The sequence below is a fragment of the Streptomyces sp. NPDC126503 genome, from assembly GCF_040302405.1.
GTDB lineage: Bacteria > Actinomycetota > Actinomycetes > Streptomycetales > Streptomycetaceae > Streptomyces > Streptomyces gulbargensis.
The window spans coordinates 1-48031 of record NZ_JBEORS010000033.1; the positions used below are offsets into that span (position 1 = coordinate 1).

Here is a 48031-nt window from a genome sequence, read left to right on the forward strand (position 1 = left end):
GTGTTGGTGTTGATCGCGACGACGGACGGTTCGTTCAGAACGATGCCTCGACCCCTGACGTACACCAGCGTGTTGGCGGCCTCGCGGGCCGCGTCCCAGGCGGCGACCGTGGTCTTCTCGGCGTCGCTGGCGGCCAGCGCGGCGCGGGCCGGGTCGGCGTCGGGGGCCGAGTCGTCGAGCCAGCCGGCCCGTACCGCCTCCGCGGTCTCCTGCTCGACCTCGGCGAGGCGCTGGCGCAGGTGGCCGGCCTCGCTGCGGGCCCGCTGGGCCTCGGTCGCGGCGGTGGTGGCGTCCCGGTGGGCGGCCTCGCCCGCCTCCTGGAGGGCGGTGGACCGCTCCTCCTCCTCGGCGGCGTGCCGCTCGCCCTCCTCGGCGGCCGCGGAGAGGGCGCGTACGAGGTCGGCCGCGGCCTTGGCGCGGGCGGCGAGGGCCGGGGCGGCGTCGCGCTCGGCCTCGCGGATGGCGGCGGCCACGCGCGCCGAACGGTCGGCGGCGGCGCGGTGGCGCAGGACCGCCTCGGCGGCCTGCCAGGCGGAGTGCAGCGTGCGGGCCTCCAGGAGTTCGCGGCGCTGGGCGGCGGCTCCCTTCTCGGCCGCGGTCAGCGCCAGGGAGGCGTGCCGGAAGGCGAGTTCGGCGGCGATGAGGGCGCTGCGGCCGCGGGCCGTCTCGGCCTCGGAGACGGCGTGCGCGGCGGTGGTGACCCGCTGGGCGAGTTCGGCGGCCCGGCCCCGCTCCTCGGCGGCGCGGGCGGAGAACCGGCGGGCGAGGGTACGGGTGCGGCGCTCGGCGCCGGCGTGGACCTCGCGCGCGTGGGCCCGGGTCTCCGCGGCTTCCACGATCCGGTTCAGGAGGTCCACGGATCCGGCGGTGAACTCGCGCTCGGCGGTGAGTTCGGCGCGGCGGCCGAGCTTGTTGCCGAAGCCGCCGACGAGGTCGGCGAGTCCGTCGGTGTCGCGGGTGTCGGTGACGGCCCGCAGGAGCAGGTCCGTGAAGTCGGAGTCCTTCTTGACCGCGAAGAGGCCGGCGGCCTCGCCCTCGTCGGCGTTCATCTCGCGCTGGTAGCGGAAGAGTTCGGGGTCGAGTCCGAGTTCGCCGAGGTGTTCGTTCCAGCGGTCGTGGATCTCCTCCCAGTACACCTCCAGGTGCGGGTACGCCTTGCCGGCCTCGGTGAGCGCGTCGCGGAAGCCCTTCATGGTGCGGCGGCGGCCGGTGGCGCCGGACGCGCCCTCCGCCGGGGGGCGGACGGTGGTGGCCTCGGCGACGGGGAGGCTGTCCAGGCTGAGCCCGGGTCCTGGGCGGAAGGAGTACCAGGCCTCGGCGAACTTCCGCGGGTCGTTGGAGACCTGACGGCCGCGCCACTCGCTGGCCTTGCCGACGACGACCAGCTCGCCGGTGAGGGTGTGCTGCCACTCCAGGGCGACGTGACCGCAGTCGTCGGCGAGGAGGAACTTGCGGAGCACGCCGGAGCTGGCGCCGCCCAGGGTGTTGCGGTGGCCGGGCAGCATGACCGAGAAGATCAGCTTCAGGAGGACGGACTTGCCTCCGCCGTTCTCCAGGAACAGCACGCCCGCGGGGGCGGGGCGGCGCGGCGGGCCGACCGGCTCCTCCTCGAAGAACTCCGCCTGGGTGGGGGCGGGGTGGGGCACGGGGGCACCGACTCCGCGCAGGTCCAGGACGGTGTCGGCGTAGCGCGCACCGGCGGGGCCGATGGAGTAGAGGCGGACCCGGGACAGCTCGTACATGGCGAGGGACTCTCGTACTGGGAGGTTCGGTTACGCGGGGCGGTCAGGCGTGGAACGGCAGGCCCGCGTCGGCGGCGAGTTCCAGGTCGTCGCCCTCGGGCGGCGGGAGGAGCGTCGGGGAGCCGTCGCTGACGGGGACGACGCCGAGGTCCAGCAGCTCGGCCATGGCGGCGGAGCCGGCCATGTCACGGACCTGGAGCTGGTAGCGGGCGGTGGTGCGGTAGGAGCCGCCGCCCTCGTCGCCGGTGCGCTGGAGGAAACCGGATTCGGTGAGGAAGGCGACGGCCTTGCCGACGATGCCGGTGGTGGAGCCCGCGAGGCGGCGGGCGTCCTTGGTGGCGCCGGTGGCGCTGCGGCGGGCGTAGATCCGCCAGGCCGCCTCCAGGGCGGGGGCGTCGGAGGCCGGGTCGGTGTTCTCGCCCTGCTCCTCGGCGCGCTGCTCCAGGCGGAGGCAGGCCTGGCGGACGAAGGCGTCGACGCCGTTGACGGTGAGGCGGCCGATGTAGCCGTCGTCGGCGAGGTCCTCGGGCCGGGGGAAGGCCATGGCGGCGACGGCGAGGTGGGCGAGGCCGTGGAGGAAGCGGTCGGCGGCGTCGGTGTTGGCCCGGCGGGCGTAGTCGCCCATGCGGACGGCGAAGACGGAGTCCTCGCCCGCGGTGACGGCCATGCCCGCGCGCGGGGAGACCTCCAGGACGATCAGGCCGAGGCCGGTGGCGACCGCGTCGGCGAGCCGGGCGAAGGGCGGGTCCTCGCGGTAGCGGCGGAGCAGTTCGGCGTACTCGGCGTCGCGCGCGGGGAGCAGCTTGGGCTGGAGACCGAAGGAGACCAGGCGGGCGGCGTCGGCCGCGTCGGCGGGGGTGACGGCGGACGGCGCGGGGGCTTGCGCGGGCTCCGGCTCGCTCCACGCGTCGGCGTACTCGGCGTGGGTGTCGCTCACGGCTGGGGCTCCTCGGTGCGGCGCTCGGTGTCGGGACGGGTCAGGGGGAGGGGGACGGGGGTGACGGCGGCGGGGCGGACGGTCGCGGCGGGGCGGTCCGCGCCGGACGGCCGGTCCGGCGTGGGCGTAGGGGCCGGGCCGTCCGGGCGGGCCGGTGCCGTGGGCTGGTCCTCGGCCGGGACCCGCGGGGCCGGGGCGCCGGTGAGCCGGACGGCGCGGACCGCGGGCAGGCCGCCGCGCACGGAGGCGGCGCCGGTACGGGAGGGCGCCGCCGGGAGCACGGACCCGACCCGGGGTCTGCCTCCCGGCCCCGGCCCCGGTCCGGGGACGGCGCCGACGGGCGGTTCCACGACCACGGGCCGCACGCGGGGACCGTCGGCCGGCACCGGGGCTTCGCCCGGCACGGGGCCGCCGGTCGGCACGGGGGCGTCCGGAGCCGGTCCGGCCGGGGGCTCCCCGGGAGCGGTGGCGGGGACGGTACGGGGCGCGGGGGCGGTCACGAGGCCTCCGTACGGGCGGCGGCCATGCCCGCCGCGTCGAGCAGGGCCGTACCGACGATGAGGTCGGCGCCGCCGAACTCGGGGTCGTCCAGGGGCGTGCCGTCGTCCACGGCGAAGAGGAGCCGTTCCTCGCCCTGGCGGTAGGCCGTGCCGACCGGGGGGCTCGCCGCGTGGACGGCCAGGAGCGCGACCAGGTACGGCAGGTCGGGGTCGAGGCGGCGGGCCTCGGCGAGCAGGCCGGAGAGGCGGCGCGGGGCGTCGTGCTCCAGGTCCAGCAGGCGGAGGGCCCGGGCGAGCTGCTCCTCGCTGAAACGGGAGTCGTCGGGGGTGGCGATCAGGTCGGGCTCGGGCATCTCCGCGCCCAGGTGCTCGCGCTCGACCGGCGGGGTGAGCAGCAGGTCCACGAGGTCGCCGAGGCGTACGGAGGCGGGGGTGCGCAGGCCGGTGCCGTGGGCGAAGAAGGCGTCCGTGACCTTGGTGGCCCGGGCGACGGGCAGGGGCAGGACCGGGGCGACGAGCTGTCCGTACAGGTCGAGCCCGGTGTACCGGGTGGGGGCGGCGAAGGCCTGCCGGTCCTGTTCGGCGCGGAAGAGGGGGCCGGCCTCCAGGAGGCGGGACTGGAGCTGGGTGTGGCGCCGGATGCAGTCCTTGACGATGTCCACGAGTTCGGCGGCCCGCCGCTTGTGTTCGGCGGTCTTCGGGTCGGAGGTCGTCTCGGCCTCGTCGCGCGCCTTGCGGATGTTGGTGAGGATCGCGTTCTCGTGGCGGTAGCGGTCGGCGACGTGGTCGAGCGCCTCCGCGATCATGTCGGGGACGGCATTGAGCCAGTCCACGGCGCGGACGTTGCGCCGGGTGGCCTCCAGCGTCTTGCGGAGGGTCTCGGCGTACTGCACGGTCCGGTAGCGCGCCTGCTCGGCGGCGAGCTGGGCGTCGGCGAGCCGGCCCCGGCTGATGAGCACCTCCAGCTTCACCTCGGCGGCGATCTGGGCGCTGGTGACGTCGGTGTCGAGGGCGCCGACGAGCACGTTGACGGCTTCGTCGGTGGTACGGAGGTAGACGCCGCCCCCGTAGCCGGGGACCTCCTCGATGAGCTTGAAGTCGTAGTCCCGGCGGACGTACACGCCGTCGGTGTCGAAGGTGCCGTAGACGGCGCGGAAGCCGCGGTCGACGCTGCCGACGTTGATCAGGTTCTCCAGGACCCAGCGGGCGACGCGCTCGTGCTCGGCGGCGGGCCGGCCGGGCGCCTGCGCGGCGACGCGCGGGATCAGCCGGGCCACTATCTGCTCGTGGTCGGCGCCGGTGTCGAAGTCCATGTTCAGCGTGACGAGGTCGATGGCGGCGAGGGCCACCTCCGCCATCGCGTACACCGAGTACTCGCCGGCGAGGTTCGCCTTGCGGACGTCGAGGTCGTGCAGCGGGGCGGTGCACGCGAGCGCGCGGAGGCGCCGCGCGAGCCCTTCGTCGGCGGCCGGGCCCTGCGCGGGCCGCGGCCCCGCGCTGAGCTGGGGCGGAGCGGGATCCGTCGAGCCTTGCGAAGTCACGGTGCACAGAGTAGGTCCTGGAGCTGACACCGGTCGAAACGACGCAGGTCCGGCCGGGGAACGCGGACGCCGGCACGGGCCGGGCTCGGGGGCCCGGCGGCTGAGGGGCGGCGGTACGGGGACCGGTCCGGCGGTACGGGCCCGGCGGGGCGCGGGGCGGCTGTACGAGGCTCTGTGGGGGCCCGGGCCGGCCGAGGCCCCGCGGTGCGAGGCCCTGTGGCGGTCCATGAGCGGGGCGGCGGCACGGGCCGGCGGGCGGGCTCGGGGGCCGGTCCAGGAGGGCGCAGGGGCTTCGCCCGGGGGCTGGCAGCGGACCAGGGTCTTTCTTTCGGATCAGGCCGGGTCAGGGAGCGGCGCCTGGTGCCGTGGATCGCAAGGCGGAGGAGGGAGTCCATGCGGTGGGGGCACCTCCCGTGCCCGAAGGGCTACGGGGAGAGGCGCGGTGCTGGGGGCACCTCCCAGGCGAAGCTCTGCGGGAAGGCGCGAGCCCGGCAAGATCCGGAAGACAGGCCCTAGGGGCCGGGCCGGGTGCGGACGAGCTCCGGGGAACGGGGGCCCCGTGAGGTCAGCGTCCCGACCGGGGAGGTGGGCGTCAGGGCCGTCCGCTCACGCGGTCCCGGCCGGCGGGGCGCCCGGGGCCCGCCCCGCGAAGGGGGCGTACGCGGCGGCGACGCACGCGTGGGAGTCGTCGAGGTAGCGGGCGAGGAGGCGTTCGGCGGCGGGCCGGTCGCCCGCTCGCAGGGCGTCGAGGATCTCGCGGTTGCGGAGGAGGAAGGGCTGGTGCAGGGAGCGCGGGTCGGGCACGACGTGGAGGGCGAGGCGGAGTTCGGCGAGGACGCTCCGCATCAGTTCGTCGGTGCGGGGGCTGCCGGCGAGGGCGACCAGCGCGCGGTGGAAGTGGATGTTGGCGGTGGCGACGCCCTGCCAGTCGTCGGCGCCGGCCGCGGCCTCGCCCTCCGCGACGGCGGCGGCGAGCGCCGCCAGGGCGAAGGGGGGCCCGCCGAGACCTCGGACGACCGCGCATTCCACGAGCCGCCGGGTGCGGTAGATGTCCTCGACGTCCTCGGCGGCCAGGACGCGGACGAAGACGCCCCGGTTGAGCCGGTGGACGAGCAGCCGCTCGTGGGTGAGCAGCCGGAAGGCCTCGCGCAGGGTGTTGCGGGACACGCCGAGGGCGCCGCCGATGTTCTCCTCGGAGAGCCGGGAGCCGGGCGGGAAGTACCCCTCCGCGATCCGGGTGCGGAGGATGTCCGCGACGCGCTCGGCGGTGCTGGTACGCCCGAGCAGCGCGCGGTCCTCCGCCAGTCCCCCGGCGTCACTCGTGCCCACGGCGCCCCTTCCGTCCCGTTCCCCTCCGCCGCTCCGGCGTGCGCGGCCGAGTCAACCGCAGAACGGGGGGACGGGACAACACAGCTCTTGTCGGATCGTTCAACAATCCTCTACGTTGGCGGCACCCGCGCGCTCACGCCCGCACGCCCTCCGCCGGCGGACCGGGCCGGACAGGGGCGGGGCCAGAGAGGAAGGGCCGCCATGAGCAGGGTCTCGATCGACCTCAACGCCGATCTCGGCGAGGGCTTCGGCCGCTGGACGCTGACCGACGACGAGCGGCTCCTCACCGTCGTGACCAGCGCCAACGTGGCCTGCGGCTTCCACGCGGGGGACGCCCCCACCATGCGCCGGGTCTGCGAGCTGGCCGCGGAGCGCGGGGTGACCATCGGCGCGCAGGTGTCCTACCGCGACCTGGCGGGGTTCGGCCGGCGCGCCATGGACGTGCCGGCGGCGGAGCTGGCGGCCGAGGTGGCGTACCAGATCGGCGCTCTCGAGGTCTTCGCCCGGGCCGCGGGCTCGCGCGTCTCGTACGTGAAGCCCCACGGGGCCCTCTACAACCGGGTCGTCCGGGACGGGGAGCAGGCGGCCGCGGTCGTCGAGGGCGTGCTGCTGGCCGGCCGGGCGCTGCCGGTGCTGGGGCTGCCCGGCTCCCGGCTCCACGAGGCCGCGGCGGCGGCCGGGCTGCCGCCCGTTCCCGAGGCCTTCGGCGACCGGGCCTACCGGGCGGACGGCTCGCTGCTGCCGCGCGGGCGGGAAGGGGCCGTGGTCTCGGACCCCGGGGAGGTCGTGGAGCGGTCGGTGGCCATGGCCCGGACCGGGACGGTCACCGCGCACGACGGCACCGTGGTGCCGGTCGGCGCCCGCTCGCTCTGCCTGCACGGGGACACCCCGGGCGCGGTGGAGCTAGCCCGGCGCGTGCGGGCCGGCCTGGAGGCCGCCGGGATCAGGGTGGAGGCGTTCGCGTGAGCACCCGCCGGAGCGGGCCGCCCAGGGTGCTGCGGGTGGGCGACCGGGCGCTCCTGGTGGAACTGCCCGACGGCGACCGGGCGGAGGCCTTCCACGCCGAGGTGCTGCGCCGGCGCGCGGCCGGGGAGCTGGCGTCCGTACGGGAGGTGGTACCGGCGGCGCGCACGGTGCTGCTGGACGGCGTGGACGATCCGGAACGGCTCGCCGCCGAGTTGCCCCACTGGGAGCCCGCGCCGCTCCACGCGCGCGTGGGCGGGGCCGTCGAGGTGCCGGTGCGGTACGACGGTCCCGATCTGGCGGAGGTGGCGGCGCTGTGGGGGGTGTCGGTGGCGGAGGCGGTGAGGATCCACACGGCGGCGGAGTTCCGGGTCGCGTTCTGCGGGTTCGCGCCGGGCTTCGGCTATCTGACGGGCCTGGGCGAGCGGTACGCGGTGCCGCGCCGCGCCACTCCCCGCACCGCCGTCCCGGCGGGCTCGGTGGCGCTGGCGGGGCCGTACACGGGCGTGTACCCCCGTTCCTCCCCCGGCGGCTGGCAGCTGATCGGCACCACGGACGTCGTGCTGTGGGATCCCCGGCGCGAACCGGCGGCCCTGCTGACGCCGGGCACCCGCGTCCGGTTCACGGCGGAGGACCTGCCGTGACCGGCCGTACGGTCGCCGTCGTCCGGCCCGGGGCGCTGACGACCGTGCAGGACCTGGGGCGGGTGGGCCACGCGCATCTGGGCGTGCCCCGCTCGGGCGCCCTCGACGCCGGTGCCGTACGGCTCCTGAACCGGCTCGTCGGCAACACCGAGGGCGCCGCGGTCCTGGAGACCACCGTCGACGGGTGCGCGCTGCGGCCCGGGTGCGCGGTGACCGTGGCGGTGGGCGGCGCGCCCTGTCCGGTCCGCGTGGACGGGCGGCCGGCGGCCTGGGGCACGGCGGTACGGCTCCGGCCCGGGTCCCTTCTGGAGGTGGGCGCGGCGGTGCGCGGACTGCGTTCGTACGTGGCGTTCGGCGGCGGGATCGCGGTCGAACCGGTGCTGGGCAGCCGCTCCACCGACCTGCTCTCCGGCCTGGGGCCGGCGCCGCTGTCGGCCGGCGCCGAGCTGCCGCTGGGAGCGGTGGCCCCGTCCCTGCGGGGGCCGGTCGACGTCCCGCCGTGGCCGGGCCCGCCGGACGAGCTCGTCCTGCGGGTGCGGCTCGGCCCCCGGGACGACTGGTTCACCCGCGAGGCGCTGCGGACCCTCGCCACGCGCGCGTACCGGGTGTCGCCGGCGAGCAACCGGATCGGACTGCGGCTCGACGGCCCGCCCCTGGAGCGGGCCGTGCAAGGTGAACTGCCCAGCGAGGGCTTGGTCCTGGGCGCGGTGCAGGTGCCGCCGGACGGGCACCCGGTGGTGTTCCTGGCGGACCATCCGACGACCGGTGGGTACCCGGTGGTGGCGGTGGTCCGGGAAAGGGACCTCGACGCGGCGGCCCAGGCCGTGCCGGGCACCGCGGTCCGCTTCGTCCCGGTGACCCGGCGCGGGCCGGGTGGGGGCGGGCCCCGGTGACGGCGGCTCCGGGACCCACGAAGGGCGGCGGACGCGCGTCCCGGGGCTCCTCGCCCCCGTCCCGCCCGTGACGTCCGACGACGGCCCCGTGGCCGCGCCGCCCCTGGAGTGCCGCTCCCCAGCCGTCGGAGCGAGGGGGCGATTCCCGGTCCGTCGAGGGGGGCCGGCCGGGAATCGCGGCGACGGGGATCGGACGCTCGTGCGGGAACCGGGGCGGGCCGGTCCCCGCGGCACCAGGGGTCCGGCTCAGACCTGCAGGTCGGGGCCTATCCGGTTCCGTACCGCGGTCTGGACCTCGACCTCCTCGGCCGGGTCGGCGGCGAGGCGGCGGAGTCGCTCGGCGACGCGTACGTCTCCGGTCTCCGCGTGCTGGGCCGCGATCTCGCGGGTGGTCTCCTCGCAGTCCCAGAGACATTCGACGGCGAAGCCGGTCGCGAAGGTGGGGTCGGTCGCGGCGAGGGCCCGGGCGGCCCGGCCGCGGAGCTGGGAGGAGGAGGTCTCGCGGTAGATGTGGCGCAGCACCGGGGCCGCGCAGGCGATGCCGAGGCGTCCGGCGCCGTCGGCGAGGGGGCCGAGGGCGGCGGCGTCGGGGCCATCGGCGCGGACGGTGCCGCGCAGGGCGTCGAGGACGAGCCGGGCGTCGGCGGCGGTGCCCCGGCAGGCCAGGACCTCGGCGGCGGCGGCGCCGAGGGCGTCGGCCCGGCGGACCCAGGCGCGGGCACGGGCGACGGCGTCGTCCCCGCACATGCGCCGGTAGGCGGCGACGGCCGCCTCGGCGACGGTACGGGAGTCGGTGTCGGGGGCCCCGTGGGAGCCGAGGTCGGCGGCGGCCTCGACCAGGTCGAGGACGGCGGGGTCCCGGGCCTCGGCGAGGTGGTGCAGGGCGGCGCCCCGCGCCCCCGGCGCGCCGTTCCGGGCGGCGTCGAGGAGTTCGGGCCGGTCCTCGGGGCCGGCGACGGCGGTGAGGCAGCGCGCGGCCGGCCCGTGCAGCAGGGCACCGCGCGCGTACCCCTCCTGCGCCCAGTCGAGGACGGCGCGCACGCTCCAGCCGGGGCGGGGTCCGGCCGGGCGCAGCTGGCGCTGCCAGCGGTCGAAGGAGCCCTGTTCGCGGGCGGCGCGGACGCGGGCGCCGACGGCCTCGCGCGGGTCCTCGGCCCAGAGTCGCCAGGGGCGGGGTTCGAAGGCGTCCCGCACGGTGCGGGACAGTTCGGCGTCGCCCTCGGGTCCGGCGGGGAAGCGGGCGAGGACAGGCAGGGCGAGGCCGCGCAGGCCGGCGTCGTCGTCGCGCAGCGCGAGCTCGTCCAGGGCCCAGGCCCAGTTGGAGCCGGTGGCCGCGTAGCGGCGCAGCAGGAGCAGGGCGTCGTGCCGTCCGTAGGAGGCGAGGTGGCCAAGGACGGCGAGGGCGAGCCCCGTCCTGGTCTCCTCGGTGTCGAGGTGGTCCTCGGCGCCGAAGAGGTGCGCCTCGATGTCCTCGAGTCCTCCGTGGAGGTCGAGGTAGAGGCGGGCGTAGTACAGGGAGCGGTTCTCGACCTGCCAGTCGTGGCGGGGGTCCTGGAGCACGCAGTGGTTGAGGGCCGCGAGGGCCTCGGCACGGGGGGCGGCGAGCGCGTGCAGGGTGCCGTCGCCGCGGCCCCTCTGCAGCAGGCCGAGCAGGGTGCCGCTCGGCGCTATGACTGGATCGAACATGGGAAGACGCCTCACATCAAGCTGTCGACACGACCGGGGGAGACCGGGAGCATCCGGGGGTCCGGTATGACCCGGGTCGGGCGGTACGTCGCCCGTACGCCTAGGCCGTGCGGCAACATGCCGAGCCGCTCGTCGTCGTCCATCGCTTGCCAGTGACCATCTTCCTCTGCCTCTCGTCGATGGCCCGGTCCACCGGGCCCGACGTCATGATGACCCACCCGTTTCGGCGCCGCGACCACATTTACGGCACCGCTCTCACCTGGGGTTCAGTACCCGTTCACCGGGTTTCGAAGAGTGCGAGGAGTTCGGTCTTGCCGAACATCCGGGCCGTGTCCAGGGCGGACGGAGTCCCGGCTTCCGGATCGGCGCCGCCGGCGAGGAGGGCGCGGACGACGGCGTCCTCGCCCTTGAAGACCGCTCCGGCGAGGGGGGTCTGGCCGCGGTCGTTGGCGCGGTCGGCGTCGGCGCCGCGCTCCAGGAGGGCGGTGACCGCGGGGGCGTGCCCGTGGTAGGCGGCGAGCATGACGAGGGTGTCGCCCTTGTCGTTGGTGAGGTTCGCGGGGACGCCCGCGTCGACGTACGCGGCGAGCGCCTCGGCGTCTCCGGCGCGCGCCAGGTCGAAGACCTTGGACGCCAGCTCGACGACCTCGGGGTCAGGAGTCTCGCTCATCTCTCGGTAACCGCCCTTCCAGCTGTGACCTGCGCACGGCGAACGCCGCCGTACGAGTGAATCGACAGGGTACTGCCCGTCCGGGGACATGACGGCGCCCGGCCGAGGCAAAGATCACGGCAGTCCGGACCCTGCCCCCGACTAGCGCACCTCACGCATTTCGCCACCGGGGGGCGGGGGTGGCGTCGGCCGGTCAAGTGAAAACGTCACCGATTCACCCGATTGCACCTTTAATCACATAGATACTTCCCGTGAACTTGGAAGGACTCATGGTGACTGTCCCCTCAACCAGGAGAACACCCAATGATCCTGTCCATCTCAGGCGTGGTCCTGCTCGGCATCATCTGCTTCCTGTTCTTCAAGAAGGACGGGATGAAGGCCTCCCACGCCCTCGTCAGCGCGCTGTTCGGCTTCTACCTCGCGGGCACCGCCATCGCCCCCAGCATCACGGCGGGCGGGCAGAGCCTCGCCAGCCTCCTGGGCGGGATCAAGTTCTGACGCCCCCCAGCCCCTTCCACGACTCCAGGAGCACGACGTGGCCCGGCGACCACTCCCCCGCATTCTGAGCAGCGGCAGCGCACAGATCGCTCGCAGCCGAGAGATCGCGCGCACGGCCGCCGACAGCGCCACCGACGTGCTCCATCCGCTGATCACGGTCACCCGGGGTCTGCGGAAACTGGCGGCGGCCGCGCGCGCCAGGTGGGCCGCGACCCCCAAGGACCGGCGCGGTCCCACGCTGTTCCTGGTCGCGGCCGTCGTCCTGGCCGTCGTCCTCATGCCGTACGGGCCGCTGTTCGCGCTCGTGACGCTGATGGGCGCCGCCGCGTGGAAGGGGCGCGAGCGTCCGGTCGTGAAGACCGGGCCCGACGAGGCGGAGGTGGCACGGCTCAAGGGCCTGTACGAGGCGCTGGTGCCGTACTTCTCCGTCCCCGAGGACCCCGCCCCGCTGTTCGCCCACGGCGGCGACTGGAGCGGCGTCTTCGACGAGTACGCCTTCGACGAGGACGGCCGGCCGACCCGGCTGCGGATCGCGTACCCCCCGTACTTCACCGACGGCGAGCCCGCCGCCCGGGCCCGGGTCGAGCAGCTGCTGCACGCCAAGTCCGGGCGTGGCCGGGAGTACCTCTTCGACTGGGACGAGGAGGGCAACCGGCTCGTCATGAGCGTGCTGCCCGCGCTGCCCACCACCATCGCCGCCCAGCGGTTCGTGACCGTGCCCGGCGAGACGGTGCTCGGCTTCACGGACGCCGAGGCCGTGCAGCGGACCGTTCCCGTGGTGACCTCCGACGGAGCGGAGGACGCCCCCGCCGTGGTGTGGCGCACGGGGCCGCGCTCCACCGAGCCGCACCTGCTCGCCGTCGGCCAGCCCGGCAGCGGCACCACCTCCCTGCTGCGCTCCCTCGCCCTCCAGGCCCTCCCCCACGGCGACGTCCTGATCGTCGAGGGCACCGGCTCGGGCGAGTACGCCTGTCTCGTCGGCCGCGAGGGCGTGCTGGGCGTCGAGAGCGCCCTCTCCGGCGCGCTCGGCTGCCTGCAGTGGGCGGCGCAGGAGACCGAGCGGCGGCTGATCGCCGCGAACCAGGCCCGCCAGGCGGGCCGGCCGGCGCCCGAGGACACCCGGCGGCCGCTGTGGATCCTCGTCGACCGGCCGGGCGTCCTCGGCCACCTGGCCGCGGCCGAGGGCCGGCAGGACCCGCAGGAGCTGCTCCAGGTGCCGCTGCGGCACGGGCGCGCGGCCCACGTGACCGTGGTGGTGGCGGAGCAGTTCGACAGCGTGGACACACTGCACGAGACCGTACGGACCCACACCCGGGCCCGGGTGGTGCTCGGCCCGGCGCCGGCGGACCGGATCGCCTGGGCCCTCGGGGCGGAGCCGCACACCACACCGGTCCCCCAGGTGCCGCCGGGCCGTGGCTACGCGCGCCTCGGTACGGGCCCGGTGCTGCGCCTCCAGGTGCCGGCGACCCCCGACCCGTACGACGACGCGACGAGCGAGGCGCACCGGCAGGCGGTCCTGGAGCTGCTGCCGGAGCGCCTGCCGGCGGTCACGGCGCCGCTGGAGAAGGTCCCGGAGTCGGCCGCTCCCCCGGCGTCCGCCCCGGCCACCGTGCCGGAACCGCTCGCCGAGCCCGCGACCCCGGGACACCCGGCCCCCCGGCACACGCCGGTCCCGGCGGAGGGCTGAACGGCCCCGGGACACCGCGGAGGCCGGTACGGACCCCGGGTCCGTACCGGCCTTCGCGCGCGCCCGTCAGGCGACGAACGAGCGGGGCGGCTCGGCACCGCTCGTCATGCCGGAGGCGACGAGCCGGGCCGCGGCGGCGAGCCGGACGGCCGCCTCCTCGGCGACCGCCCCGGCGACCGTGAAGGGCAGCCGGACGTACCCCTCGAACGCCCCGTCGACGCCGAAGCGCGGCCCCGAGGGCACCCGGATCCCGACGCGCTCCCCCGCCTCGGCGATCCGCGAGCCCGACAGGCCGCCGGTCCGCACCCACAGCGTGAGACCGCCGCGCGGTACGGAGAACTCCCAGTCGGGAAGCTCCCGGCGGACGGCGGCCACCAGGGCGTCCCGGTTCTCCGCGGCCTGTTCGCGCCGCAGGCTCACGGCCTCCTCCCAGCCGCCGGTCCGCATGAGCCAGTTGACGGCGAGCTGCTCCAGGACGGGCGTGCCGAGGTCCGCGTAGGCGCGGGCGGCGACGAGCGAGCGGATGACGTCGGGCGCCGCCCGGACCCAGCCGATGCGCATGCCCGCCCAGAAGGCCTTGCTGGCCGAGCCGACGGTGAGGACGGTGGAACCGGCCGGGTCGAAGGCGCAGACCGGCCGGGGCATGCCCTGATCGTCGTCGAAGTGGAGTTCGGTCATGGTCTCGTCGACGACGAGGACGGTCCCGGCCGACCGCGCGGCCTCCACGAGCTGCCGCCGCTGGTCCTCGTCGGCGAGCGCGCCGGTGGGGTTGTGGAAGTCGGCGACGACGTACGCGAGGCGGGGCGCGGCGTCCCGCAGCACCTGGCGCCAGCGGGGCAGGTCCCAGCTGCCGAGCCCCTCGGACATGGCGACGGGCACCAACCGGGCGCCGGCCTCCCGCATGAGCTGGAGGATGTTGGCGTACGACGGGGATTCCACGGCGATGCGTTCGCCGCGTCCGGCGAAGAGGTGGCAGATGGCGTCCATGGCGCCCATGGCACCGGTGGTGACCATGATCTGCTCGGGCATGGTGGGGATGCCGCGGGCGGTGTACCGGTCGGCGAGCATCTGCCGCAGGGCGGGCAGTCCGGCCGGGTAGTCACCGTGCGTGTGGGCGTACGGGGGCAGCTCCTCCAGGGCGCCCTGGACGCCCCGGGTGAGCCAGGGCTCGGGCGCGGGCAGCGCCGCGCAGCCCAGGTCGATCATCGAGCCGAGCGCCTCGGGCGGCAGAGGTTCGAGACCGCGCGCCGGCAGGGGGTTCCCGGCCGGCACCGCGGTCCAGCTGCCCGCGCCACGGCGGGACTCCAGGAAGCCCTCGGCGCGCAGGGCCTCGTAGGCCGCGGCCACCGTCGTACGGCTGACGGTGAGGGCGAGCGCGAGTTCCCGTTCGGCGGGCAGGCGGGCGGCGACCGGGACGCGTCCCTCCAGGACGAGCAGGCGGATGCCGTCGGCCAGGGCGCGGTAGGCGGGCGGCTTGCGGGCGCCGGGCACGGCGGGGCGGGGCTGCTGCGCCTGGAGCTGCCGGGCGAGCTGGGCCGGCCCTACCGCCGAAGTCCACTGAGCCATCGAAATCAGTCCACCTTCCTCGAATTGGCCATGGTTGACATCCGATCTCCCGCCACAGAGTGACATGAGTCAGTCCACCACCACCACACAGGGGGGCACTCCTTGTCCATCGCCTCCGGTCTTCGAGGCCGGCGCCTCGCCCGCCGGCTCGTCCAGCTGTACGCGGGGCTCGCGCTGTACGGGTTCAGCTCGATCCTGCTCCTGCGCAGCGGGCTCGGCCTGGAGCCGTGGAACGTCCTCCACCAGGGCATCGCCGGGAGGACCGGCCTGAGCATCGGCCTCGTGACGACCGTCCTCGGCGCGCTCATCCTGCTGGCCTGGATTCCCATCCGGCAGCGACCGGGCCTCGGCACGGTCTCCAACGTCCTGGTGATCGGCCTGGCGATGGACCTCTCCCTGGCCGTCCTGCCCCCGGCGCAGGGCCCGGCCGCCCGGATCGCGGCGATGGCGGCCGGCATCGTCCTCAACGGCATGGCGACCGGCCTGTACATCGCGGCCCGGTTCGGCCCCGGCCCGCGCGACGGGCTGATGACCGGTCTGCACCGGCTCACCGGCCGGTCGGTCCGGCTGGTGCGGACGGGCATCGAGGTGACGGTGGTCGCGACGGGCTTCCTGCTCGGCGGCTCGGTCGGCGTCGGCACGGTCCTCTACGCGCTGGCCATCGGGCCGCTCGCACAGGTGTTCCTGCGTCTGTTCGCCGTGCCGGAGCCGGCCGGCGTCAGCACCGTGGTCGCCTCGGGGACACCGGAACAGGCCATACTGCGGCGGTGACTCCCGTACGCCACCCCTATCTCGACCATCCCGCTCCCCTGCCGTTCGCCCACCGCGGCGGCACGGCGGACGGCCTGGAGAACACCGCGGCCGCCTTCCGCCGGGCCGCGGCGGCGGGCTACCGCTACTTCGAGACCGATGTGCACACCACGGCGGACGGGCGGCTCGTCGCCTTCCACGACGCGACCCTGGACCGGGTCACCGACGCCTCCGGGCGCATCCGGGACCTGCCCTGGGCGGCCGTACGACAGGCGCGGGTGGCGGGCAAGGAGCCGTTGCCGCTGTTCGCGGACCTCCTGGACGAGTTCCCCGAGGCCCGCTGGAACGTGGACGTGAAGGCGGAGTCGGCGCTGCTCCCGCTGCTCGCCCTGATCCGGCGGACCGGCGCCTGGGACCGGGTCTGCGTGGGCTCCTTCACCGAGGCGCGGGTGGCCCGGGCCCAGCGCCTGGCCGGGCCGCGGCTCGCCACCTCGTACGGGGTGCGCGGGGTGCTCGGGCTGCGGCTGCGGTCGCTGGGCATCCCGGCGGCGCTGCGGGCGGGCGCGGTGGCGGCGCAGGTTCCCGAGCGACAGGGCGTGATCCCGGTGGTGGACCGGCGCTTCGTGCGGGAGGCGCACGCGCTCGGGCTCCAGGTCCACGTCTGGACGGTGAACGATCCGGAGCGGATGAACGCGCTCCTTGACCTCGGGGTGGATGGCATCATGACCGATCATCTGGAGACGCTGCGCGGGGTGCTCACCGACCGAGGGCTGTGGGTCTGAGCCGCGTCCCGCGACGGGGACGAACGAGGGGGGCGCGGCCGTGACCGCCGACACCACCGACCAGGAGGGGCGCGCCGCCGATCCGGCCGACCGCCGGCGCGAACAGCGCGGCTGGTACTTCTACGACTTCGCGTGCTCGGTGTACTCGACGAGCGTGCTGACGGTGTTCCTCGGCCCGTACCTGACATCGGTGGCGGAGGCCGCCGCGGACGCCGGCGGCTTCGTGCACCCGCTGGGGATCCCGGTGCGGGCCGGCTCGCTGTTCGCGTACGCGGTCTCGGCCTCCATCGTGGTGGCGGTGCTCGTGATGCCGCTGGTCGGGGCCGCGGCGGACCGGATGGGGCGGAAGAAGCCGCTGCTGGCGGCGGCCGCGTACGTGGGAGCGGCGGCCACGGCCGGGATGTTCTTCCTGGAGGGCGGGCGGTACCTGCTCGGCGCCCTGCTGCTGATCGTGGCCAACGCCTCGCTGGCGGTCTCGATGATGCTCTACAACGCGTATCTGCCGCAGATCGCCGAGCCGGACGAGCGGGACGCGGTCTCCTCGCGGGGCTGGGCCTTCGGCTACACCTCCGGCGCGCTGGTCCTGGTGCTCAACCTGGTGCTGTACTCCGGGCACGACTCCTTCGGCCTGACGGAGGGCGAGGCGGTCCGCGTCTGCCTGGCGTCGGCCGGCCTGTGGTGGGGCGCGTTCACCCTGATCCCGCTGCGGCGGCTGCGCGACCGGCGTCTGGCCCGGGAGACGGCCGGGCCGGCGGAACCGGGGGCGGGCGCGGTGGGCAACGGCTGGCGGCAGCTGCGCGCCACGCTGGCGGACATGCGCCGGCATCCGCTGACGCTCTCCTTCCTCCTCGCGTACCTCGTCTACAACGACGGGGTGCAGACGGTGATCTCGCAGGCCTCGGTGTACGGCTCCGAGGAGCTGGGCCTGGACAAGACGACGCTCATCACGGCGGTGCTGCTGGTGCAGGTGCTGGCGGTGGCGGGCGCGCTGGCGATGGGCCGGCTGGCCCGCTCGTACGGGGCCAAGCGGACGATCCTGGGCTCGCTGGCGGTCTGGACGGTGATCCTGGCGGCCGGGTATCTGCTGCCGGCCGGAAAGCCGGTCCTCTTCTACTGCATGGCGGCGGCGATCGGACTCGTCCTCGGCGGCAGCCAGGCCCTGTCGCGCTCGCTGTTCTCGCATCTGGTGCCGCGCGGGAAGGAGGCGGAGTACTTCTCGGCGTACGAGATGAGCGACCGGGGGCTGAGCTGGCTGGGGCCACTGGTGTTCGGTCTCGCGTATCAGCTGACCGGGAGCTACCGGGATGCCATCATCTCTCTGGTGATCTTCTTCGTGGCCGGTTTCGCGCTGCTTCTGCGGGTACCCGTACGGCGTGCGGTGGTGGCCGCGGGAAACCCGCTACCGGAGCGTATTTAGACGCGGGAGTGAAAGGCCGGTAGTGTACGCCTTTGGCCTGCCAGGCGGACCGTTACTGCGTGCTGCTTTGGTGAAGACGCCAGGTCACATCTGCCGCCAGATGTGACAAAACGGGCACTGGTGGGTACAACAAGGGGCGGCACGACGGGCGACGCATGACCCGGAACGGGAATCTTTACCGCCGACCGGACGTTGACCGGATGACGACGACAGCGACACCTGTCCTGTGGGCGACAAGCCCGGGAGGCACGATTCATGAGTGAGCGAGCTCTTCGCGGCACGCGCCTCGTGGTGACCAGCTACGAGACCGACCGCGGCATCGATCTGGCCCCGCGCCAGGCCGTGGAGTACGCATGCGAGAAGGGCCATCGTTTTGAGATGCCCTTCTCCGTGGAAGCGGAAATTCCGCCGGAGTGGGAGTGCAAGGTCTGCGGAAGCCAGGCGCTTCTGGTGGACGGGGACGGCCCCGAGGAGAAGAAGGGCAAGCCGGCGCGTACGCACTGGGACATGCTCATGGAGCGGCGCACCCGCGAGGAGCTAGAGGAGGTCCTCGCCGAACGGCTGGCCGTCCTGCGTTCCGGCGCCATGAACATCGCGGTGCATCCGCGCGACAGCCGCAAGTCCGCCTGACGGACGGCTGTGACAGCAACGCCGCGGGGCCCGGTACACGATTTGTGTACCGGGCCCCGCGGCGTTCTTCCGTCCCCCGTCTCCGGGGCGGGCGCCCAGGGGGCAGCCGGTCAGGGGGTCAGCGGCGGGCGGGGCCGGTCCGTGTCGTACGGATGACGGCCGTCCTCGCGGACGACCTCGCCCTGCACGACCTTGCCGTCCGGGCGGCGCATGCGGGCCTGCTGGAAGGCGTCCTGGAGGCTGCCGGGCGGCGCGGCGTTCATCCGGCGCTCGACGGCCTTCTCCGCGGAGCGCCCGAGCGCGGCCCGGACGGGCGGGAACAGCAGGAGCAGACCGGCCACGTCCGAGAGGAGGCCGGGCAGGATCAGGAGCAGACCGCCCAGCATGAGGAAACCGTTGCGGTCCTCGGCGCCCACGCGGTCCGCCTCGGTCGGCGTGCGGCCGCTCCGGGCCGCCGCCTCGGCCTGCTGGAAGGTCGTGGCGAGGTTGCGGAAGGCCCGCCGGCCCGCCCGCTTGATGACGGTGCCGCCGAGCAGGGCGCCCGCGAGGAGCAGCAGGAACACGGTCAGGCCGCCCGCCGCGCCGGCCACCACCGTCAGCAGCCAGATCTCCAGGGCCAGCCAGGCGGCGATGCCGAGGGGCAGGAAGGTGCGCGCGCGGGAGCGCCGGGGGGCGGAAGGGGGCGGTGCGCCGGTCGTCATGGTCACCAGTGTGCCTGGCGCGCCGCAGGAACGCCGTAAAGGAAGGATCAGCGCCCGGAGCGGGGCGTCCCCCGGCCCGCCGCCCGGCCGAGGAACCGGCCCGCCTTCTCCGCGCGGGCGGTGAGCCCCCAGGCGGTGACCCTCCACAGCGCCTCGACGAGGATGTCGCGGCTCATCTTGGAGTCGCCCGCCTCGCGCTCCACGAAGGTGATGGGCACCTCCACGACGTGGAAGCCGGCGGCGACGGCCCGGCGGGCCAGGTCGACCTGGAAGCAGTAGCCGGCCGAGGCCACGTCATGCAGGCCGAGCCCCTCCAGGGTCTCCCTGCGGAAGGCCCGGTACCCGCCGGTGACGTCGCGGATCGGCACGTCGAGCAGCACGCGCGAGTAGAGGCTGCCGCCCCGGGAGATGATCTCGCGGGACTTCGGCCAGTTGACGATCCGCCCGCCGGGCACCCAGCGCGAGCCGAGCACCAGATCGGCGCCCTTGAGGGCGGTGAGCAGCCGGGGCAGCTCCTCAGGCCGGTGGGAGCCGTCGGCGTCCATCTCCACGAGGACGCCGTAGCCGCGCTCGATGCCCCAGCGGAAGCCCGCGAGGTAGGCGGCGCCGAGACCCTCCTTGCCCCGCCGGTGCAGGACGTGGACGTGGCCGTCCTCGGCGGCGAGCTCGTCGGCGAGCTTCCCCGTGCCGTCGGGGCTGTTGTCGTCGGCGACGAGGACGTGCGCCGCGGGTACGGCCGCCCGCACGCGGGCGACGACCGGCTTGATGTTCTCGGCCTCGTTGTAGGTCGGGATGATCACCAGGACCTCGCCGAGCGGGCCGTAACGCCTCTGGCCACCGTCGTTCACTGCTGCCCCTTCGGTTCCCTGCGCGGGCTCCCACCTTAGCGAGACCGCCGGGGTGGTCCGTCCCGCCGGGCGGGGCGCCCGAAGCGCCGGGACCGGGTGCCCGCGTGCGGTGCGGGGCCCGGAGATCCTTCGGTCCGACCCGGGACCCGCTGGCTGCGGATCGACCGAAGGCCGTTGTCTACTGAACGTCCGGGCCCCACCCGGGTCGCACCTTCCGCCGGCGAAACCTTCCCTCGCGGCCGGGGCGCGGGCGGCGCTCGGCGACGGCGAGGGGGCGGACCGGTCGGACGTCCTGTGGTGGACGCGGAGAACCTACCGGCCCGTGAGGGTCGACTGTCAACACCCGTTTGACCTGCGACGATGAGTGAAAGGCCCAGGTGGACGGGGAAGATCCGCAGGTCGGGGACAAGCCCGCCGGACGGCGCCCGGCGGGCGGAATGTCCCTACATCACTCGTTCGGCCGGTCGAAGACCGTCTGTCCGTACACCACCGTGCGCAGGCACACCGGCAGCTCCCGGCCCGGGGTCAGATCGGGCAGACCGGGCGTACCGGACCGGGGATCGGTGGACCAGCGGGCCACCCGGTCGTCCGGCGCCTGCACCACCAGCTCCCCGGTCCGCCAGACCGCGTAGTCGGCCGGTGCGCCGGGCACGAGCACCCCCGCGTCGTCCCGGCCCACCGCCCGCCAGCCACCGCGCGTATGGGCGGTGAAGGCGGCACGGACCGAGATCCGGTGCTCGGGCGTGCGATGGAAGGCCGCGGCCCGGACCGTGCCCCACGGGTCGAGCGGAGTGACCGGGCTGTCCGAGCCGAAGGCCAGCGGCACGCCCGCCCGCAGCAGGGCCGCGTACGGGTTGAGGGTACGGGCACGCTCGACGCCGAGCCGGTCGGCGTACATGCCCTCGTCCCCGCCCCAGAGCGCGTCGAAGGCCGGCTGGACGGAGGCGGTGAGGCCCAGTTCGGCGAAGGCGGCGATCGTCTCGGGGGTCAGCATCTCGGCGTGCTCGACCCGGTGCCGGGCGGCCCGGACGCGCGCCAGGCCCAGCTTCTCCGAGGCGGCCCGCACACCCTCCACCACCGCGCTCACGGCGGCGTCGCCGATCGCGTGGAACCCGGCCTGCAGACCCGCCTCGGTGCAGGCCACGACATGGGCGGCCACGGTGGCCGCGTCCAGGTGCGCCGACCCCGTGTGCCCGGCCCGGTCGGCGTACGCCTCGTGGAGGCAGGCCGTGTGGGATCCGAGGGACCCGTCGGCGAACAGGTCGCCCGCCGCCCCCAGGGCACCGAGCGCCCGCGCCCGCTCGACGTCGAGATCCGCCCAGTAGCCGACGACCCGCGGGCCCGGCTCGCCCCGGGCCAGATCCATCAGTCCGGTGAAGTCCTCCTCCGAGGAGATCCGCGGACCGCCGCACTCGTGCAGCGTGCCGATGCCCAGGGACGCCGCGTGCGCGCGGGCCGCCCGCTGGGCCTCCGTACGCTGGCCCGGCGAGACCGCGGCGAAGGCGGCCGCGCGCACCGCGTGGTGCGCGTCGCCCGTCAGCGGCTCCCGCCCGTCGTGGAAACCGTCCATGTCCCGCACGCCCGGCACCAGGTCGAGCAGGGCCGTGGTCACCACCGCCGAGTGGACGTCGATCCGCGTCAGGTACACCGGCCGGCCACCGGTCAGCTCGTCCAGTTCCGCCCGGCTCGGCGGACGGCGCTCCGGCCAGCGCGAGGCGTCCCAGCCGTGCCCGAGGAGGATCCGGTCCTCCGGGCGGGCCGCGGCGTGGGCGCGGATCGCGTCCGCCGCCTCGGCGAGCGAGCGCGCCGAGGACAGGTCGAGGCCGGTCAGGGCGAAGCCGGTCGCCGTCGTGTGCACGTGCGCGTCCACGAAGGCCGGCGTGACGAGCGCCCCCTCCAGGTCGACCACCTCGTCCACGCCGGAGGCGAAGGCGTCGGCCGCGCCCTCCGAACCCACCCAGGCGACATGCCCGCGCTCCACCACCATGGCGGTGGCGAAGGGGTCGGCAGGGCTGTGGACTTCTCCACCGCGCAGCAGCACGGTGCGGTGTTCGCCGGCAGAAAGGCTTTCGGTCATGCGCACAGGCTAGGACGTGGGGGGACCCGGTTTGTCCGGCAGGTCCCCCCTCCGCCTCAGATGCGCGGCGGTCTGGCCTCGTAGGGGGTGGAGAGCACCACCGTCGTACGGCTGGACACTCCCGCCTGGGAGCGGATCCGGCTCAGCAGGTGCTCCAGCTCCAGCGGTGTGGCGACCCGCACCTTCAGGATGTAGTTCTCCTCGCCCGCCACGCTGTGGCAGGCCTCGATCTCCGGGATGTCCGCCAGCCGGTCCGGGGTGTCGTCGGGGGCGCTGGGGTCGAAGGGTTTGACCGAGATGAACGCGGTGAGCGGCAGCCCCACGGCCTCCGGGTCCACGACGGCGGCATAGCCGCGGATGACACCGCGCTGCTCGAGGCGGCGGACGCGCTGATGCACGGCCGAGGTGGACAGGCCGGTGGCCTTGCCCAGGTCGGTGTAGCTCATGCGCCCGTCCTTGACGAGCAACTCCACGATCTGACGATCCAGCTCCTCCATGCGGTGACCCTATTGCTCCGAGGGGCCCCGGGGACAGCCGGGGACCGGCCGCCGAGGGCGCTATGGGCGTTCACGGGGCACCTGCGACGGGCATGTGACGAACGCCACAGGTTTGAGGGGGTTCCGGGTCGCGCCCACACGGTTATGCGGAGGGCCGCATGGGAAGTTGTTGCTGTGGTCGAGGCCGTACGGATCCGGCCGACCCACCCGAGGGGGAGAATCCCATGCAGGAGCCTGCTGAACCGGTCGAGACGTTCGACGAACTCGACGCGTACGACACCTTCGAGATGTTCCGGGTGATCTGCCCGGAGTGCGTGCAGCCCATCGCGCTGCTGGCGGACGAGGACGTGCTCCCCGAGCACGCGCTCTGCCCCACTCCGTGGAACCCCTTCACCCTGACCGTCTGCCCGGGCACCGGCCGACCCGCCGACGACGCCCGCCCCGCCGACGACAGCCGGGAACTTCAGGAGCAGGACACCGCCCTGCTCCTGACGCTCCCCCAGGAACTCGACTGGCGCACCCAGCCGTTCTCCCACGTCGGCGGCCCCGGTTCCCGTCCCGTCCGCTTCCCGCAGATGCGCCGGGCGGCCTGATCTCCCGAGGGCGCGCCCGGGGGTCTCTCCCCCGGCGCGCCCTTCGGCTCGCTCGCCGGCGCGCCCGCGCCGGGCCCGGGGGCCGGGCGGGTACGGGGCGAACTGGGGGGCGAATCGGTTCGGGAGTGACTCCGGACGCGGCGGGCGCGTTGGTCCGGGCATGACCACGCTGTACACCACGCCCAGCGGAATCGGTCGGCACCGGCAGGCCGGCACGCGTGTTGAAGAATCGGTTCCTCACCAGGCCCCGGCCACGGTTCCGGCGCCCTCCCCGGTGCCGGCTCCGGTTCCCGTCCCGGTGCCTGCGGACCCGCCCATCTACACGGCGGTGCTCGCGCTCTGGGCCAGCGAGGGGCGGACCCTGCCCGGTCACCGGGACCAGGAGTGGAACCGGCTGGCCGCCGGGCCGGTGTGGGCGGACCGCACCGTACGCGTCAGCGGGACTCTGGTCCGACCAGGTGACGGGCGATGACCACGCGCTGGATCTGATTGGTGCCCTCGACGATCTGGAGCATCTTCGCCTCGCGCAGGTACCGCTCGGCGGGGAAGTCCGCCGTGTAGCCGTAGCCCCCCAGCACCTGCACCGCGTCCGTCGTGACCCGCATGGCGGCGTCCGAGCAGAACAGCTTCGCCATCGCCGCCCCCCGGCCGTACGGCCGTCCCTCGTCCCGCAGCCGGGCCGCCTCCAGGTAGAGCGCCCGGCCGGCCTCGATCTGGGTGGCCATGTCGGCGAGGAGGAAGCGCAGGCCCTGGAAGTCGGCGACGGGGCGGCCGAACTGGTGCCGCTCCCGGGCGTGGGCGACGGCGAGGTCCAGGGCGGCCCGCGCGAGCCCGACGGCGCAGGCGGCGATGCCGAGGCGCCCCGCGTCCAGGGCGGCGAGCGCGAGGGTGAATCCCTGCCCCTCCGCACCCAGACGGCGCGCGTCGGGGACCCGTACCCCGTCGAAATGGAGCTGGGCGGTGGGCGAGCCGGACATCCCCATCTTCCGCTCCGGAGGGGCCGCGGACAGGCCGGGGGCGTCGCCCGGGACGAGGAAGGCGGAGATGCCCCGGGGGCCGGGGCCGCCGGTGCGGGCCATCACGGTGAGGAAGTCCGCGATCCCGCCGTGGGTGATCCAGGCCTTGGTGCCGTCGAGCACCCAGGTGTCGCCGTCACGGACGGCCCGGGTGCGCAGCGCGGCGGCGTCCGAGCCGGCCGAGGGCTCGGACAGGCAGTACGCGCCGAGGAGGCCGCCCGCGAGCATGGCGGGCAGGTGCGCGGCCCGCTGCTCCCCGGTACCGGAGGAGGCGAGGGCGTGGCAGGCGAGGGTGTGGACGCTCACTCCGAGTCCGACGGTGAGCCGGGCGGCGGCGAGCTCCTCCAGGACCTGCAGGTACACCTCGTACGGCTGTCCTCCCCCGCCGTACGCGGGGTCGTAGGGAAGCCCGAGCAGCCCGGTGCGGGAGAGGAGCGCGAACAGCTCGCGCGGGAAGCGTCCGGCGGCCTCCTCCTCGGCGGCGCGCGGGGCGATCTCGCGGCGGGCGATGTCCCGCACCAGGGCGAGCAGTGCGCGGGCCTCGTCGGTGGGCAGCCGGCGGTCCGTGCCGTCCTCGGTGCCGTCGGGCATCCCGGCGCTCCTCCCTGTCGGACGCGGGGTCGCAGGAGTATGCCCGGACGGCGGCCGGATCACACGGCGGGGGTCACATGAGCCCCGCCCGGGTGACGAACACGGCGAGAAGGACGACGAGGGTCCAGCCGAGGACGTGCTCCAGCAGCTTCGGGCCCTGCTCGTCGTCCTGGGGGCCGCCCGTGCGGGCGCGGACGAGCAGACGGGAGGCGGCGGCGGTGGTCGCGGTCATGCGCACCACCATGCGGCACGGGGGCGGCTCCGGGGTAGAGACGTCCCTCACACCCCCGGACCGGACGCGGCGGCCGTCCGACGGCGCCGGCGGCGGCGCGGCCCTTGTGCCGCGCGGGCGGCGGACGGTCGGACCGCTGGAGGGAGCCGCCCCGCCTGTGCCGGAGACCACAGGCCCGCGCGCGCCCGGAAGCGGCGTACCCGAAGGCCACCCGGGGTCGGCGTGTGCGTGGTCACGGGAGCGGCCGTGCCGCACGGTGGTCGGCCTCTCGCGCGTGCGGCCCTCACCGTCACCGGTCATGCCGGTCATGCCGGTCATGGCGACGGGCTCGGGGAGGCCACCGCCGTCGGGAGGCCGGGCGGAGGGACACGCGGGCGGAGGGACACGCGGGCGGAGGCGGGGTTCCGTCCTGGACGTGGCCGCGGGCGGATTGAAATGATCACGACCTTGCTCGTTCTCCCGCACGAAGGCCACAGCATGTTGACTGCGCATCAGCGCTCGAAGGCCCGTTCCCACCGTCGCGCCGGATGGGTCACCGCGCTGGCCGCGGTGGTCCTGGCCGTACCGGCGCTCGGCACTCCGGCGCGCGCCGCCACCCCCGGGGACCCCGCGATCGCCTCCTCCTTCGACCTCAAGCCGGGTCCGGACCTCCGCGGCACGGTGGCCGCGTTGGAGGCCGCCCTGCCGAGGCAAGCCGTCCAGGACCTCCTCGACCAGGGCAACCGCGTGGCGAAGACCGGCGCTTCGTGCACCGCGGACCCCTTCGGAACCGGTGACAACGGCGCGGTCCTTCCCCCGGCCAGGAAGCTCTGCTGGGACGGGGGCGACGCCGGCACCCGGGAGTGGATCCCCCAGGGCATCACGGGCGTCTCGGACGCCGAGGAGGGCGAGCTCTGGGGGAACCGCAAGCCGCTCGTCGCCGCCTGGTACGACAAGAAGGACTCCGCGGTGTGCGCGGACGACCCCGGCACCTGCCCCGAGAAGGGCGTGCGGCTGTCGTTCCTGGACCCCGAGACGCCTGTCGCGGGTGACCCCGACGGACGCCGGTACCGCCACGTCCTCCTGGTCGAGCCGTACGTCAACTCGTACGGCAACGCCTCCTACCGGGCGGTCGACGTCCACGCCGGTGGCATCGCCTGGTACAAGAACCACCTCTACGTCGCGGACACGCTGGCCGGCCTGCGGGTCTTCGACATGCGCTCCGTCCTGGACCTCAACCCCGACCGGAACGCCTCGGTGGACGACACCATGCTCAACGGCCTGAAGAGCAACGTCACGGACGAGAGCAGGATCGGCCGGCAGAGCAACGTCTACTACGGCCACACCTACCGGTACGTGATGCCGCAGGTGGCGTCGTACAGGTTCGTCGCCCCGCAGGGCAACACGTCCGCAGCCATCTGTAAGGCGACCGGGGCCCCCAAGGCGTCGTACATCTCGATCGACCGCAGCGCCCCCACGGCCCCCTCGCTGATCCTGGGCGAGTACTGCAACTCCGACAGCAACAACCCGGAGAAGGGCCGCGTCGGGGCGCTGCCCATCGACGACGCCACGGGCCTGCTCCAGGAGACCGGCGGAACGGTCGCCGCGACCTCGGCGTACTACCTGCCCCGTGACCTCACCCAGGGCGCCGCCCGGTACGACGGCATGTACTACTTCAACCGCAGCGACCTCCACCGCAGCGGCAGCCTGCGCCGGGCCACCGTCATCGACGGCCGTCTGAGGGACTATGGAAGCAACATCACCAACGCGGTGGGCCCCGAGGACCTGTACCTCGAGCACGCCCGGAGCGTGCCCGGCGGCACCCCGTACCTCTGGTCGCTGACCGAACACCGCATGGACGGCACGGCGGACTGCACCGACGCGGGTTCCCCCTGCGGCCGGGTGATCTACGCCCACCGACTGTCCGACGTCCTGGCCCGCCCGTAGGGGGTGCGGTGCTGGGTCGGGGTCGGTTCGGTGGGCCAGTAGAGGTAGCAGACGCCTCCCGTGCCGGAGACCACTTTGCCGGTGGCGTTGTAGCGCTTCGTCCGCAGCCAGATGTTCTCCAAAATGGGAGGGCGCCGCCTACCACGCGGCCCCTCCCACACAGAGATACAGGTCAGAGGCACGTAACGTGCCAGGCGAATCGAGCGCGAACGCGCTGGCGCTGACCTCGTGCTGACTTCCGCTGACGTCCGTTCCGGTCTGTCGTGCTGAATCGGTGCTGACTTCAGGGCCCGCTCTCAAACGGATGGGTACGGGCCTCCAGGCTTCCTGCCGCCGTGGCCTTCCAGAGTCGGCCTCCGATCCGGCCGGCTTCACCGGGCGCCTCGGTAAGGCGGCGGAGGCAGTCGACCACGTCCGCGGTCATCGCGTCGGAGACGTAGTACGGGTAGGGGTTGAGGTGAAGCACGACCTGCTCCGCGTGCTCGCGAGCGCCCCGGCCGTGGGAAGTCATGGTGTCCAGGCCCTTCGCGTGTCGATCACGTGGCCGTGATCCCAGGGACGTGCAGGCTGTCAGTCCAGGCCGCCGGTGGCTTCGAGATGAGCAAGGAAGGTGGCCACGAGGCGGGGGCGGGGCACGTGGGGGACGAGCGCGTCGGGCAGGCCGGCTTCCAGGCCCCACTCCGTGTTGAAGGTGACGCTGCTGCCGTCCGGAACGACGCCCCACAGCCACTTGGCGAATTCCGCTGCGGCATGGGCCGTGCAGTCCTCGACGGCGATGCCTTCGGGGGACAGCTTGGCCATACCCTCCAGCTCATCCTCGCCGACGGTGATGCCGAAGTGCATGACGGAGCCGCGCACGGGACCTTCGTCCCCCTCATCGATACGGACGAACGTGTCCGCCTTCCGCTCACGCAGCTTGGCCTCGATCCCCTCGTAGGTCAGGCCCCATGTGGAGCCCTCGGCGGGGCTGAAGACGTACATGGTGCGAAGTTCGGCCAGTTCGGACGCGTCCACGCGCTCGCTCCCTCATTGTGTGCTGCCGTTGGTCAGGGTACGTATCGGGCGTAGCCCCTGACGCCGTAGGCCGCCATCATCACGCGCCAGTAGGCCACGGAATCAGCGTTGTTCGTGACCGTCTCGACGCCCCGCATCTCCTTGTTGCGCGGGGCGTTGAGAGCGGCGTTGTACTTCGTGAGCTCCTTGCGGTCCTTGTCGTACAGGAAGTCCTTCTTGCCGGACTGGTGGTTCGCGCGGAGTTCGTCGAGCGAGCGGTAGCACGGCTTGTCCGGCTTGTTGACGTACTTGGCCTCGATCGCCATGCCGTCGCGGTCACGGAAGCCGTCGACCATCAGGGTGCTGTTGGCGCTGATGCCGAGCGGGATGGGGACCTCGTACTCGGGGTATCCGGCGACCCGCTTCTGGTAGGCGACCTCGGCGGGTTTCCCGCCCGACACGTCTCCGGCACGCAGCGAGTTCAACCACGTCTGGAAGTTCTGCTGCTCGGGGGCGGTGAGGGGCGGGAAGCGCGGGTCCGGCGGCGTCGGCGGAGCCATCGGTTGTATGCGGGGGCCGTTCGGCGGGCGGTAGCCCACGGGGACCACGAGGGGCACCCGGATCAGCGGTGCGAGGAAGGGCGGCAGGGACGGAAGGGGCAGGAACCCGCCCCCGTCCGGCTGCGGCATGGGGACCTTGGCCTGCGAGCTGTCGAGCGCCGGCGGGATGTTCCCCAGGCGCGCGATACGCATGTCGCCCGTGACGAGCTCGTGCAGGCCGCCCTCGTGCCCCTCGCCACCGAACTGCGGTCGTTCCCAGATGGCGAGCGGCTCTCCGAAGAGGGGGCTTTCCTCGTCCGGGATCCTCTTCAGTGCCGTTTCGATGTGATCCGCGTACGCGTCGCAGGCGTGGGCGATCATCCGGCAGGCGGACGGCAGGTTCGCCATCAGGGTCTCGTCCTCACCGACCTCGGAGGGAGGTGGCGTCTTGCCGACGAACACGGTGAAGAAGGTCTGGACGGCCGCGGCGGTCTCGCCGAGCTGCTGGGCGGTCGCAATGCGCCAGGCGCTTTCGGAGTCCCAGTATGCGTCGTCCAGGATGCCGCCGCCGAACGCCAGGCGTTGGCCGTCTTGCGCAGCTTGTCCCGCTGACCGTGAAAGCGCGAGCTGAGCACGTACTGATCGGTCCAGCTGGTCTCACCGACGACCTCGGGCAGCTCCTCGGCGTTGTGGCTGCCGCGCGGATTGCAGTCCGGCCTCGAAGGCTGCGCCCCGATGTCGGGCCCCACGCTCTGGCCGAGCAGGGACGCAGCGATCGCACTCTCCTGCTTGAGGAAGTCCTCGGTGGCCTTGAGCATGGCGCCCGCACCATTCGCCATCACCTGGTGAGCGAGACCGGCCGCCTCGAAGACTGTCTTCACCGCCGGCTTGTAGACGGCGGCGAAGGCCCGGCCGGCGTTGTCGTCACCCGCCATCCCGCCATGAGCGCTGAGCTCCGTGAACAGCAGACCCAGCATGTCGTAGATCAGGTCCCGCAGCCGCACCATGGACCACGAGGCGTTGACGTAGTTCCCCGCCTTGTGCTGAAGATTCAAGACTCCCCCGCTCGACCACCAGGCTGTTCGATGGACCGTCCACGTTAGCGAGGGGAGGAACTCCGCCACACCGGGCACGTGGAGCATCTGTGGCCGAGCCCTGCCGGATGCGGGCTTGACCACTGCCATTGGGTGATTCTGATGTGCCGTCAAGCTGCCTGAGCTTCGACTCGTTCCCGGACCGGGATGCCCGAGTGCAGGCAGCGTCACCCCCGTCGGACGGGTTCGCCAACGCCGGGGCCGGCGCGATCCAGGCCCGGGTGACGGCCTCCTGAAGCGCAACGCGGCGTCGATCACGACGACGAGAAAGGCGAGTTCAGTGACATGGCCGGATCTTGGGACGTAGCTCAGGCTGAGGCGTTCACGAGTACCGCTCCCCAGGCGGGACAGCAGCGGTTGAAGATCGCGTTGCTTCCCTTGAGCCGCTCATCGACCCGCTTCCGATCCGCCATGCGAGCGGCGGAATGCCGTATCCCGATCTTCTGCGCAAGTCGTGGGACCGCGCCATCAGGCGGCTCGAGCTTCCCGCATGCAACCCACACGACTTGCGGCACGAATGGACCACCGTGGCCCTGACCAACGGAGTGTCCCTTCACGAGGTGTCTCGCCGGCTCGGACATCGTTCGATCAAGGTCACGGTGGACCGGTACGGCCACCTCACGTAGGACGGCCAGGAGCGCTGCTGTCAGGTCGGCGAGAAGACCGTCGGGCCGCACATGCTCACAGCACGCCGAGGGACCTCAGGGTGCGGTGCTGGGTCGGGGTGGGTTCGGTGGGCCAGTAGAGGTAGCAGACGCCTCCCGTGCCGGAGACCACTTTGCCGGTGGCGTTGTAGCGCTTCGTCCGCAGCCAGATGTTCTCCCATTCGCGGCGGCGGTAGACGCGGCGGACGGCCTCGTTCGTCGGGGAGGCCGGGTCGTTGGCGATCACGTCGCCGTCGGCGGTGAAGCCGATGACCGTCATGAGGTGGCCCGCGGTGCCGTAGCCGGCGCCGGTCAGTTCGTCCTTGCGGAAGGACTGGGAGGTGATCGCCGGGATGCCGGCCCGGATCAGGGTCTCCAGGTCGGTGAGGGAGGTCAGCCGGGTGACGACGGCGTTCATGTCGGGGTACGAGGCGGCGTAGGCGGCGTTGAAGGGCCAGTTGCCGCAGCCCCGGTACTGGTGGTCGTAGGTGAAGCGGGCCGCGTGGCAGACCTGGGGGTCGGCGAAGGCGGGGTCGACCCAGGCCAGGTCCTCGGCGGTGGGGCGGCGGCCCCAGTACTCGATGATCATCTGGGAGGAGGTGGGGCTGCACCAGGCCTCGCCGCCGTTGTCGTACTCGGGGTACTGGCCGATGTGGGTGTTCTGCGAGTAGCGGGGCACGATCAGCTCGCGCGCGAGGCCGGGGACCGAGGCGGGGACGGTGAAGCGGTCCGGGATGTCGGAGGCCATGGCGCCGAGCCGCCACACCGTGGGCGTGAGGGAGGTGCCGGGGGTGCGGTGGAGCGTGAGGCGCAGCCGGTAGGCGGTCAGGCGCAGGCCGTTCGTCGCGTCGTCGACGGCGAGGGTGTCCGTCCAGACGGAGCTGCGGCCGTCGGTCTGGTCGTCGACCGAGGTGCGCAGGATGTCCCCGTCGCCGGAGGCCCAGCGGCCGAGGACGTACCACGGGGTGGTCGTGGCGTCCGAGTAGGTGCCCTGGAGTTCGATCTGGAGCCAGGTGCCGTCGGGGGTGTGGGCGTTCCAGGAGGCGATGATCTCGGTGGCGGGCACGGAGGAGGTGTGGAGCGGCGAGGTCCAGGTCGCGTACTCCCAGACGGCGGTACGGCCGGTGTGCGGGTCGGCGTACTCGGTGCGGCCGGCGGGGACGTCGAGGACCAGGCCGGGGCGGCGGCCCGCGACGGCCTTGGTGCCGGCGGCGGTGCCGCACCGCCAGTCCGTGTACGAGGTCCAGAAGCGGTTGTCCACGAGCCCGGGGGCGGAAGGGGCGGGCGCGGAGGCGTGCGGTGACGAGGGGAGGGGCGCGGGGGCGGCCGAGGCGGGGGCGGCGGCCGCGGCCGTTCCCGCGGCGGCGGCGAGCGCCGCGGTGAGAACGGTTCTGCGCGGGGTGGAACTGGTCATGGGCGGTGACCCCCAGTCGAGAACGGTGGCGACGTACGGCGGTGAGGGCGTACGGGCGGGCTGCGCGGCCCCACTATCCCGGCTCCGCGAGGGACTCCGCCAGCACCCCGGCACCGCGTCGCGGCACCAATATTGGTCTGCGCCACTGACGGGCCCACCTCGCTGACCTGCGCCGGGGTCCCCTCCCCTACCCTGGGCCCCATGAACGACCTCGACCGCGCGGCCCGCGCGCTGCTCCGGCTGCCGCCCTCCTGCGGACCGGTCCGGCTGGTCGGCGTCGACGGTCACGCGGGCTCGGGCAAGTCCACGCTCGCGAACCGGCTCGCCGGCGCGCTGGACGCAGCGCCCGTCCTCCGCCTCGACGACCTCGCCACGCACGAGGAGCTGTTCGCCTGGACCGGCCGGCTGCGCGAGCAGGTGCTGGATCCGCTCTCGCGCGGCGAGACCGCGCGCTATCGCCCGTACGACTGGACCCGGCGGGTCTTCGGCCCGGCCCGGACGCTGCCCCCCGCCCCCGTCGTGCTGGTGGAGGGCGTCGGGTCCGGCCGGCGGCTCGTCCGGCCGTTCCTCGCGTGGCTGCTGTGGATGGAGCGCGGTCCCGAGGAGTCCTGGGCGCGGGGGCGGCGCCGGGACGGACCCGCGCAGGCCGCGTTCTGGGACGGCTGGACGGTGGCGGAGACTCGCCACTTCGCCGGAGATCCTTCGCGGCCCTTCGCCCACACCCTGGTCCGGGAGCGTCCGGAGGGGTACGAGTGGCTTCCCGGGCCCGCTGTGACAGCGGGCCCGGACCAGATCATCACCCACCGTGACGGGGTCATGGCAGTGAACTGAGCGGCCGGAAGTCGCCTTCCACAAGTGCCTCAACTCCGCTTGACCCCAGGGGCGTACAGGTCTTACGTTCTGAATGTGCGGCTTTTCGGAGCCGCCGCGGACACGAAGCCCCCGGTTGTTCCCCCGTGATCGGGGGCTTCGTTCTGCCCTCCACCACGGCCCGTACGGCGCTCCGCGACCCCTCGGACCTCACCCAGGGTCACCGCTTCCGGATCATGCGCTTCTCCTTAATCGGGCACCCCCTGCGCAGGTACGATGCCCGCAGGTGCGGTCAAATCCCGTCCATGCGAAGACGGTTGTGGGGGACCCGATGGACATCGGCACACACGGTTCACAGGCCCCGGCCGAACTCGCCTGGCTCCGTGGAGTCGACGCCTACACCATGGGCGCCTATCCGCAGGCCGAGGACGAGTTCCGGACGGCGGTCAGGATCGATCCCGGGATGGCGGACGCCTGGCTCGGGCTGCACGCGCTGCGCGTCGACACCACGACCGCGCTGCTGCGCATGTACCGCAACCGCGACCGCTTCGGCGAACAGCGCGCACGCCACCGCAGGACCCTCAACTCCTGGTACTGGCTCGGCTGGTGGGTCCAGCCGATCCTGGAGAGCCCGCGCGACCTGCTCCTCGCCCACGCCTCGCACTGGCTCGACGGCCGGCACGTGCCGGAGCTCGACCGGGCGCTCGCCGGCCTCCCGCCGGTCGACACCGACCCGCAGGTCCGCTTCCTCCACGCGTGCCGCGCCTATCTCGTCAAGGACTGGGAGCAGCTGGTCCGATACACCGAGACCCTGGTCGACGATCCGCTCCTCGGCATCGAGGCGGGGCTGTTCGGCGGGATGGCCCGGGTGCGCCTGGAGATGTACGAGCAGGCCGAACCGCTGTTGTCCGCCGCCCTGATGCGCTGCCGCAGTGAGCAGCCGCAGCGCAAGGAGCTCCGCTACTGGCTGGCCCGCGCGCACGAGGGCACCGGGCGAAGTGCCGCCGCGCTGCCCCTCTACCGGGCGGTGCACCGGGTCGACCCGGCGTTCATGGACACCGCGGCCCGGCTCGCCGCCATCGCCGAGTACGACGGGTTCGACGGGTTCGACGGCCTGGACGGTGCGGAGGACCCGGCGGGGCTCGCGACGGTCGCCCTGGGCAGCACCGGGGGGCTCGGCGGGCTCGGTCAGGAGGTGGTGGAGTCAGCGCCGGGGCCGGAGGCCGAGGCGGGGAACCTGGGCGACGGACTGCGGCTCGCACCCGATCCCGTACCGCCGGCCATACCGGTGACGCCGCCCGAGGTCGTACGGCACAAGGCGCCGGTGCCGCCCCAGCCGGCGCCGCCGCGCTTTCCCGCCGGGCCCACGGACCCGGCCCTGCTGGCGGAGGCGCTCGCCGAGCTGGAGGGCATGGTGGGCCTGGAGCCGGTGAAGCGGCAGGTCAAAGCGCTGTCCGCGCAGCTGAAGATGGCCCGGCTGCGGGCCGAGCAGGGGCTTCCGGTCCAGCCGCCGAAGCGGCACTTCGTCTTCTCCGGTCCGTCGGGCACCGGCAAGACCACCGTGGCGCGGATCTTGGGGCGGGTCTTCTACGCGCTCGGACTGCTCGGCGGCGACCACCTCGTGGAGGCTCAACGGGCGGACCTGGTGGGCGAGTTCCTGGGTCAGACCGCGGTCAAGGCCAATGAGCTGATCGATTCGGCGGTCGGCGGGGTGCTGTTCGTCGACGAGGCGTACGCGCTCTCCAACACCGGCTACAGCAAGGGCGACGCCTACGGGGACGAGGCCCTTCAGGTCCTTCTGAAGCGGGCCGAGGACAACCGTGACCATCTGGTGGTCATCCTCGCCGGTTACCCGGAGGGCATGGACCGGCTGCTGGCCACCAACCCCGGGCTGTCCTCCCGGTTCACCACCCGGGTCGACTTCCCGTCCTACCGCCCCCTGGAGCTCACCGCCATCGGCCAGGTGCTGGCCGCGGCCAACGGGGACGCCTGGGACGAGGAGGCGCTGGACGAACTGCGCTCCATCAGCGGGCACGTCGTCGACCAGGGCTGGATCGACGAACTGGGCAACGGCCGTTTCCTGCGCACCCTGTACGAGAAGTCCTGCGCCTACCGCGACCTGCGGCTCTCCGGATACGCGGGCACCCCGACCCGGCACGATCTGGCCACCCTGCGCCTCGCGGACCTGATGCAGGCCTACGGCGAGGTCCTCTCGGGCCGCGGGCCGGCCGACCGGGGGCCGCAGCAGGAACCGCCGTTCTAGGGGGCCTTGCCGATCGAGCCGGATCAGGGGAATGACAGAGTGGCGGTGTGATCGAACCGTCGGAGAACCCGGAGCTGTGGCAGTTCCTCGGCTCGTTGCGGGAGGGGCAGCTCCTCTCCGGGACGGTCGCCGCCATCGAGCCGTTCGGGGTCTTCGTCGCCCTGGACGAAGGGCCCCCGCACCCGTGTTTCCCCGGGGTCGGGTTCCTCACACTGCCGGAGCTGTCGTGGCGGCCCGTCGACGAGGCGTCGGAGGTCGTTCGGGTGGGGCAGCGCGTCACCTGCGTGTTCCTGTGGTTCGACACCTGGAACGGGGAGGCCAGGCTGTCGCTCAGGAGCGCGCGGCCCGACCCCTTCCAGGCCTTCGCCGACCGCGTCGGCGTGGGGCGGGAGCTGACGGCGCGGGTCGTCGAGCGGCTGCCCTTCGGGATCGTCGTGGCGGTCGCCGACGGGATCGAGGGGGTGGTCCACGTGAGCGAACTCGCCGGTGACCGGCCCGATCCGGAGCGCGACTTCTCCGTGGGGGACGAGATCGCGGTGGTCGTCACCGCGGTCGACCGGCAGCGCCGTACGGTGGGCCTGTCCCGGCGGCGGGTCGCGTCCTGACGGGGGCGCGGGCTCGCCGTGCGCGGCCCGTGGGTGCCGGATTCGGCCGAACTCCCCTGGGTCGGCGCCGCTTTGGACGGGTCGGGCGGCGATACTGACCGGGACAGGCGTGTCCCGCCCGCCGAACCCGGCCGGGGACGCCGGTGTGTCGTCGCCTCGGAGAGGAGCCGTTCATGACCACGGCGAAGGACCTGTTCATCATCGCCATGGAGGAGGGGTCGGAGCCGGCCGTGGGGCAGGGCGACCTGTCGCTCGCGCTCGCGGGGGCCGAGCTGATCGACCTGCTGGAGACGGGGGCCGTCACGGTGGACGGCGACGTCGTCGTACCGGGTGACCCGGCGGTGCCGGGTGACCGGCTGCTCGCCCGGGCGGCGGAAGCGGTGACCCGGCAGCCGCCCCACGAGACGATCGAGGACTGGTTGTGGCGGCGGGGCCGGGACCTGGCGGCCGGCTACCAGGCGGCCCTGGAGGAGGACGGGGAGCTGACGCGGAAGCGCGGCGGCCGGCTGCCCTTCGGCCCGGAGCGCGTGGAGCCGGTCGACGGCCCCGCCCGCCGCCGGGCCGCCGACCGCTGGGCCGGGCGCGAGCCCGTTCTGACCGCCCTCGCCTCGGTCCTCGGCATCGGCGAGGAGCCGTCCGGTGACCGGCCCGGCTTCGACGAGGAGGGCGTGACGGCCGTGGTCGCCGCCGTGCACGACGCGGTCATGGAGCTGGAGGCCGTACGCCAGCGGCGGACCATCGAGAACGCGGCCTTCGCCAACCTCTGGCGCGGGGTCTGAGACCGAGCCGCGGAGGGCTCCGCCACCGGCCCCTGTTCCGGGGACCGGTGGGGGTGCGGGCCCGCGCGGTGGGAGGCGGCCGGCCGCCGTCTGCCTGACGGCCCGGCGCTCAGGAGCGCCGGGCCGCTGGTGGACGTGCGGCCGGCCGCCTCGTCCCGCTACCCGCCGGACCGGGCCGAGAACGGCGCGGACAGCGAGGCCGGTCCCGGGGCGGAGTCCGCCGCGGCCGGCGCGCCGTGCGGGGGCAGGCGGTGGGAGGGGTCGCGGACCTCGCCCACGAGTTTCTCGAGGACGTCCTCCAGGGCGACCAGGCCCAGGACGCGGCCCGACGCGTCGGCGACCTGGGCCAGGTGGGTGGCCGCGCGGCGCATCACCGTGAGGGCGTCGTCGAGGGGGAGCTCCGCGCGGAGCGTCGCCATCGGGCGCCACAGCTGCTGCGGCACGGCCCGCTCCTGGTCCTCCACGTCCAGGACGTCCTTCACGTGCACGAAGCCCATGAAGGCCGGGCGGCCCTCGGCGCGGACCGGGAAGCGTGAGTAGCCGGTGCGTACCGTCAGCTCCTCGATCTCGCGGGGGGTGACGGAGGGCGGGACGGTCACCAGGGCGGCGGGGGCGAGGAGCACGTCCGTCACGGGGCGGCTGCCCAGTTCGAGGGCGTCCTCCAGGCGCTCCTGTTCCGCCGGGTCGAGGAGTCCGGCCAGACCGGCGTCCTCCACGAGCCGGCCGAGTTGGGCGCTGGTGAAGACGGCCTCCACCTCGTCCTTGGGTTCCACCCCGAAGGCCCGCAGGACCACACGGGAGCAGGCGCCGAGCGCGGTGGTGACCGGCCGGCACAGGCGGGCGAAGCCGACGAGGGCGGGGGCGAGCCAGAGGGCGGTCCGCTCGGGCGCGGCCATGGCCAGGTTCTTCGGCACCATCTCGCCGATGACGAGGTGGAGGAAGACGACCACGGCGAGGGCGATCACATAGCCGAGCGGGTGGACGAGTCCGGCCGGGACGCCGAGGACGTGGAAGACCGGTTCGAGGAGATGGGCGACGGTCGGCTCGGCGACGGCGCCGAGGGTCAGCGAACAGACCGTGATGCCGAACTGGGCGGCCGCCATCATCTGCGGCAGGTTCTCCAGGCCGTGCAGGACCTTCGCGGCGCGGGCGCCGCCGAGGGGCTCGATCTGGCTGCGGCGGACGGAGACCAGGGCGAACTCGGCGCCGACGAAGAAGCCGTTGGCCAGGACGAGCAGCCCGGCGAGGAGGAGCTGGAGCGTGTTCATCGGACCGCCTCCGCCGTCGCGGGCACCGGGGCCTTCGCCGTCCCGGGGGCCGGGGCCCTGTCCGTCGAGGGCGCCCAGGACTCGTCCGTCGTGGGGGCCGGCGCCAGGCGGACGAGCCGGACCCGCTCGGCGCGGTAGCGGTCGACCTGGCGTACCGAGAGCCGCCAGCCGGGCAGTTCGGCCCGGTCACCGGGGGCGGGGATGCGCCCGAGGAGATCGGCGACGAGCCCGGCGACCGTCTCGTACGGCCCGTCGGGCACGTCGAGGCCTATCCGGCGCAGGGTGTGGACGCGGCAGGAGCCGTCGGCGTCCCAGGCGGGGCGGCCGTCCTCGGCGGGGGCGGCGGCCAGCTCGGGGCGGCCGTCGGCGGCCGTGTCGTGCTCGTCGCGGACCTCGCCGACGAGTTCCTCCACGATGTCCTCCAGGGTGACGACGCCGGCGGTGCCCCCGTACTCGTCGACGACGACCGCGATGGGCTGCTCGCGGCGCAGCCGCTCCAGCAGGGCCTGCACGGGCAGCGTCTCGGGGACGAGGAGCGGGGGGACCGCGATCCGGCCGACGGGGGTGCGCAGCCGGGCGTGCGGGGCGACCGCGAGGGCGTCCTTCAGGTGGACCATGCCGACGACCTCGTCGATGCGGTCGCGGTAGACCGGGAAGCGGGAGAGGCCGGTGGCCCGGGTGAGGTTGAGGACGTCGGCCGCGGTGGCGTCCCACTGGAGGGCGCTCACCTTCACCCGCGGGGTCATGACCTGCCCGGCGGTGAGTCCGCCGAGGGACAGCGTCCGTACGAAGAGGTCGGCGGTGTCCTGTTCGAGGGCGCCGGCCCGTGCGGAGTGCCGGGCGAGCGAGACGAGCTCGCCGGGGGTGCGCACGGAGTCCAGCTCCTCGGTGGGCTCGACGCCCAGGAGCCGGACCAGCCGGTTGGCGACCCGGTTGAGCAGGGCGATCACCGGGCGGAAGAGGGTGGAGAAGCGGCGCTGCGGGGCGGCCACGAAGCGGGCGACCTGGAGCGGCCGCGAGACGGCCCAGTTCTTGGGGACGAGCTCGCCGACCACCATCTGGACGGCGGAGGCCAGGAGCATGCCGATCACCACGGAGACGCCGGAGACGGCCCCGGCGGGCAGGCCGGTGGCGGTGAGCGGCCCGTGCAGCAACCCGGCGAGCGCGGGCTCGGCGAGCATGCCGACGACCAGCGAGGTCAGGGTGATGCCGAGCTGGGTGCCGGAGAGCTGGAACGAGAGCTCGCGCAGGGCCGAGACGACCGTGCGGGCGCGCCGGTCACCGGCGGCCGCGGCGCGTTCGGCCTCGGCACGCTCGACGGTCACGAGACCGAATTCGGCGGCGACGAAGAACCCGTTGGCGAGGATCAGCAGGAAGGCCGCGGCGAGCAGGAGAAGGGAGACGATCATGCCGCCGCCTCCGGGGAGGGGGCGGCGGAGGTACTACCGGACGATCCGTCCATTGCCGGAGGGAGTCACTCCTCGGGTCGTAGGGAGGCCCCGCGGGCCGCGGCGGCGGCCCTTCACGCGCGAGGCGGTGGCGCCACTCGGCACCACCGCCTCAAGAGTAATCACGGGGAGGCCCCGGAGGGCAGGGGGTCGGCCCCGTACGGGGGACGGGCCAGGGTTCTCCCTGGCGGGAGGGCCCTGAGGGGGGCCGGGGTCAGCGGGTCTCGGAGCCCGTGCCCCGGCTGTCCGCCAGGGCGCGCAGCGCGCGGGCGTCGCGGATGGCGGCCGCCTTGGCGATGCCGGGCTGGATGCCGAGCGCGGGCAGGCTGGTGCCGTCGCTCAGGTCGAGGAAGACCCAGGGGTCGCCGGGCCGCAGGTTGACGCGGAGGATCTCCGCCCAGGCGAGCCGCCGGGTGCGGGTGATGTTGACGACCGTGACGCCCTCGTCGTCGGCGACGACCTTGGGACGGCTGAGCAGGACGAGGACGCCGAGGAAGAGGGCGGCGGTGAAGACGAAGCTGGCACGCTCCCCCGGTCCGAGCCGCTCCAGCATCAGCGCCACGGCGGTGATGGCGGCGAACATCGCGAGTCCCACGGTCAGCAGGACGGCGCGGGTGCGTCCCGGCCGGAAGGTGACCGGGAGGGCGGGCGGGGTCGACTCGGACATCGGGTTCCTCGTGCCTGGGGGTGCGTGCGGGGCCGGGCCGCCGTCAGAGGCGGCAGGCGTGGATGGCGGTGGTGAGGATGGCGCGGGCGCCGAGCTCGTACAGGTCGTCCATGACCCGCTGCGCGTCCTTGGCGGGGACCATGGCGCGGACGGCGACCCAGCCCTCGTTGTGCAGCGGGGAGATCGTCGGCGACTCCAGGCCCGGGGTGAGGGCGACGGCCTGCTCCAGGTGCTCGGCGCGGCAGTCGTAGTCCATCATCACGTAGCTGCGGGCGACCAGGACGCCCTGGAGGCGGCGGAGGAACTGCTGGACCTGCGGGTGGTCGCCGTCGGCGCCCTGGCGGCGGACGACGACGGCCTCGGAGGTCAGGATCGGCTCGCCGATGACTTCCAGGCCGGCGTTGCGCAGGCTGGTGCCGGTCTCGACGACGTCGGCGATGACCTGGGCGACGCCCAGCTGGATCGCGGTCTCCACGGCGCCGTCGAGGTGGACGACGGAGGCGTCGATCCCCTGGTCGGCGAGGTGCTTGGCGACGATGCCCTCGTAGGAGGTCGCGATCGTCATGCCGCCGAAGTCCTCGGGTCCCTTGGCGGTGCCGGGGCGGGTGGCGTAGCGGAAGGTGGAGCGGCCGAAGTTCAGCGCGAGGATCTCCTCGGCGCTGGCGCCGGAGTCCAGGAGCAGGTCACGGCCGGTGATGCCGATGTCCAGCTTGCCGGAGGCGACGTAGATCGCGATGTCCTTGGGCCGCAGGTAGAAGAACTCGACCTCGTTGTCCGGGTCGATGACCACCAGCTCTTTGGACTCCTTGCGCTGGCGGTAGCCGGCCTCATGGAGCATGGCCGACGCAGGTCCGGAGAGGGAACCCTTGTTGGGGACGGCGATGCGCAGCATGGGGTGGCTTCCTTTGCCTGGAGTCGGGGTAGGGGTGGTCGTCGTGCCGGGGGGAGCGGTCGTGCGCGGAGCGGGTGGGCTCAGAGGTGGGCGTAGACGTCGTCGAGCGAGATCCCGCGGGCGACCATCATCACCTGGACGTGGTACAGCAGCTGCGAGATCTCCTCGGCGGCGGCTTCCTTGCTCTCGTACTCGGCGGCCATCCAGACCTCGGCGGCCTCTTCGACGACCTTCTTGCCGATGGCATGGACGCCCTTGTCCACCAGTTCCGCGGTGCGGGAGGTGGCGGGGTCGCCGGTCTCGGCCTTGAGCTTCAGCTCGGCGAAGAGCTCTTCGAAGCTTTTACGGGTTTCGTTCGCCATGATGTCCTAAGAGTACGGGGTAAGGGTCGCGCACTCAGCGCCAGGGTTCGCTGACCGTGCGCAGGGTGGCCGCGGTGGCGACGGCGGCGGTGACGGCCTCGTGTCCCTTGTCCTCGGAGGAGCCTTCGAGGCCCGCGCGGTCGAGGGCCTGCTCCTCGTTGTCGACGGTGAGGACGCCGAAGCCGACGGGGACGCCGGTGTCGATCGAGACCTGGGTGAGGCCGTGGGTGACGCCCTGGCACACGTACTCGAAGTGGGGCGTCCCGCCGCGGATGACGACGCCGAGCGCCACGATGGCATCGTAGCCGCGGCCGGCGAGGACCTTCGCCACGACCGGGAGTTCGAAGCTGCCGGGGACGCGCAGGAGGGTCGGCTCCTCGATGCCCAGCTCGCCGAGGGCGCGCAGGGCGCCGTCGACGAGTCCGTCCATGATCTTCTCGTGCCACTGGGCCGCGATCACCGCGACCCGCAGGTCGCCGCAGTTCTTCACGCTGAGGACGGGTGCGCCCTTGCCGCTCATGATTCTCCTTGACGGTGGTACGTAGGGGGTTACTGGTTGCCGCAGGTGGAGGCGGGAGAGCCGTCCAGCCAGGGCAGGTCGTGGCCCATCCGGTCCCGCTTGGTGCGCAGGTAGCGGAGGTTGTGCTCGCCGGCCGTGACCGGCACGGGCTCGCGCCCCTCGACCGTGAGGCCGTGGCGCGTGAGGGCGTCGATCTTGTCGGGGTTGTTGGTCATCAGGCGCAGGCTGCGGACGCCGAGGTCGCCGAGGATCTGCGCGCCGGCCGCGTAGTCGCGGGCGTCGGCGGGCAGGCCGAGCTCCAGGTTGGCGTCGAGGGTGTCGCGGCCGCGCTCCTGGAGTTCGTACGCGCGCAGCTTGGAGAGGAGGCCGATGCCCCGCCCCTCGTGGCCGCGGAGGTAGACGACCACGCCGCGGCCCGCCTCGGTGATGCGGTCCATGGAGGCCTGGAGCTGGGGGCCGCAGTCGCAGCGCAGGGAGTGGAAGACGTCGCCGGTGAGGCATTCGGAGTGGACGCGGACGAGGACCTCCTCGCCGTCGCCGATCTCGCCGTGGACGAGGGCGACGTGCTCGACGCCGTCGACGGTGGAGCGGTAGCCGTACGCGGTGAACTCGCCGTGCGCGGTGGGGAGGTGGACCTCGGCCTCGCGGCGGACGGTGGGTTCGGCGGAGCGCCGGTAGGCGATCAGGTCCTCGATGGAGATGATCGTCAGGCCGTGCTTGCGGGCGAAGGGGACCAGCTCGGGCAGGCGCAGCATGACGCCGTCCTCGCCGGCGATCTCGACGATCGCGCCGGCCGGGCGCAGGCCGGCGAGGCGCGCGAGGTCGACGGCGGCCTCGGTGTGGCCGTTGCGGGTGAGGACGCCGCCGGGCTGGGCGCGCAGCGGGAAGATGTGGCCGGGGCGGACGAAGTCGGAGGGCTCGTGGGTGCCGCTCGCGAGCATCCGGAGGGTGGTGGCGCGGTCGGCGGCGGAGATGCCGGTGGTGACGCCGTGCTCGGGGGCCGCGTCGACGGAGACGGTGAAGGCGGTCCGCATCGACTCGGTGTTGTGCTCGACCATCTGCGGCAGGTGGAGGCGTTCGAGCTCGTCGCTCTCCATGGGGGCGCAGATGAGGCCGCGGCACTCGCTCATCATGAAGGCGACGACCTCGGGGGTCGCCTTCTCGGCGGCGATGACGAGGTCGCCCTCGTTCTCGCGGTCCTCGTCGTCCACGACGACGACGGGGCGGCCCGCGGCGATGTCGCGGATGGCCTGCTCGACGGGGTCGAGGGCGAGGTCGGTGGTGTCCCAGAGGGAATGGGCGTTCACGCGTGGGCTCCTTCCAGGACGGTGGTGGTGCGGGAGCGCAGCCACCAGTCGCGCAGGCCCCACAGGACGAGCGCGCCGTAGACGACGTAGACGAATCCGGAGAAGGCGTAGCCGTTGGCGAAGTTCAGCGGGACGCCGACCAGGTCGACCAGCAGCCAGGCGAACCAGAACTCGACCATGCCCCTGGCCTGGGCGTACATGGCCACGATGGTGCCGACGAAGATGTACGCGTCGGGCCAGGGGTCCCAGGACAGGGTCGGGAAGGCCTTGAAGAGGAGGGCCACGGCGACGGTGCCCGCGGCGGCCGCGGCGATCATGGCGGCTCGCTCGCGCCAGGTGGCGAAGCGCACGGTGATGTGGCCGTCCGCTCCCTGGTCCTTTCCGCGCTGCCACTGCCACCAGCCGTAGAGCGCCACGAGCACGACGACGACCTGCTTGCCGGCGCTGCCGGCGAGGTGGCCGTAGAAGGCGACGAAGAGGATGAGGCCGGCGAGGAACTGCACGGGCCAGGTCCAGACGGACCGCCGCCAGCCGAGCGCGAGGGCGGCGAGCCCGAAGATGTTGCCGATCATGTCGGACCAGATGATCCTCTGGTCGAGGACGGTGAACGCCTCGGAGTTGAGCCAGTTCACTTGACGTTCTCCCGGGCGTTGGGGCCGAGCAGCCGCTCGACGTACTTGGCGATGACGTCGACTTCCAGGTTGACCGGGTCGCCGGGCTGCTTGCGGCCGAGCGTGGTCAGGTCGAGCGTGGTGGGGATGAGGCTGATGGTGAACCAGTCGTCGGTGACCTCGACGACGGTGAGGCTGACGCCGTCGACGGTGATGGAGCCCTTCTCGACGACGTACCGGGAGAGGTGGGCGGGCAGGCCGACCTTGACGAGCTCCCAGTGCTCGGAGGGGGTGCGCTCCAGGATCGTGCCGGTGCCGTCGACGTGGCCCTGGACGATGTGTCCGCCGAGGCGGCCGCCGACGGCCATGGGGCGTTCGAGGTTGACGCGGGAGCCGGTCTCCAGGGCGCCGAGGGAGGAGCGCTTGAGGGTCTCGGCCATGACGTCGGCGGTGAACTCGCCGTCGCCGGTCTCGACCACCGTGAGGCAGACGCCGTTGACGGCGATGGAGTCGCCGTGCCGGGCGCCCTCGGTGACCAGGGGGCCGCGGAGCCGGAAGCGGGAGGCGTCCGCGAGCTGCTCGACGGCGACGACCTCGCCCAGTTCTTCGACGATTCCGGTGAACACGGTCAGGCTCCCTTGGTGGTGGGGACGGCGGTGACGCGGAGGTCGGGGCCGAGGCGCACGGTCTCGGTGACGTCGAGCCGCAACGCGTCCGCGATGGTGGTGATTCCGGCGTCGGCGAGGACGTGCGGTCCGGCGCCGAGGAGGACCGGGGCGAGGTAGCCGACGATCTGGTCGACGGCGCCCGCGGCGAGGAAGGAGCCCGCGAGGGTGGGGCCGCCTTCGAGGAGGACGGAGCGGACGCCGCGCGCGTGCAGGGCGTCCAGGAGGGCGGGTACGGACAGGCCGCGCCCGGCGCGGGGCAGCCGTACGACGGGCTCGAGGGCGGTGTCGGCGTCCTCTGCGACGGCGATCAGGGTGGGCGCGGCGTCGTCGAGGACCCGGGCGCCGGGTTTGACGGCGGTGGCCTCGGTGTCGACGACGACCCGGAGGGGCTGGACGGCGCCTTCGACGCCGCGGACGGCGAGGTGGGGGTCGTCGGTGCGGGCGGTGCCGGAGCCGACGACGACGGCGTCGGACTCGGCGCGCAGCCGGTGGACGTCGGCGCGGGACTCGGCGGAGGTGATCCAGCGGGAGGTGCCGTCGGCGGCGGCGGAGCGGCCGTCGAGGGTGGCGGCGTACTTCCAGCGGACGAAGGGGCGGCCGCGGCGCACGGAGGTGAGCCAGGCGGTGTTCCCGGCCTCGGCCTCGTCGGCGAGGAGGCCCTGGGAGACTTCGATCCCGGCGGCGCGCAGGGTGTCGGCGCCGCCGGTGGCCTGCGGGTTCGGGTCGCCGACGGCGTACACGACGCGGCTGATGCCGGCGTCGACCAGGGCGTGGGCGCAGGGGCCGGTGCGGCCGGTGTGGTTGCAGGGTTCGAGGGTGACGTACGCGGTGCCGCCGCGGGCCAGGACGCCGGCCGCGCGCAGGGCGTGGACCTCGGCGTGGGGGCCGCCGGCGCGCTGGTGCCAGCCTTCGCCGACCGGGTGGCCGGAGGCGTCGGTGATGACGCAGCCGACGACGGGGTTGGGGCTGGTGGCGCCGAGTCCGCGGGCGGCGAGTTCGACGGCGCGTCGCATGGCGGTGATGTCGGCCTGCGGGTCCACCGGGTCCTCCTGCCTCTTCGGGCACGGACTCCGGGGCCTGTCGGTGACGACAGGGAGCGGGTACGACACCGGGGCGAGGTGCGCCGAGGCCGCGTCGCGGGTACGCCGGGCCCGGCCCCCGGCGGGGGCGGACGGCGACCAGCGGACGTACGGCCGGCCCACCCCTGACAGGGGTCGCCCGCCGCGCACTGCCTCCCATCCGGACTTTCACCGTCGGTCCAGGAATTTCACCTGGTCAACCGGCCGCTGGCTGCGGACGGGTCGCGGACTATACCGCCGGTTCGGAATTACACCGACCCCGGAGTGCGCTGCTGCTGATACACGGCCAGTCTGCCACGGGTGTCCGGGGGCCATGCGGCCGGGCGCTGTGCGATGACTCACACGCCCTCCCGGAATCCCCAGTTGGTCCAGACCTATTGACGCACTGGTCTAGTCCTCTTAATGTCCGTGTCACCTCCGAGGCACGGCCCGCCGGTGTGCGCACTCCACGGGCCCCACACGTACCACCCCCTTGTTCGTTGCGTGTCTCCCCTCCCCCGCGCCCGAGGGCGTGGCGGGACCCCCACCCCAGGAGGACCCGATCGTGCTGTCCCCCACGACCAAGAGAGCCTCGCTGCTCGCGTCCGGCGCGGCCGTCGCCGGGCTGCTGCTCAGCTCGCTCTCCGGAGGCGTCTCCTACGCCGCCGACCACGAGTCCTGTCGCCCCGACGGCCTCTACAAGACGCCCGGCGTCGACGTCCCGTACTGCTCGGTCTACGACACCGAGGGCCGCGAGAAGATGGGCGCGGACCACCAGCGCCGGGTCATCGGCTACTTCACCGGCTGGCGCACCGGCAAGAACGGCGAGCCCGCGTACCTCGCCAAGGACATCCCGTGGGACAAGATCACCCACATCAACTACGCCTTCGCCCACGTCGGCGGTGACAACAAGCTCTCGGTCGGCACGGACGGCCCCAACAACGCGGCCACCGGGATGACCTGGTCCGGCGTGGCGGGCGCGGAGATGGACCCGGCCCTCCCCTACAAGGGCCACTTCAACCTGCTGAACAAGTTCAAGAAGCAGCACCCGGACGTCAAGACGCTGATCTCGGTCGGCGGCTGGGCGGAGACCGGCGGGTACTTCGCCGACAACGGCGAGCGGGTGAACTCCGGCGGCTTCTACTCGATGGCGACCAACGCCGACGGGTCGGTCAACCAGGCCGGGATCGACACCTTCGCCGCCTCGGCGGTCGACTTCATCCGGAAGTACGGGTTCAACGGCGTCGACATCGACTACGAGTACCCGACCACCATGAAGGACGCGGGCAACCCCCTCGACTGGCAGCTCGCCAACGCCCGCCGCGCCGGTCTCGTGCAGGGCTACGCGGCCCTGATGAAGTCCCTCCGCGAGAAGCTGGACACGGCCGGCGCCGCCGACGGCAGGCACTACCTGCTGACGGTCGCCGCCCCCTCCTCCGGCTACCTGCTGCGCGGCATGGAGACCTTCCAGGTCCAGAAGTACCTGGACTACGTCAACATCATGTCGTACGACCTGCACGGCGCCTGGAACGAGTACGTCGGCCCCAACGCCTCCCTCTTCGACGACGGCAAGGACGGCGAGCTCGCCGCCGCCAACGTCTACGGCTCCGCGCAGTACGGCGGCATCGGCTACCTCAACACCGACTGGGCGTACCACTACTTCCGCGGCTCCATGCCGGCCGGCCGCATCAACATCGGCCTGCCGTACTACACCCGTGGCCACAAGAACGTGCAGGGCGGCACCGACGGCCTGTGGGGCAAGGCAACCGCGGCCACCTGCCCCGCCGGATCCGGTCTGACCAAGTGCGGTGACGGCGCCGTCGGCATCGACAACCTGTGGCACGACAAGGACACCGCGGGCAAGGAGTCCCCGGCCGGCTCCAACCCGATGTGGCACGCCAAGAACCTCGAGAAGGGGATCGTCGGCGACTACGTCACCCGGTACGGCTTCCCGGCGAACACCACCCTGACCGGCACCTACGTCCGCAAGTACGACCCGACCCTGGTCGCGCCGTGGCTGTGGAACGCCCAGAAGAAGGTGTTCCTCTCCACCGAGGACGAGCAGTCCGTGGCCGCCAAGGCCGACTACGTGGTCGACCGCGGCATCGGCGGCACCATGGTCTGGGAGATGGCCGGCGACTACGCCTGGAACGCGGCCAAGGGCCAGTACGAGATGGGCTCGACGCTCACCTCGCTGATGTACGACAAGTTCAGGACGGCGACCCCGTACGGCGCGAAGAAGTCCAACAAGCCGCTGCCCGCGAAGGCGGTGAACATCGACGCGCAGTTCACCGAGTTCAAGCTCGGTGACTCGAACTACCCGATCACCCCGAAGATCAAGATCACCAACCGGACGAACACGACCCTGCCGGGCGGCACGGAGTTCCAGTTCGACTACGCGACCTCGGCGCCGGGCAACGCCTCGGACCAGTCCGGTTTCGGCACCAAGGTCATCAGCAGCGACCACACGGGCGGCAACGTCGGCGGCCTGAAGGGCGACTTCCACCGCGTCTCCCTGAAGCTCCCGGCCTGGCAGTCGCTCGCCCCGGGCGCGACGGTCGACCTGGCGTTCAACTACTACCTGCCGGTGTCCACCCCCTCCAACTGGACGGTGAACATCAACGGCACGACCTACGCCCTCGCCGGCGACCTGGCGCGCGGCACGACGGTCGTGGAGCCCGGCTCCACCACCCCGCCGACCACTCCCCCGACGACCCCGCCCACCACTCCCCCGACCACGCCGCCCACGACCCCGCCGACGACGCCGCCCACCACGGGCTGCACCGCTCCGGCCTACGTCGCGGGCACGGTCTACACGGCCGGCAGCGAGGTCTCGCACAAGGGCCGCACCTGGAAGGCCCAGTGGTGGACCCAGAACGAGGAGCCGGGCACGACCGGCCAGTGGGGCGTCTGGAAGGACCTCGGCGCCTGCTGACGTCCCCGGCCTGACGGTGCTCCCAGCCCCCGGCGGGGACGCTCACGGCCCTTGCCCCCGCCGGGCCCCCTCCGCGCCGCGCCCCCTCCCCGGGACGCGGCGCGGAGGCGCGTCCGGGGCTCCGGCGTCCACGCCCCCTGGGCCGTGTCCGGAAAGTAGCGGCGTCTGCCCGCAGGGCAGGGCCCGCGGCGTCTGGTGCGTGCCCTCGCAAGGCGGAGGGTCGCCCTCGTACTGGGCGTACTCGGGTGATCCCGACAACGCAGCGAGGGTGCGTGCGCATGGGGGCACCTCCCAGGCGAAGCTCTGGGGGAGTCGCGGGCCAGGCGCGACTTTCCGGACACGGCCTAGGTGTATTGACCCGCAGCGTTGTTGACGCGGGTGATGGGCGGGTGTCCGCTGAGTGCGGTGTGGCAGCGGTGGTGGTTGTAGGTGTGGAGG

45 protein-coding genes, 1 pseudogene and 1 riboswitch are annotated in these 48031 nt (G+C 73.6%); of the genes and pseudogenes, 17 read left to right on the forward strand and 29 right to left on the reverse strand.

The features are described from left to right. From ABTY40_RS28530 to ABTY40_RS28550, 5 genes are all read right to left on the reverse strand, one after another. Nucleotides 1–1742 (reverse strand): rod shape-determining protein (locus ABTY40_RS28530; protein WP_352062150.1); only part of this gene is annotated, 1742 nt, incomplete at its 3' end. A gap of 43 nt (nt 1743–1785) precedes the next feature. Then, nucleotides 1786–2679 carry a hypothetical protein gene (locus ABTY40_RS28535; protein WP_352062151.1) on the reverse strand — a complete coding sequence of 298 codons (894 nt, stop codon included), beginning with the start codon at nt 2677–2679 and terminating at the stop codon, nt 1786–1788. Beyond that, the gene (locus ABTY40_RS28540) at nt 2676–3179 is read right to left on the reverse strand and encodes a hypothetical protein (protein ID WP_352062152.1); all 504 of its coding nucleotides are present in this window, start codon (nt 3177–3179) and stop codon (nt 2676–2678) included. The genes ABTY40_RS28535 and ABTY40_RS28540 overlap by 4 nt, the downstream gene beginning before the upstream one ends. Next, nucleotides 3176–4720 (reverse strand): hypothetical protein, encoded by a 1545-nt coding sequence (locus ABTY40_RS28545; protein WP_352062153.1) that lies wholly within the window; start codon nt 4718–4720, stop codon nt 3176–3178. Before ABTY40_RS28545 ends, ABTY40_RS28540 begins: the two co-directional genes overlap by 4 nt. A gap of 606 nt (nt 4721–5326) precedes the next feature. Continuing rightward, complete coding sequence (locus ABTY40_RS28550; RefSeq protein WP_352062154.1) at nt 5327–6049, reverse strand: GntR family transcriptional regulator; 723 nt, start codon at nt 6047–6049, stop codon at nt 5327–5329. Between the two features lie 201 nt (nt 6050–6250). On the opposite strand from ABTY40_RS28550, the gene ABTY40_RS28555 reads away from it, so the two are divergent. From ABTY40_RS28555 to ABTY40_RS28565, 3 genes are read left to right on the forward strand one after another with little or no spacing between them, the layout of a single operon-like run. Further along, the gene (locus ABTY40_RS28555; protein WP_352062155.1) at nt 6251–7015 is read left to right on the forward strand and encodes a LamB/YcsF family protein; all 765 of its coding nucleotides are present in this window, start codon (nt 6251–6253) and stop codon (nt 7013–7015) included. Continuing rightward, entirely contained in the window at nt 7012–7656 is a 645-nt protein-coding gene (gene pxpB / locus ABTY40_RS28560) for a 5-oxoprolinase subunit PxpB (RefSeq protein ID WP_352062156.1), read from the forward strand. Before ABTY40_RS28555 ends, pxpB begins: the two co-directional genes overlap by 4 nt. Continuing rightward, a complete protein-coding gene (locus ABTY40_RS28565; RefSeq protein WP_352062157.1) occupies nt 7653–8549 on the forward strand; it encodes a 5-oxoprolinase subunit C family protein in 897 nt (298 codons plus the stop codon). Before pxpB ends, ABTY40_RS28565 begins: the two co-directional genes overlap by 4 nt. Nucleotides 8550–8795: 246 nt before the next feature. Here ABTY40_RS28565 and ABTY40_RS28570 read toward each other — a convergent pair whose 3' ends face one another. Further along, nucleotides 8796–10235, reverse strand: a complete 1440-nt coding sequence (locus ABTY40_RS28570) for a HEAT repeat domain-containing protein (RefSeq protein WP_352062158.1) — start codon at nt 10233–10235, stop codon at nt 8796–8798. A 277-nt stretch (nt 10236–10512) separates the two neighbouring features. Continuing rightward, a complete protein-coding gene (locus ABTY40_RS28575; protein WP_352062159.1) occupies nt 10513–10905 on the reverse strand; it encodes an ankyrin repeat domain-containing protein in 393 nt (130 codons plus the stop codon). 303 nt (nt 10906–11208) lie between these two features. On the opposite strand from ABTY40_RS28575, the gene ABTY40_RS28580 reads away from it, so the two are divergent. Together ABTY40_RS28580 and ABTY40_RS28585 are read left to right on the forward strand one after the other, a co-directional pair. Next, a complete protein-coding gene (locus ABTY40_RS28580) occupies nt 11209–11403 on the forward strand; it encodes a hypothetical protein (protein ID WP_046907412.1) in 195 nt (64 codons plus the stop codon). A gap of 37 nt (nt 11404–11440) precedes the next feature. After that, entirely contained in the window at nt 11441–13090 is a 1650-nt protein-coding gene (locus ABTY40_RS28585) for a hypothetical protein (RefSeq protein ID WP_352062160.1), read from the forward strand. Nucleotides 13091–13156: 66 nt separating this feature from the next. On the opposite strand, the gene ABTY40_RS28590 is transcribed toward ABTY40_RS28585, so the two are convergent. After that, the gene (locus ABTY40_RS28590; RefSeq protein WP_352062161.1) at nt 13157–14656 is read right to left on the reverse strand and encodes an SCO1417 family PLP biosynthesis transcription factor; all 1500 of its coding nucleotides are present in this window, start codon (nt 14654–14656) and stop codon (nt 13157–13159) included. A 102-nt stretch (nt 14657–14758) separates the two neighbouring features. Here ABTY40_RS28590 and yczE point away from each other — a divergent pair, with 102 nt between their 5' ends. The 4 genes from yczE (at nt 14759) to ABTY40_RS28610 (ending at nt 18235) form a co-directional block, all read left to right on the forward strand. Continuing rightward, nucleotides 14759–15427, forward strand: a complete 669-nt coding sequence (gene yczE, locus ABTY40_RS28595) for a membrane protein YczE (protein ID WP_352062162.1) — start codon at nt 14759–14761, stop codon at nt 15425–15427. Continuing rightward, nucleotides 15424–16188 (forward strand): glycerophosphodiester phosphodiesterase family protein, encoded by a 765-nt coding sequence (locus ABTY40_RS28600; RefSeq protein WP_352062163.1) that lies wholly within the window; start codon nt 15424–15426, stop codon nt 16186–16188. Before yczE ends, ABTY40_RS28600 begins: the two co-directional genes overlap by 4 nt. Before the next feature lie 40 nt (nt 16189–16228). Beyond that, nucleotides 16229–17605 (forward strand): MFS transporter, encoded by a 1377-nt coding sequence (locus ABTY40_RS28605; protein WP_352062164.1) that lies wholly within the window; start codon nt 16229–16231, stop codon nt 17603–17605. Between the two features lie 255 nt (nt 17606–17860). Then, entirely contained in the window at nt 17861–18235 is a 375-nt protein-coding gene (locus ABTY40_RS28610; protein ID WP_026278069.1) for an RNA polymerase-binding protein RbpA, read from the forward strand. A gap of 110 nt (nt 18236–18345) precedes the next feature. Here ABTY40_RS28610 and fxsA read toward each other — a convergent pair whose 3' ends face one another. The 4 genes from fxsA to ABTY40_RS28630 form a co-directional block, all read right to left on the reverse strand. Then, nucleotides 18346–18936, reverse strand: a complete 591-nt coding sequence (gene fxsA, locus ABTY40_RS28615; protein ID WP_352062165.1) for an FxsA family membrane protein — start codon at nt 18934–18936, stop codon at nt 18346–18348. A 47-nt stretch (nt 18937–18983) separates the two neighbouring features. Next, the gene (locus ABTY40_RS28620; RefSeq protein ID WP_352062166.1) at nt 18984–19784 is read right to left on the reverse strand and encodes a polyprenol monophosphomannose synthase; all 801 of its coding nucleotides are present in this window, start codon (nt 19782–19784) and stop codon (nt 18984–18986) included. Nucleotides 19785–20232: 448 nt separating this feature from the next. Next, on the reverse strand, nt 20233–21861 hold the full coding sequence (locus tag ABTY40_RS28625) for an amidohydrolase (RefSeq protein WP_352062167.1): 1629 nt from the start codon (nt 21859–21861) through the stop codon (nt 20233–20235). Nucleotides 21862–21917: 56 nt separating this feature from the next. Further along, nucleotides 21918–22358: an Lrp/AsnC family transcriptional regulator gene (locus tag ABTY40_RS28630; RefSeq protein ID WP_024760806.1), complete on the reverse strand. Its 441-nt coding sequence runs from the start codon at nt 22356–22358 to the stop codon at nt 21918–21920. 224 nt (nt 22359–22582) lie between these two features. On the opposite strand from ABTY40_RS28630, the gene ABTY40_RS28635 reads away from it, so the two are divergent. Continuing rightward, the gene (locus ABTY40_RS28635) at nt 22583–22951 is read left to right on the forward strand and encodes a hypothetical protein (protein ID WP_345282042.1); all 369 of its coding nucleotides are present in this window, start codon (nt 22583–22585) and stop codon (nt 22949–22951) included. A gap of 434 nt (nt 22952–23385) precedes the next feature. Here ABTY40_RS28635 and ABTY40_RS28640 read toward each other — a convergent pair whose 3' ends face one another. Next, nucleotides 23386–24558: an acyl-CoA dehydrogenase family protein gene (locus tag ABTY40_RS28640; RefSeq protein ID WP_352062168.1), complete on the reverse strand. Its 1173-nt coding sequence runs from the start codon at nt 24556–24558 to the stop codon at nt 23386–23388. A 73-nt stretch (nt 24559–24631) separates the two neighbouring features. Next, the gene (locus ABTY40_RS28645; RefSeq protein WP_345282046.1) at nt 24632–24790 is read right to left on the reverse strand and encodes an SCO1431 family membrane protein; all 159 of its coding nucleotides are present in this window, start codon (nt 24788–24790) and stop codon (nt 24632–24634) included. Between the two features lie 477 nt (nt 24791–25267). On the opposite strand from ABTY40_RS28645, the gene ABTY40_RS28650 reads away from it, so the two are divergent. Continuing rightward, nucleotides 25268–26716, forward strand: coding sequence for a hypothetical protein (locus tag ABTY40_RS28650; protein ID WP_352062169.1), 1449 nt, complete (start codon nt 25268–25270; stop codon nt 26714–26716). A 286-nt stretch (nt 26717–27002) separates the two neighbouring features. Here the strand turns inward: ABTY40_RS28650 and ABTY40_RS28655 are convergent. From ABTY40_RS28655 to ABTY40_RS28670, 4 genes and pseudogenes are all read right to left on the reverse strand, one after another. Beyond that, nucleotides 27003–27197, reverse strand: a pseudogene (locus ABTY40_RS28655) (ARMT1-like domain-containing protein); the annotation flags it as partial. Between the two features lie 89 nt (nt 27198–27286). After that, the gene (locus ABTY40_RS28660; RefSeq protein ID WP_352062170.1) at nt 27287–27730 is read right to left on the reverse strand and encodes a hypothetical protein; all 444 of its coding nucleotides are present in this window, start codon (nt 27728–27730) and stop codon (nt 27287–27289) included. 32 nt (nt 27731–27762) lie between these two features. Further along, a complete protein-coding gene (locus ABTY40_RS28665; RefSeq protein ID WP_352062171.1) occupies nt 27763–28710 on the reverse strand; it encodes a restriction endonuclease fold toxin-2 domain-containing protein in 948 nt (315 codons plus the stop codon). Continuing rightward, nucleotides 28656–29303, reverse strand: coding sequence for a hypothetical protein (locus tag ABTY40_RS28670; RefSeq protein ID WP_352062172.1), 648 nt, complete (start codon nt 29301–29303; stop codon nt 28656–28658). The genes ABTY40_RS28665 and ABTY40_RS28670 overlap by 55 nt, the downstream gene beginning before the upstream one ends. A gap of 464 nt (nt 29304–29767) precedes the next feature. On the opposite strand from ABTY40_RS28670, the gene ABTY40_RS28675 reads away from it, so the two are divergent. Continuing rightward, nucleotides 29768–29968: a tyrosine-type recombinase/integrase gene (locus ABTY40_RS28675; protein ID WP_352062173.1), complete on the forward strand. Its 201-nt coding sequence runs from the start codon at nt 29768–29770 to the stop codon at nt 29966–29968. 55 nt (nt 29969–30023) lie between these two features. Here ABTY40_RS28675 and ABTY40_RS28680 read toward each other — a convergent pair whose 3' ends face one another. After that, nucleotides 30024–31400 (reverse strand): C39 family peptidase, encoded by a 1377-nt coding sequence (locus ABTY40_RS28680; RefSeq protein WP_352062174.1) that lies wholly within the window; start codon nt 31398–31400, stop codon nt 30024–30026. A gap of 201 nt (nt 31401–31601) precedes the next feature. On the opposite strand from ABTY40_RS28680, the gene ABTY40_RS28685 reads away from it, so the two are divergent. From ABTY40_RS28685 to ABTY40_RS28700, 4 genes are all read left to right on the forward strand, one after another. After that, entirely contained in the window at nt 31602–32231 is a 630-nt protein-coding gene (locus ABTY40_RS28685; protein WP_352062175.1) for a uridine kinase family protein, read from the forward strand. A gap of 310 nt (nt 32232–32541) precedes the next feature. Beyond that, nucleotides 32542–34473, forward strand: coding sequence for an AAA family ATPase (locus ABTY40_RS28690; RefSeq protein ID WP_352062176.1), 1932 nt, complete (start codon nt 32542–32544; stop codon nt 34471–34473). A gap of 47 nt (nt 34474–34520) precedes the next feature. After that, the gene (locus ABTY40_RS28695) at nt 34521–35078 is read left to right on the forward strand and encodes a S1 RNA-binding domain-containing protein (protein ID WP_352062177.1); all 558 of its coding nucleotides are present in this window, start codon (nt 34521–34523) and stop codon (nt 35076–35078) included. A 173-nt stretch (nt 35079–35251) separates the two neighbouring features. After that, on the forward strand, nt 35252–35857 hold the full coding sequence (locus ABTY40_RS28700; RefSeq protein ID WP_352062178.1) for a GOLPH3/VPS74 family protein: 606 nt from the start codon (nt 35252–35254) through the stop codon (nt 35855–35857). A gap of 158 nt (nt 35858–36015) precedes the next feature. Here ABTY40_RS28700 and ABTY40_RS28705 read toward each other — a convergent pair whose 3' ends face one another. The 10 genes from ABTY40_RS28705 to ribD all read right to left on the reverse strand — a co-directional run bounded on the left by ABTY40_RS28705 (nt 36016) and on the right by ribD (nt 44640). Then, a complete protein-coding gene (locus ABTY40_RS28705) occupies nt 36016–37125 on the reverse strand; it encodes a hemolysin family protein (RefSeq protein WP_352062179.1) in 1110 nt (369 codons plus the stop codon). Then, nucleotides 37122–38534 carry a hemolysin family protein gene (locus tag ABTY40_RS28710; protein WP_352062180.1) on the reverse strand — a complete coding sequence of 471 codons (1413 nt, stop codon included), beginning with the start codon at nt 38532–38534 and terminating at the stop codon, nt 37122–37124. Before ABTY40_RS28710 ends, ABTY40_RS28705 begins: the two co-directional genes overlap by 4 nt. A 253-nt stretch (nt 38535–38787) precedes the next feature. Beyond that, entirely contained in the window at nt 38788–39240 is a 453-nt protein-coding gene (locus ABTY40_RS28715) for a PH domain-containing protein (protein WP_345282092.1), read from the reverse strand. A 43-nt stretch (nt 39241–39283) separates the two neighbouring features. Further along, the gene (gene hisG, locus ABTY40_RS28720; RefSeq protein WP_309049466.1) at nt 39284–40132 is read right to left on the reverse strand and encodes an ATP phosphoribosyltransferase; all 849 of its coding nucleotides are present in this window, start codon (nt 40130–40132) and stop codon (nt 39284–39286) included. 80 nt (nt 40133–40212) lie between these two features. After that, complete coding sequence (locus ABTY40_RS28725) at nt 40213–40494, reverse strand: phosphoribosyl-ATP diphosphatase (protein WP_345282096.1); 282 nt, start codon at nt 40492–40494, stop codon at nt 40213–40215. Nucleotides 40495–40528: 34 nt separating this feature from the next. Beyond that, a complete protein-coding gene (gene ribH, locus ABTY40_RS28730) occupies nt 40529–41014 on the reverse strand; it encodes a 6,7-dimethyl-8-ribityllumazine synthase (RefSeq protein WP_345282099.1) in 486 nt (161 codons plus the stop codon). Between the two features lie 29 nt (nt 41015–41043). After that, nucleotides 41044–42321: a bifunctional 3,4-dihydroxy-2-butanone-4-phosphate synthase/GTP cyclohydrolase II gene (locus ABTY40_RS28735; RefSeq protein WP_352062181.1), complete on the reverse strand. Its 1278-nt coding sequence runs from the start codon at nt 42319–42321 to the stop codon at nt 41044–41046. Continuing rightward, nucleotides 42318–42953 (reverse strand): nicotinamide mononucleotide transporter family protein, encoded by a 636-nt coding sequence (locus ABTY40_RS28740; RefSeq protein WP_352062182.1) that lies wholly within the window; start codon nt 42951–42953, stop codon nt 42318–42320. Before ABTY40_RS28740 ends, ABTY40_RS28735 begins: the two co-directional genes overlap by 4 nt. Continuing rightward, nucleotides 42950–43558, reverse strand: coding sequence for a riboflavin synthase (locus tag ABTY40_RS28745; RefSeq protein ID WP_352062183.1), 609 nt, complete (start codon nt 43556–43558; stop codon nt 42950–42952). Before ABTY40_RS28745 ends, ABTY40_RS28740 begins: the two co-directional genes overlap by 4 nt. 2 nt (nt 43559–43560) lie before the next feature. Further along, a complete protein-coding gene (ribD, locus tag ABTY40_RS28750) occupies nt 43561–44640 on the reverse strand; it encodes a bifunctional diaminohydroxyphosphoribosylaminopyrimidine deaminase/5-amino-6-(5-phosphoribosylamino)uracil reductase RibD (RefSeq protein ID WP_352062184.1) in 1080 nt (359 codons plus the stop codon). 181 nt (nt 44641–44821) lie between these two features. Then, nucleotides 44822–44951: riboswitch (FMN riboswitch) on the reverse strand. 272 nt (nt 44952–45223) lie between these two features. On the opposite strand from ribD, the gene ABTY40_RS28755 reads away from it, so the two are divergent. Continuing rightward, on the forward strand, nt 45224–47593 hold the full coding sequence (locus ABTY40_RS28755) for a chitinase C-terminal domain-containing protein (RefSeq protein ID WP_352062185.1): 2370 nt from the start codon (nt 45224–45226) through the stop codon (nt 47591–47593). Nucleotides 47594–48031: the final 438 nt, after the last annotated feature.

Excerpts from the sequence above, each read along its gene's own strand:
- ABTY40_RS28580 (WP_046907412.1), top strand. The coding sequence starts at position 11,209 with ATGATCCTGTCCATCTCAGGCGTGGTCCTGCTCGGCATCATCTGCTTC.
- ABTY40_RS28715 (WP_345282092.1), bottom strand. The coding sequence starts at position 39,240 with ATGTCCGAGTCGACCCCGCCCGCCCTCCCGGTCACCTTCCGGCCGGGA.
- ABTY40_RS28625 (WP_352062167.1), bottom strand. The coding sequence starts at position 21,861 with ATGACCGAAAGCCTTTCTGCCGGCGAACACCGCACCGTGCTGCTGCGC.
- ABTY40_RS28575 (WP_352062159.1), bottom strand. The coding sequence starts at position 10,905 with ATGAGCGAGACTCCTGACCCCGAGGTCGTCGAGCTGGCGTCCAAGGTC.
- fxsA (WP_352062165.1), bottom strand. The coding sequence starts at position 18,936 with ATGACGACCGGCGCACCGCCCCCTTCCGCCCCCCGGCGCTCCCGCGCG.
- ABTY40_RS28705 (WP_352062179.1), bottom strand. The coding sequence starts at position 37,125 with ATGAACACGCTCCAGCTCCTCCTCGCCGGGCTGCTCGTCCTGGCCAAC.
- ABTY40_RS28640 (WP_352062168.1), bottom strand. The coding sequence starts at position 24,558 with ATGCCCGACGGCACCGAGGACGGCACGGACCGCCGGCTGCCCACCGAC.
- ABTY40_RS28700 (WP_352062178.1), top strand. The coding sequence starts at position 35,252 with ATGACCACGGCGAAGGACCTGTTCATCATCGCCATGGAGGAGGGGTCG.
- ABTY40_RS28680 (WP_352062174.1), bottom strand. The coding sequence starts at position 31,400 with ATGACCAGTTCCACCCCGCGCAGAACCGTTCTCACCGCGGCGCTCGCC.
- ABTY40_RS28555 (WP_352062155.1), top strand. The coding sequence starts at position 6,251 with ATGAGCAGGGTCTCGATCGACCTCAACGCCGATCTCGGCGAGGGCTTC.
- ABTY40_RS28710 (WP_352062180.1), bottom strand. The coding sequence starts at position 38,534 with ATGATCGTCTCCCTTCTCCTGCTCGCCGCGGCCTTCCTGCTGATCCTC.
- ABTY40_RS28610 (WP_026278069.1), top strand. The coding sequence starts at position 17,861 with ATGAGTGAGCGAGCTCTTCGCGGCACGCGCCTCGTGGTGACCAGCTAC.
- ABTY40_RS28590 (WP_352062161.1), bottom strand. The coding sequence starts at position 14,656 with ATGGCTCAGTGGACTTCGGCGGTAGGGCCGGCCCAGCTCGCCCGGCAG.
- ABTY40_RS28570 (WP_352062158.1), bottom strand. The coding sequence starts at position 10,235 with ATGTTCGATCCAGTCATAGCGCCGAGCGGCACCCTGCTCGGCCTGCTG.
- ABTY40_RS28645 (WP_345282046.1), bottom strand. The coding sequence starts at position 24,790 with ATGACCGCGACCACCGCCGCCGCCTCCCGTCTGCTCGTCCGCGCCCGC.
- hisG (WP_309049466.1), bottom strand. The coding sequence starts at position 40,132 with ATGCTGCGCATCGCCGTCCCCAACAAGGGTTCCCTCTCCGGACCTGCG.
- ABTY40_RS28675 (WP_352062173.1), top strand. The coding sequence starts at position 29,768 with ATGCCGTATCCCGATCTTCTGCGCAAGTCGTGGGACCGCGCCATCAGG.
- ABTY40_RS28690 (WP_352062176.1), top strand. The coding sequence starts at position 32,542 with ATGGACATCGGCACACACGGTTCACAGGCCCCGGCCGAACTCGCCTGG.
- ABTY40_RS28685 (WP_352062175.1), top strand. The coding sequence starts at position 31,602 with ATGAACGACCTCGACCGCGCGGCCCGCGCGCTGCTCCGGCTGCCGCCC.
- ribH (WP_345282099.1), bottom strand. The coding sequence starts at position 41,014 with ATGAGCGGCAAGGGCGCACCCGTCCTCAGCGTGAAGAACTGCGGCGAC.
- ABTY40_RS28650 (WP_352062169.1), top strand. The coding sequence starts at position 25,268 with ATGTTGACTGCGCATCAGCGCTCGAAGGCCCGTTCCCACCGTCGCGCC.
- ABTY40_RS28635 (WP_345282042.1), top strand. The coding sequence starts at position 22,583 with ATGCAGGAGCCTGCTGAACCGGTCGAGACGTTCGACGAACTCGACGCG.
- ABTY40_RS28630 (WP_024760806.1), bottom strand. The coding sequence starts at position 22,358 with ATGGAGGAGCTGGATCGTCAGATCGTGGAGTTGCTCGTCAAGGACGGG.
- ABTY40_RS28725 (WP_345282096.1), bottom strand. The coding sequence starts at position 40,494 with ATGGCGAACGAAACCCGTAAAAGCTTCGAAGAGCTCTTCGCCGAGCTG.